Genomic DNA, 56,891 nt, shown 5'->3' with positions numbered 1-56,891 from the left:
GACATGCAGGAAAACTTCACGATGGAGATCCTGAAGACGCGGTGAGATTTTCCGGTCTGACGTCAAATCATTGCAAACCGAGGCCTTTCATTCAGGCGACAAATGTCCAGCAAAGATACTCTCGTTTCTCTTCTGTCGAAAACCGAACTCTTCAAGGGTCTGGCTGTCGAGGATCTCGAGGCCTGCATTCCGTCCTTTCGCGAAGCCAAATTCAAAAAGGGACAGGCGCTGTTTACGCGCGGCGAGCGCGCGACGGGCCTTTACCTCGTCGCGGAAGGACGTGTGCGACTGGCGATCGCCACCGAGGATGGTCGCGAATTGAGCTTTCGGCATGCGACAGCGGGCGAATTGCTCGGTGAAATTGCGGCGCTTGATGGCGGCACAAGGAGCGCCGATGCTACCGCCCTCACCGCGGTGACGACCTACCGGCTCGACAAGGAGGATTTTCGCAAGCTTTGGACCGCGCGGCCGGTGCTGTCCGAGCGGCTGATATCGTTTCTCTGCAGCCGGCTGCGGGACACCAGCGGACAACTTGAGTCGATCGCGCTTCATCCGATGCATGTTCGGCTGGCGCGCTTCTTCCTGGTCGCGATTGGCGACCGCAAGCCGGTGCCGGGAAAGCGGCTGCCGCTTGATCTCGGCATGTCACAGGGCGAACTCGCCCTGCTGCTCGGCGCCAGTCGTCCCAAGATCAACGAGGCGCTGGGCAAGCTGGAGGAAGTCGGCGCCATTGGCCGCACGCTAGACCGAATCTTCTGCGATCCGCTCAAGCTCGCCGAAGTTGACGGGTCTCATGCTTAGCCGGCTGGGCAAGACTCATTCAGGCCTGATTGCCGGACTTCTAGCCCTCGTGCTGTTCCTCGCCGCCCTATTGTTGATGCCGAGGGAATGGCGGAACGTATCTCGTGAAAGGGCATTCGATGTGGTGCTTGCAGCCGACCGGCAGATCCGCCGATCGAAGCCGCAAGAGACAGCAAGCGCTGTTCCGGTCGTCGTTGTCGATATCGACCGGCGCACGCTCGACGATTTGGGGCCGTGGCCGTGGCCGCGCGAGACGATGGCGCGCCTCATCGAAGCAGTGGCCAGTGGCAAGCCGGCCGTCGTTGGAATCGATGTCCTCTTTACGCAGGTGGATACCCGCTCTCCAGCCGCGTTGGCGCGACAGCTCGGCTCTCTCACCGGCAATCAGGATATCAGCGCGCTCGCTGGCGGTCTTCTCGACGGTGACAAGCATCTCGCCGCGGCGATGAAGAGCGTTCCGGTGGCGCTCGGATTTGTTCTCGATGCCGACAAGGCCGACGCCGTCCCAGGGGTGCCGGTTCTCGCACGCCACCCGGTCGTGCTGGATGGCCTCTGGCGCATGAGCGGTGGCCTTGGGCCGGTGTCGCCGCTGGTCGACGCGGCGAAAGGGCTTGGCGCGCTTTCGTTGCCCGGAGACGCAGATGGCAGGATCAGGCGCGTGCCGCTCCTCGTCGGCGCCGGCGAAGCGACGCGACCGGGCCTGGCGCTGGAAGCGATCCGGCTGTTTGAGCGCTCGCCGGCCTATTCCGTCGATGCCAACCCGCAGCGGATCATCGTCGGCGATCTCGAAGTGCCGCTGCCCGCCGACGGCCTGTTGCGATTGGCCGGCGCCGATATCCGCAAACGGGAGGCGCGCACGATCTCCGCGGCTGACGTCGTCAACAACAACGCTGTGCAACGCGCGCGGCTTGCCGGCGCTATTGTATTGATCGGCGGGTCGGCGCCGGAGCTTGGCGGATTGCGCGAAACGGCAACTGATCCGCTTGTCCCATCGGTCGAGATTCAGGCCGATGCCATCCAGCAGATTTACGCGCGCCGGGCGCCACAAGCGGTCCCTCTAGGCTTTGCTTTGACCCTGATCATGGGATTGATAGCCGTGGTCGCCGCGTCGGCTTTGTCGCCGGTGTTGGGTGCTTTTGTCGGCCTGACCGCTTTGGCGGCTCTCTGGTCGGGGGCGATCCTCGCGTCTCTGGTCGGGGATCGGCTGATCGATCCCATGATGCCGTCCATAGGAGGCCTGTTCGTCTTCATGACATCCTCCGTGAGCTCTTATGCGCTGGTGGCCCGTCGCGAAGCTCGCATCCGGAGCCGCTTCGAGCAACATCTGGCGCCGGCGGTTGTGAAGCGGATCGCCGAGAATCCGGGCCTCCTGAAGTTGAGCGGCGAGAAGCGCGAGATCACCGCGCTGTGGACCGACATCGAGGACTTTACCGCGATGACGCATCGCGCGGGACCCGAACAGCTTGTCGCCGTGCTCGACGAATATATTGAAGGGATGGCGGCTATTGTGATGAAGCATGGCGGGATGGTCGACAAGATCGTCGGCGACTCCGTGCATGCGTTCTTCAACGCGCCGCTCGATCTCAAGGATCATCCGCAACGCGCGCTCGACTGCGCCGAGGAGATCCGGATATGGGCGAAGGAATTCCAGTCACGGAACGAACCGTCCCACATCGGCTTTGGCCGCACGCGTATCGGTATCGAAACCGGTGAAGCCATTGTCGGCGATATCGGGATCAGGTCAAAGCTCGACTACACTGCCCACGGCGATTCCATCAACTCGGCGGCGCGCCTGGAGGCGCTCAACAAGCGCTATGGATCGACCATCTGTGTCGGCCCATTCGCGGCCGCGCGCTGCACGACAACCCTGTTCAGGCCGCTCGGCGTCGCGTCACTGCGCGGCCTTGATGTGCCCGTCGAGGTTTTTGAACCCTGGCCGCCGGAGGCCTCGGCGGATTGGCGCGAACGATACATTGCGGCGTATCGGTTGATCGAAGGCGATAAGGCTGGCGCGGCGCAGTTGTTTGAGGGCTTGGCCGCAGAGTGTCCCGGCGACCCCGTTCCGCGCCTGTTGGCCGCGGAGTTGCGGGCCGTGCTGTCGACGTAGACAGATGCGGCGCTCACAGCCTGGTCGGCGCACCGCTTCCGAGAATGGCGGCAATAGCGGAATTGCCCTCCGCTTCGAGCGCTGTGATGCGCTCCCGCGTCCAGAGATAGGCTGAGTCGAAAATCTCGGTGTGGCGTTCGAATTCGGTTACTCCGACTCCGGCCGGAATCGGTGGCCGCATGACGTGATCGAGCGGTGCGGCCGGGATTGTATCATAGCGCTGATGGGCGACGAGGCTCCGCCACAGCACGTTGACCGCGTTGGGCGCCGCCGGAAGCAGCTTCTTGCGGAACGGCACCAGCATCGCGGCAGCCAGTTCCAGCCGGCCGGGCAACGCCGCGTAGTCGACGTCAAACGTCTCGACCTCGGGTTCGCCGAAATGCACGACCAGATTGGGGCCGCTCTTGAGTTGATGCATCGGATCCAGTGGGACGTTATCGATCAGGCATCCGTCGACCAGCATCGCGCCGTCCTTGGTGTAGAAGGGCGGCAACAGCCCGGGTATGGCGCTCGATGCGCGCACCGCCTGCCAGAGCAACCCTGACTGGATCAGTTCGAGGCAGTGCGTCGAAAGGTTGGTTGCGACCGCCGCGAAAGGCCGCCAGCAATCCTCGATCCTGCATTGCGCTCCGTATTGTTCGGCGAGCGCGCGATCGAACGCCTTGTGATCCAGCAGCGCGTATCGCGGCCAGGTCGGGCGGCGGAAGCTGCGGCTTTTCACGAAGATCTCGTGGGCGCCGCGTTCGAGACGGTCAGCCTCGAAGTTCTTGGCGAAGCCGGCGGCCATGGCGGAGCCGACGCTGGTTCCGACAAAGATGTCGAACGTCACGCCGCGTTCGCGAAATGCCTTGTAGATGCCGGCATGGGCGAATCCGAAGCTTCCGCCCCCAGCGGCCACGAATCCAATCGCACGCCCGGACAGAAAACGGATCAGGCTGTCGATGTCGAGCTGATCCTCGAGCGCGACGTGATGGTGCATGAAGCAGGGCAGGCGCGCGAGCCACGCCGTGGTGCCGCTGACTTCGCCGCTGCGCCGGTCATGGATACGCACGATCCGCCGGGCCGACACCGGATGCACGTGGCAGGCGAAGGTTTCGATTTCGGTCAGGCCTTCCGCAGGCGCATCTCCGCGACATGCCAGCACCACCATGTCCGCCTGCCGGATCGCCTTCCGCGTCCAGGCCGGCACCTCACCGCTGCCGAGATAGATCACGAGCGGCGAAACCTGTTCGAGCTTGTTGAGCCAGTCGGTGACTTCGGGGGCATCCAGTGCCCGGCCGGGAAACATCGAGCTGACGCGGGCTGGATCGACGATCTGGGCGTTGGTCCCGGCGAGGGTCTCGCGCATGCGTCGATAAAAGTCGGCTGGAATCGGCTCAAAGCCACCATCGATCAGCGCCACCGTGCGGGCCATCGGCGAAGTGCGCGTCGTTGGAATCTGTTCCGTTCGCTTCGCAAACCGAAGCGCGAGCGCTGCAAGCAGCGCCTCGGCAATCGCCGGCGTGTTCTCCGCGAGGCTTTGGTAGGCGGCGCGCGTCAGCACGAGCACGCTGGTGTCGCGGATGGCGATCACATTGGCGGTACGGGCAAGGTTGGCGAAGAACCCGATTTCACCGACCAGTTCTCCGGCGCGCAGTTCGGCGATCGGGAGGGAGTCGCCGGTTCGGCGTACCGCGAGGGCGCCGTGCAACACAATGTAGAGTGAGTCGGCAGGGTCCCCTTGCGCCACCAGCATTTCGCCGCGGACGAGGTCTTGCCGGACCATGGCATCAAAGGTCTTGAATCGCTGCTCCGGCGAGAGCGCCTTGAACAACGCGAGGTCCTCCGACAGCCTTCCCCACGCAAATACCGGACCTGGCTTACTCATCGGCGCCTTCCACTGCGAGGCTGTGATGCTATCGCCAGCAGAGCTCGACGGCGAGCGATATCAGGTTGGGCGTTGCTTATTGCGGTATTTCGTAACTGTCGACGGCTGGCCGTGGCCGGACAGGCGGGTAGAGGATGTTCGTTGCTGCGCAGCAAAACGCGATGCGGCACTGCAACGACCGTCCAAAACAAAAGAGACCGCCCGTGGAGGCGGTCTCTTCCGTGCTGTCAACGCCTTCAGCGTTTAGAAGGGGAAGATGTTGCGGATGAGGTTACGGAGCCAGCCGAGGCCGTCGCCCCCACCGGTGCCGTTGCCGCCGCCGCCGCCGGTGCCGCCACCGGTGCCGCTGCCGTGCCCGCCGGCAGGTTTGCCGCCGCTAACGATGGAAAGCGCTTCGTCGTTGAGAAGGTCGTGGTTCATGGTCGTCTCCTGTTTTGTAGCGAAGGGATGATCCGCTTCGTCTATGGTCAGGAGATTAGGATCCGCTCGCGGCCTCGCGCAGTGACAGGCGTCACGCTGCGAAACGACGTCGCGCCGGGTGATTCATATCACTAAAGCAACTGGCGCTTGGCGAATGAAGCAAACATTCCCGGCGTGTTGCTGAGCTCGTCATAGCTTCCGGTCTGCACCACCTTGCCATCGACCAGCACGATAATGCGATCCGCCTGGCGGACCGTGGAGAGCCGGTGCGCAATGACGATCCGCGTCACATTGAGGTTGCCGAGCGAGTTGCTGACGATCGCCTGCGACTGATTGTCGAGCGCGCTTGTCGCCTCGTCAAACAGCAGAACACGCGGCCGGCGCGCGACCGCGCGGGCGATCATGATGCGCTGCCGTTGGCCGCCGGACAGCGTATTGACGCCTTCGGCGACCACGGTGTTCATGCCCATCGGCATCGCCTTGATGTCGTCCTCCAGGCCGGCGAGCCGCGCCGCCTCCCAGGCCTGGTCGAGCGGCAGCTGGACGCCGCCGCAAATATTGTCGTAGAGGCTGCCGGTTGCCAGCTTGCCGTTTTGCAGCACGACGCCGAGCTGACGGCGCACCGCGCTGATGTCCAGCGTGTCGATGGCCTTTCCGTCGAGGAATACCGTGCCGGACTCCGGCTTCTCGAACCCCAGCAGCAGCCGGAACAGCGAGGACTTGCCGCTGCCTGACGGACCGACGATGGCGACGTATTCGCCTTGCGCGATTCGGAGCGAGACATTCTCGAGCACCGGCGGACCACCTTGCGTATAGCGGAAGGTCACGCGCGACAGCTCGATCGTTCCGGACAGCTCGCCCGGGGATTTGCGTTCGTCCGACAGTTCGGCTGCCCCCGAAATCAGCGGTCGAAGGCGGGTGATGCGGGGGATGGCGATCAGCGATTCGCTGATGCCGGATGCCCAGGCGCCGATTGAGGCCATCGACTGACCGAACGCGGAAAAAAACGCCAGGAAGCCGCCGACATCCAGCAGCAGCTTGCTCTTCAGATAAGTCGCCGCCGCGAAGATGATGAGGGTGGCGATCAGCGGATACGCCGTCTCGAAAACGCCAAGGGCATTGGAGGCCTTCTGCGACGAAATGAAATTGCGCTTTTGCCCGGCGAATTGCTTTGACCATACGGCGAGCGCACGCGCGGTCGCGTCGGCGACGCGCAGCTTTCCGATACCGGCGATCAGCTGCAGCACGAAGCCGTCGATCTTGCCCTGCTGGGTAAAATACTTGTTCTCATAATAGAGGCGCAGCGCGCTGGTGGCGATGATCAGCAGCGCCCGGATCAGCGTCAGCAATAGCGCGATCAACCCCAGCTTGACATCATAGTAGAGCATCAGGCCGATGCTGAACCAGGCGAACACGCCCATCAGCATGCTGCGCAGCGCACGCCCGGTGAAGACCCGGCGCGCCGCGTCGATGCCCATCGAGCGGTCGACGAAATCGCCGACGGTGTATTCACGAAACAGCGATGTCGGCAGCCTGAGTACCCGGTCGATCACCGCGGCCTGCAATCGCCAATCCATCAGGCCTTCCACTCTCAGCATCGCGAGCCCCTCCATCGTCTGGATACTGGCGATGGCGATGGCCGTGACGGCGAGGGCGAGCGCACAGAACGTGAGCTGATCGAGTTCGCTGCGGGGTATCACCGAATTGATCAGGACGTTGGTGATCAGCGGCGTCACCAGCGACAACAACCCGATCGCGACGATCGAAATCGCGATGCGAAGGAAGCTGCCGGTGGAATGCCGGAACGAGAACGTCAGCAGATCCCGGAACCGAAGCGGGCGGGCCGGAAGTGCCGGATAAAACGATACCGCCTCCGGCGCCAATTCCATGGCGACCGACCGGTCGACCGGCCGCCGCGTTCCCGTTGTTGTGTCGAGCATCACATAGCGGCGGTTTCCGCGGCGAATGAGCGCGACCGGATTTCGTGCCTCGCCGTGCCATGCGACCAGGGGCCCGGCGTCCTCGGTCCACCACTCGCCCCGCAACAGCGTTCGCCGCACGCGCAAGCGCGCCGCGCGGGCAATCTCGACGGCACCATTAAACCCGGCTTGGGCAAGGACGGAGCGGGGCGGGACGGAGAACGGCATCTTGATCGCTTCCACCACTATCCGGCAGGCGTTGAACAGGGGATCCGCCGAGTCGGTCGCCATCTCGGTGTGGGTGGAGCGCTGCACGACGACGTCGGAAAGGCGCTCAAAGGATTCCGCGGTCTGCGTTGTGATCAATTCGGTGCGAAGCACGAGACGCCGCGCCTCGCGCTCGACGTCGCGGGCCAGATATTCCCTGATGCAGCTTGCCACGCTGAGATGGAATTGATCGACGGCGCGCCACAATTGGTCGGCGTCCGGCATCGCCTCACTGCCGAGCGCGCTGCAGCCCGATTGACCTGCCTCGATCCACATGCCTGACGTCAGCGGCAGCGGCGGGCCTCCAGCTGCAATCGATGGTTCAAGCCCCATCGGCTTTGCCGTCCCGGCTTGCAGGGAGACCCAGACAATGCTGCGCGCCGGACCACGGCGCCGTTCGCCCGCCGGGATTTCGGCCGCGCCATCGCTCGCGACTTCGAGCATGTCCCAGCTCGGGTTGGGTCCGGCGATCAGCCGCGCAAGCCGCCTGATCCAGGTGGTGACCGGGTCCGGGGATTGAACGTCCATGCGCGGCACAAGCAGGGCTTCGGTGCCGGGGCTTCCGACCGCGAGCACTTGAATTTGCGGATCCGACCGGTTGAAGCCTTCCTGCAGATCGAGAATGATCTCTCCACTCTCGGCCCGAAACAAATGGTGCCGGGCGCCGTCGGTATTGCCTTCGACAAGCCGGACCGCGAAGACATCGACATGCCCCGCGGTGATCTGGAGCGCGTAGCCGCGGTGATCAAGCAGCTTTGGATGCCGTCCGTCGAAGGCGATGTGGCCCGCCGCATGGGCAGCCCCTTCCTGATTGGCCATCGCCTGGGCCTGCTGGAGGAGAGATTCACTCATTCCTGCGCCACTAGTCTTGCGTACGTGCCCTGAAGGCCCATCAGTTGTTCGTGGGTGCCCCGCTCGACGATCTTGCCCTGCTGCAGCACGATGATCTCGTCGCAGTCACGGATGGTGCTGAGGCGGTGCGCGATGATGATACAGGTGCAGCCGCGTCGCCGCAGATTGTCATCGATGATCTTTTCGGTGATCGGATCGAGCGCGCCGGTGGCCTCATCGAGTACCAGGATGGAGGGGTTGGAAACCAGCGCCCGGGCGATCTCGATCCGCTGACGCTGGCCGCCGCTGAAATTGGTGCCGCCCTCGTTGATATAGCAGTCGTAGTTTCCCGTTCGCGTCGCGATGTCTTCGTGGATGACGGCATCCTTCAATGCCTGCGAAAGGTCGGCCTCGGTGATGGTCGAGTCCCACAGCGTGAGGTTTTCGCGTGCCGTCCCCTCGAACAGGAAGATGTCCTGGTCGACATAGGTGATCGAGTTCGCAAATACCTGCGGCGGAATCTCCGGCAAATTCCATCCGTCGACGCGAACCTCGCCGGCCCAAGGTTTGTAGAGACCGCAAATCAGCTTTCCGAGGGTCGATTTTCCACTGCCGGAAGCGCCGACAAGGGCTACCCGCGAACCCGGATGGATGTCGATCGAGATGTTGTCCAACAGCGGCGGCTCCAGGATCGAGTAGCCGAATTTGATATTGCTGAGCTCGACCCGGCCTGTCAGTTTTGGCGGAAAGTGCTCGGGCGCGATCGTTGGCTTGTCCGACTTTCCGAGCGGATAATTGTAGACGTCTTCGAGGCGCTCCAGCCCGCCCTTGATGGTCTGCACGTTGCCGAAATAATTGACGAGTTCGGTCACCGGTTCGGAGAAGCTTGCCATCAGCGACTGGAAGGCGACGAGGCCTCCGAGGGTCAGCGATCCCTCGATGACGCGCAGGCCGCCAACGCCGAGAATCGCGGCCACGGTCAGTCCCGTGAATAGCGTCGGCAGCATATCGAGATAGATCGACGAGGCGCCGAGTTCCTGCTCGGCGTTCAAGGCCTTGGCCTGGATGCCGGCCCATTGGCCGAACGCCTCGTCCTCCAGGCCGCTGGCCTTGAGGGTTTCGATGCTGCGCACCGCGCTGACGGTGGAGCCGACGAGCTTGCCTTGCTCCAGCGCGAGGCTGCGGCTGAGGTCTTCGCGACGTCCTCCGATGAACTTCAACGCCAGCACATTCGCCAGCGTCATGCTCACGCCAATGATGGCCAGCGGGAGGTCGTAGATGGCCATCGCCGCGGCGAAGAAGACGATCGACGTCAGATTGAGCGCATTCGATGCGACGCCGCTCGAGAGCAGGCGGCCGATCTGCTCGTTCGCGCCCACGCGGTTGGAGATATCGCCGGCGTGGCGCTGGGTGAAGAACTCGACCGGCAGCGCCATGACATGCCAGAGAAAGCGGCTCACCATGACGACCGAAAGCTTGGTCTGCAGGCGCAGCAGCAGCGATTGGCGCACCAGCGTCAGCAGCGCGCGGATGATCGCGGTCAGGGCCATGCCTATCAAGAGCGGAATGAACCAGCTGCTGGTGCGCTGGATCAGGATGTTGTCGATGAATATCTTCGAGAAGCCGGCAGCGACGATGGCGGGCACCACCAGCGCGAGGCTGACGAGCACCAGCAGGCCGACAGGGGTCTTCGAGAAGCGCAATTCGCGCAGCAGCAATCGCAAGCCTTGCGGCTTGCTGCCCGACCGCTGGAATTCAGCCGTCGGCTCCATGGTGAGCGCAACGCCGGTGAAGGCGAGATCGAGCTCGGCCATGTCGGTGCGCCGCCGTCCGGTCGCGGGATCATTGATGTAAACGTCGTTGCCGTCGATCCCTTCGAGCACCACGAAATGATTGAAATTCCAATGGATGATGCAGGGCATCGGCAGTTCGTGCAGCGTCGTCGGCTCCTTGCGAAAACCCTTGGCATCGAAGCCAAAGGTGCGCGCCGCCCGGACGATGTTGCTTGCCTTGCTGCCGTCGCGCGAGACACCGCACGAAACGCGAAGCTGCTCCAGTGGAATCCACGCGCCGTGGTGCGCGAGCACCATCGCCAGCGCCGCCGCGCCGCACTCGACGGCCTCCATCTGAAGGATGGTCGGCGTCTTCTTGACGTTCCTGCGCCAAAACAGCCTTCGGAACCGGTGCCAGAGGGAAGGCGGCCGGAACTGCGGCGGAAGCGGTTGCTGCGGCGGGGCGCTATCCATCAATTCCGGTCAACCGCCTGATGAGGGGCACCACCAGGTCGAGCGGGCGTTGCCGCCGTGTGGTGATTTCCGCGCGCGTCAGCGTTCCGCTGGAGAGGCGGATCGGCGGCCCCTGTCCAACCGCCCAGCGGTATCCGCTGACGGTTTCGGGGTCCTGCTCCAGGCTGACCGTTGCGGCGTAGGCGGCTCCTTCCTTTGAAAACCGGGTAACCAGATTGTCGTTGTGGAGGACGGCTGCCATGCCCTGCGGCGTCATCGGGAAGTCCGATATCGTCACGACGGTGCCGACCATGGTCCCGAATTCCTCGCGCTTCACCGTGGAGGGCTCGATGCGGACCGGCATCCCGAGCTTGACGTTCTTGCCGCGCTCGGCGGGAATATAGATCAGGGCTTCCAGCTTCTGGCCTTCGCTTTCGATCGCGACGACAGGTGCACCGACCGCAAGCACGGCGCCCGCCGAGACCTTGATTTCGAGCACGCGACCATCGACCGGGCTGATGATCTGGGTGTTCTGGGTCAGCAGCCCCGCCGCGGATTCCATCTGCCGGCGGGCGTCATTGAGGGCAAACTCGGATGTCTGGCTCTCGCGTTCGCGCTGGGTTTCCAAATCGGTCTGAGTCGTCCGGATCTTCAGGATTTCATTGAACGTGTCTTCTTTTCGCTGCTGGGCGTCGTTGAGATCCCGGCGACGCTCCTCAAGTGTGCGCCGCGTCGTCAATCCCTTCGCCATCAAATCCTCGAGGGTTTTGACGTCGTTCGTCAGATAGTCGATGCGCTGCGTGGTCGCCTTGATGACCTGGTTGAACGCGGCTTCGAGCTTCGCAAAGTTCTGTGCCTTCGACGCGAGTTCGCGCTTGGTTTTGTCGATCAGGTCAGCGTGCTGGCGTTCCTTCTCGCGGAAAACTTCGACGGCAGCCTGGTGGCGTTGCTGGATGTCGGTCTGAACGATCTCCGCGATCGGTTGCCCCTGGGTGACGCGGTCACCGACCATGACGCTGATGGTTGCCAGCCGGCCGGAGGCGGCAGAAGACGCCTCGACGACGCGGCCGCCACCGCTGATCAGAATGCCCTGGCCTTCAGCACGGGTAGGGACGCGGCCCACAATGCCCCATGTGACGGCTGCGATAAGGGCGATGCAAATGGCAAATACCAGCATCCAGTCAAACGGTCTGGTAATGCGGACGAGATGATCAAGCTGTTCGGGCGAAGCGGCGCGCTGCAGCGCGACGGCGCGAAATGTCCGCTGCGAGAGATCGGTCATTTTCCCGGGTCCGTAACCAAACCGGGGACGGCCTCCCCAGCCGCGAGCAGTCGCTGATTTTTCTCATCACGCACAGCTCTATTCCTCTCGGGGCAGATAATACACAAAAGCCGATGCAGAACAACCAAACGGGCCTGCCCACTCACGCCGGAACGCGCGTTCGTCGTGCAAAAATGACGCAGGCCAGGTTCGGTCCGCCCTAGCAGCGCACGCAATCGCGAACTATGCTTGGCCACCAGGTCCGAGGCTGATCCAATGGGCGTAACCGCCGTCTGGAAAATGATGGGCAGAGTGGTGGGGGGCGGCAAGAAACCCGCTTGCGCGCCCAATGGTCGGTCCATAACCCGCCTGCGTCGCGGATGGGTGCGGCCGCTTGCCCTCGGCGTCACGATGCTCGTGCTGGCGACGAACGTGTCCAGCAGCGGCGTCCTCAGCGAAAGCGATTTCAAAAAGGTCGAAGCCATAAAGCCGCTATTCCAGAACTTGATGGGTGATCTCGTTCAGGCCGCCAAGCGACCCGATATTTCCACTGGCGACGCCGATTGCATTACGTCGACAATCCGGGAACTGCTTCAGATCTCCGAGGAGCTTTCGAGTTACGAATATCTCATCACGATCGAAAAGGAGATCACCGACTTCGGCGAAAACAGCCCGGTGAAGGGCGTCGTCAAATTCGCGATCGAAAAGACGAATACGATCCTTGCCGAGGAGCGGAGACGATTGGTTCAATTGTCGGACCGCTGTTCGCGCTTCCCGCTGGCCTTCGGCAAAACGCAGCAGGCGCTGCAATTCATCGACACGACAACCAATCTTCTCAATTCCATTCAGGTACGCCTGTGAGTGAGTGGCGTTCATGCCTGTCCCCTTTATTCTGTGATTGCCAGAATAGGTTTGCGCGTTAGCTTCACCGTGACGGACGTCACAAAGCGCCGACACGGCTTAAGGCGCTGCGCTGCTATTGCGTGAGAAGTCCGCGCTTTGCCGCCAACGAGCAGAACCCGCAGCCGCCGGGAGCGGGCGTGGTTCGGCGGATTCCGCATCATCCCGAATCCAGCACGTGCATCGCCATGCCGTTGACGCGCGCAGCGTTGGCAACGCCGGTGTTGAATCCCTGACCGGTCACCGTCGCCGGGCGGCATGGGAGATTCGATTTGGCTTGCGCCGCCATCGGGGCGGGGACCGCGCTGTCCGGCGCCAGCCGTCGCAACGGCAAGACCGCCGAGCCGCAACAATATCGGCACCGATCCAGCGAGACCGGTTCATTCGCCGGCCATGCCGGCAGCAGCCCCGGGGAATGGCGCGTCAGCGACACCGTTATGTCGGCCCGCCCGGCGGGGTGCGGACTTGGCGGCCCGTGCGGGCCAACGCCCAAAATACTGCGCTCCGCGGGGCGAGCCCCTGGCTGAACCGTTGGCATTTCACCCCTAAGATTCTCTTTGCATATCTTTGTATACATAGTTATACGTAGCGGAAAGCCCCGATCTGGCTTTCTGGGAGGCCGCGATTTCCAACACTGCTGAGGACGACACGCTTGTGATCTTCCCGGGCCCCGCGTCATCGCGGGCCGCCGGCGGGCTGGCCGAGCATGCCTATCGGGCCATCCGCAATGCGATCCAGGAAGGCCAACTCGAAGCGGGCCAACGTGTTCTCGAGCTGGAGTTGTGCGCCTGGCTCAAGGTCAGCCGTACGCCCATTCGCGAGGCGATGCGCCGCCTGCAATCCGACGGCATGCTGGTCCATGCGCCGGGCGGCGGGCTGTCGGTCGCGCAACACGACCTGCGCGCGGTGGCCGAACTCTACGATGTGCGCGAGCGGCTTGAAGGTACGGCCGCGGCACTGGCTGCACGCTTTGCCGACGCGACCGAAATCCACATGCTGCAGGCGATGCTGGATTCACATCGTCAATTGCCTGATGACCCGAAAGTCCACGCCCGGGAAAACACTCTCTTCCACGAGCAGATCTACCGCGCCGCTCACAATCGGTTCCTGATCAAGAGTCTGCAGGACCTGCATGACTCTGTCGTACTGCTGGGCCGCACCACCTTCGCGGCACCCGGCCGTATCGCGGAAGCGCTGGGAGAGCACCAGGCGATCGCGAATGCCATCGCGCGGCGCGACGAGGCTGCCGCCGAAGAACTGGCCCGCCGTCACGTCCGCCGCGGCTACGAACTGCGCCTCGGCGCGATGGCCGAGGCCGCCCGCGCCGGATCGCAACATCGGATCGATAGCCGGAAAGACATGCCCAACAAAGAATAATGCCGAACAAGACGCGAAGGCACGCGCCGCAATCGCCGCCTTGCTGCGATCCACACCAGGTCAATCCCACAGGAGTTGAGTAATGAACAAGTATGACGTCATCGTCGTTGGTGCGGGCAACGCCGCTCTGGCTGCCGCGGTGTCCGCCAAGGAGAATGGTGCCGAGCGCGTCGTTGTGATCGAGAAGGCGCCGCGGGAAATGCGCGGCGGCAACACGCATTGGAGCGGCGGCGTGCTGCGCTTTGCCTTCGACGATCCCCGGGAAATCGGCGAACTGCTCCCCGACGTCGAGGATGAATACGAGAATTTCTATGACGGCGTATCGCCGTACTCGAAGGAGGATTTTCACGGCGACCTGATGCGCGTCACCAGCGGACGCACCGATCCGGTGTTGTCGAAGCTGCTCGTCCATAACTCGTTCGACACCGTGAAGTGGATGAAGAAGGTCGGCGGCATCAAGATGGAGCCGGCGATCACGCTTTCCGCAGTCAAGAAGGACAACGTCATGGTGTGGGCGCGCGGCCTGGTCGTGCGCGCCGAACACGAAGGCGTCGGCCTGTCGCGGAGCTGGTTCTCGACCGCCGAGCGGCTCGGCATCGAAATTCGCTATGGAACTGCGGCGACCGAGCTGCTGGTGGGCGACGATGGCAGGATCAACGGCGTCAAGGTGCGTGATGACGACGGCGTCTCGGTCCTGAATGCCAGGTCGGTGATCCTCGGTTGCGGTGGATTCGAAGCCAACGTACAGATGCGCACCCAGCATATCGGTCCGCTCGTCGGTGCGGCGAAAGTGCGGGGCACGCCACACAACCAGGGCGACGGTCTGCGGATGGCGATGAACATCGGCGCGATGCCGTGGGGACAGTGGAGCGGCTGCCACGCCACGCCGATCAGCGCCGATTGGGGCGAGTTTGCACCACGCGAACTCACAGATCGCAGCAACCGGCTGAGCTATGTCTATGGCGTCATGCTGAACCGCAAGGGACGGCGCTTCGTCGATGAAGGCGAAGACGGTGCGCTCTTTACCTATGCCAAGTTCGGGCGCGCGATCCTGGCCGAACCCGGCGCCAAGGCCTGGCAGATATTTGACTCCAGGGTCGTTCACCTGCTGGAGCCGCGCTACCAGACCAGCAAGCCGATCACAGCCAACACGCTGGAAGATCTCATTGAAAAACTCGACTTCGACGACAGGGATCAGGCGCTGAAGACGCTCGACGAATACAATTCCTGCGCCCGCGAGATGGACGACGGCTTCGATCCGACCAAGAAGGATGGTCTTTCCAGCAAGGGGCTGGCGCTGGAGAAAACCAACTGGGCGCTTCGAATCGCAAAGCCGCCGTTCTACGCCTACAGCGCCACCGGCGGCATCACCTTCACCTTCGGCGGACTGAAGGTGAATGAGACGGCGCAGGTGATCGGCACGGACTGGCGGCCGATCAAGGGCCTGTTCTGCTGCGGCGAAATGGTCGGCGGCCTGTTCTACGACAATTATCCGGCGGGCACCGGTCTGGTGTCGGGCGCGACGTTCGGGCGGATTGCAGGACGCAGCGCGGCAGCGGCGGACTGAAGCCTACACGGGAGAACCGACATGAGTGACGCGTCTGTTGCATCGTCAAGGGCAAGTTCGGCAGAGCACGCTTCGTCCGGAACCACGCTGCTCCAGCATCTGGCCCAGCGGGTGTTGGCCTTCGAGAAGCGTCAGCTCACAAAGGGAGCGGTCGCGTCGGCAAGAGCCTGCATCCTTGATGCGATCGGCGTGACCCTGGCCGGCTATCCGGAACCCTGCACGCAGATCCTCCTCAAGACCCCGGGTGTCGCGACGGCGCCCGGACCCGCGCTGATTTTCGGCTCGGCGCGGCGCACCAGCGCACTCGATGCGGCGCTGATCAACGGCACGGCGTCCCATGCGCTGGATTTCGACGATTTCAGTGGCATCATGGGCGGTCATCATTCGGTGCCGCTGGTATCGACGCTGTTTGCGCTGGCGGAGGAGCGCGGCGGGACCGGCGAAGACCTGATTGCCGCCTACGTGATCGGCGTCGAGGTTGAGATCAGGCTCGCGCGGGCAGTCAATTTTCATCACTACGACAAGGGCTGGCATCCGACGGCGACGCTCGGCATTTTTGGCACCGCGGCGGCCGCCTGCCATCTCATGAAGCTCGATCATGCCAAAACGACGATGGCGCTGTGCATTGCGGCCTCGCTCGCAGGTGGCCTCAAGGCCAATTTCGGCACCATGACCAAGCCGCTCCACATTGGTCAGTGCTGCCGCAACGGCCTGCTTGCGGCCCTGCTGGCCGAGGGAGGGTTTGACGCCGCCACCGACGTGTTCGAGCATCAACAAGGCTTCCTCAACGTCTTCAACGGGCCCGGCACGTTCGACCCCGATAAGCTCTTTCAGAACTGGGGCGCGCCGTGGGAGATCGAGGCGAAATCGATCGCGCTCAAGCAGTTCCCTTGTTGCGGCAGCACGCATCCAGCGATTGCCATGGCGCTCCAGTTGCGGCGCGAGGACAAGGTCAAAGCCGCGGACATCAGCCGCATCGAAGTGCTGCCGCATGGCCGGCGCCTGCGCCATACCAACAATCCGCATCCGCAGACGTCGCTGCAAGCCAAGTTCAGCGTCCAGTATGTCGTCGCGCGCGCGCTTCGCTATGGCGTGCTTCGGCTGAAGGATTTTGAGGGGGATGCGCATTTCGATCCGGAGATCACACGGCTTCTGGATCTCACGACCGCAAGCCCGCACCCTGATATGGCCGACGATGCTGAGGACCAATGGGGCGCGGAAGTCATCGTAACGCTCAAGGACGGCACCCGCCTCTCGCGGCGCGTCGACAATCTCGTCGGTCGTGGCGGTGACAATCCGATGAGCAGCAGCGAACTATGGGACAAGTTCAACGATTGCGCGGCGCGCAGCCTTCCCCGTGAGCAGATCGCGCCGCTGTTCGAGCGGCTTGAAACCCTCGAAAAAGTCACCGAGATCGCACAGGTCACGCGGCTACTGGAAGTCAGCGAATTGCACAAGGCACCGGCGAAGAAGGTCGTCTTCGCGCCGCGAGGTGCTCATGAGGCTCAGGAGACGACCTGGGTGCCTTGAGCGAGGCTTCCAACGACCTGACTATCAGGCCGGCTTGGCCCAGTTCTGATACATCTTCAGCAGCGCCACGATATCCTGGCCGCGAAAGCCCTCGGCCAGTGCGACGGCATAGAGTTCGCGCGTCGCAGAGGCCGACGGCGTCGGCATCCGCGTCATTCGCCCGAGTTCGACCGCAAGCGCGAGGTCCTTCTCGCCCAGCTCCATCTTGAATCCCGGCGAGAAATCTCCCTTGATCGCGTTCGGAAAGCGCTTGGTGAAGTGATGCGAGCGGCCGCCGCTGACCGACAGCACGTCATAAAGCTTGTCCGGCTCGACGCCGGCGGCCACGCCGAGCGCAAAGGCTTCCGCCGCGACCAGGACGTTGCCCATCGACATCATGTTGTTGACGATCTTGACGACCTTCGCGGTTCCCACGGGGCCGGTGTACTTCCATTCGTTGCCAAGCAGCTTGAGGATCGGCTCGGCCCGGGTCACGTCGGCCCGCTCGCCACCGGCAATCAGGATCAGCTTGCCGGCGCGCGCCTCGTTGGGGCTGCCGCTGACCGGACAATCGACCACTGCGATTCCCTTGGCGACCGCTGCCTCGGCGGCCTGCCGCATCGTCTGCGGATCGATGGTGCTCAGCTCGATGCAAAGGGTGCCCTTGGCCGCATGGGCGACGATGCCGTCGGCGCCGAGCCAGGCTTCCGTCACGGCTTTCGGATCGGGCAGGCTGGTCAGCACGATGTTGCGGCCCTCGAGCGCTTCCGCGATGCTCGGTGCCATCCGAAAGCCGTCCTTCGTGAGGCGCGCGCGCTGATCGGCGTTGACGTCATAGCCGACGACGTCGAGGTTGGACTCCCTCAGTCGTCCTGCCATCCCCGATCCCATCTGCCCCATTCCGATGACCGCGACCTTCTCAGACATGTCGTTCTCCCGATTCTTTTGTTGCGAGGTCGTGCCGAGCTATCGCTGAAGCAGACTCATCGCTCGACTCTATACAGAGGTGCCGGTGCCAAGGCGACGGCGCAGCCCCGCAGGCGGTGCAACGGCGTGCATCGGTGCCGCATGATGAAAACTGTAGACAGTTTGGGGAGAGGGCGGTAGCGTCCGTGCAATTCGGTCAGGCACCGCCGCGATGCTTGCGGCCACCGGCCTGCATCGGTCCAACAGATGATCAATGGGAGCGAGACTTGAGACAGCCTGTGCAGTTTGCCGCGATGTGTGAGCATCCATGAAGATCGCCCAAGGAAAATTTGTCGTGACCGGCGGCGCCAGCCTGATCGGATCGCATGTCGCGGAACAATTGCTGAGCCAGGGTGCGCGGGAAGTCGTGCTGCTCGACAACTACGCGCTCGGTAGTCCCGATACCGTCCGGTCGCTATTGGGAGACCCCAGAGTAAAGCTCGTGCGCGGCGATATCCTGCGCATCAACGAACTCTATGACGCCTTCGAGGACTGCGACGGCGTGTTCGCGATCGCCGGTTTCCTGACGTTGCCGCTCAGCCAGAATCCGAGCCTTGGGCTTGCCGTCAATGTCGAGGGACAGGTCAACATCTTCGAGGCGTGCCGCTACCGCAACGTCAGGAAGGTGGTGTTTTCGTCGTCGATCGCGGTCTACGGCGATCCGGCGCCGGGCCTGATCGACGAGTCCGCCCCGGCGCAGCTCGGCACATTCCAGCCCGCCACAGCGCTGTACGCGTGCACCAAGCTGATCGGCGAAAATCTCTGCCGTCTGTACAGCGCCAAGCACGGCATCCAGGGAATCGCGCTGCGATACGCAACGGTTTACGGCGAACGACAGCACTATCGCGGCGTCAATGCGCTCTACATCATGGAGAATTACGACCGCATCATGCGCGGTGAGCCGCCGGTGATTCCGGACGACGGCAGCGAGGTGCATGACTATGTTCACGTTGCCGACGTCGCCCGCGCCAACGTGATGGCGATGGCGTGCGATATCACGGCTGAGAGCTTTACAGTCGCATCGGGTGTTGCGACCGATCTCAATCAGGTGGTGGCGCTGTTGCTGAAGTTCACCGGCAGCGACCTCAAGCCGGTCTACAAATCGGCTACTTCGAGCGTGCGATCGAGCGTGACCAAGCAGCTCGATTTCAGCATCGCCAAAGCCGAGAAGATGCTGGGCTGGAAGCCCGAGGTTTCCATCGAGGAGGGCATCCGCCGGCTGCTGGAATGGCGCAAGGCGCAGGACACTCCAGCAAGCTAAGGGGAGCGCATGTCGGAATACGAGATTCTCGCGGTTCGTTACGCCCATAATGCCGAACGGCGCATTTCGGAAAATTTCCTCGGTGGCGATGCGCATGACGGGCCGATGCCGATGGATTTCTTCGTCTGGGTGCTGAAGGGCGACGGCCAGACCATCATCGTCGATACCGGCTTCGATGCTGACATGGCCAAGCGCCGCGCGCGCAAGATAACGCGCCCGGTTGCGGAAGGCCTGAAGGTTGCGGGCGTCGATCGTGCCGGTGTCAAGGACGTCGTACTGACTCATATGCATTACGACCACGCCGGCAATCACGAGATATTTCCGAACGCGCGCTATCACATCCAGGAGCGCGAAATGGAATACTGCACCGGCCGGTGCATGTGCCATTCCAGTTTGCGGCATCCGTTTGAGGCTGACGACGTCACCGCGATGGTGGGCAAACTGTTCCAGGGCCGCGTGAAGTTTCATAATGGCGCGAGCGAGATTGCCGATGGTGTCACGGTGCATCTGGTCGGCGGTCATTCGCGCGGTCTGCAGTTTGTGCGCGTCCGAACCCGGCGCGGATGGGTCGTACTCGCCTCGGACGCGTCGCACTATTATGCGAATTTCGAACAGTACCGGCCTTTCCCGGTCGTGGTCGACGTCAGCGAGACGCTCGAAGGTTATGACGCGATGCGCCGGCAGGCGTCGTCGCTGGCGCACATCGTGCCCGGCCATGACCCGCTCGTGCTACAACGCTATCCGGCGCAGCCGGGCGGTCCGGCAGACATCATCCGCCTGGATGCCGAGCCGCTGAAATAAGGACAGGGATCGGCCATGGCAAATGCTCGACTTCGTGCGGTGTTCATGCGGGGCGGCACTTCCAAGGCGGTGATGTTCCGAAGGGACGATCTGCCGGCCGACCCGAAGGCTTGGGACCCTATCTTTCTGGAGGTCATGGGCTCGCCCGACCCCAATGGCCGGCAACTCGACGGCATGGGCGGTGGAATCTCGTCGCTGTCGAAGATTTGCATCATCGGCCCGCCGAGCCGGCCGGATGCGGATGTCGACTACACCTTCGCGCAGATCGGTGTGCGCGACACTTTTGTCGACTATGGCGCCAATTGCGGCAACATGTCCTCGGCGGTCGGGCCGTTCGCGCTCGACGAAGGGCTGGTGACGGCGCCAGCCAATGGCGAAGCCACGGTCCGCATTCACAACACCAATACCTCGAAGATCATCGTTGCGCGCTTTCCGGTCGAGGATGGTTCGCTGGCCGCCACCGGCGATATCGAGATCGATGGCATCGCCGGGAAGGCGGCGCCGATCCGGCTGGAGTTCCTCGAGCCCGGCGGCGCGCGGACCGGCAAGCTGCTGCCGACCGGAAACGCGGTTGACGATCTCGACATCGGCGGCGGGGAAAGCGTGAAGGCCTCCTGCGTCGATGCCGCCAACCCCTGCGTCTTTGTTGCGGCAAGCGCGGTCGGAAAATCCGGCGATGAACTGCCTGACGTGCTCGACAATGATTCTGTCTTTCTGCAGCGCATGGAAGCGATCCGCTGCGCGGCATCGGTCAAAATGGGGATTGCGCCGGATCTCGATCAGGCGCGGCGGATGACCGGTATTCCCAAGGTCGCGATGGTAACGGGCCCGCGGGCCGGACGAACGCTGTCGGGGCGTGAACTCGCGCCGGCGGATGCCGACATCTGGGTGCGGATGATCTCGGTAGGGCTGCCGCATCGCGCCACGCCGATTACCGGAGCGATTTGCCTTGCGGTGGCGTCGCGCATTCCCAGCAGCATTCCGGCCGAACTGTGCAAGGCGAACGGACCCATTCGTATCGCGCATCCGTCGGGCGTCACGCTGGTCGACGCCGGCGTTTCGCCTGCCGGCTCCGGCGCGGTGAAGGCGGACTATGGCGCGGTCTACCGCAGCGCCCGCCGCCTGTTCGAAGGCAATGTGGTTTATCGAACGGCCATCGCTTAGTTGTATACAGTTGCGGGAACGCAGGTTTCCACGATTGATTGTCCTTCACGAAGGGACATACTAGAGCGTTTTCCAGCGAAGTGGACACCGGTTCGCGTCAAGAAAACGCGTCAAAACAAGAATTAGAGCCCCGTTCCGATTCCATCGGAACGGAAAAGGCTCTAGTAAGTACAAGGGCTTGGCTGAGAGCGAGCCGGCAGGCGTCTGTGCGGGCTCCCACGGGAGCGGTATCGAAAGGCTTTCATGAACGGCATCTTGAGCAACAAGGTCTCTGCCCAGTCGCTGGTGGATGCGCTCGCCGAGCGGATCGAGGCGGCGATCATGAGCGGAGACCTGCAGCCGGGCAGCAAGATCAGCGAGCAGGCGCTTGCCGCCTCGCTCGGCGTCAGCCGGGGTCCATTGCGCGAAGCCATCCGCCGGCTCGAAGGCCGAAAGCTGCTGCAGCGGACACCCAACATCGGCGTCCGCGTCGCAAGCCTGTCGCCGAGCGATCTGTATGAAGTGCTGCAGGTTCGCGAAGCGCTGGAAGGGATGGCATGCGGGCTCGCGGCCCAGCATATGACGGATGATGAGCTGGAGGCGCTTTCCGAGCTGCTGGACCAGCACCAGCAGCAGAAAAGCGTCCAGGAAGGCACCGGCTATTATCAGGAGTCGAAGGACTTCGATTTCCACTTTCGCATCGTCAAGGGCAGCCGCAATGCACGGCTGGTCCAGATGCTGTGCGAGGACCTCTATTATCTGCTTCGGGTCTACCGCTACAAATCGAGTACAAAACCGGGGCGCGCCAAACAGGCTCTGCGTGAGCACAAGGACATCGTCGCTGCGCTAATGCGGCGGGATTCCGTGGAAGCCGAACGCAAGATGCGGCTGCATATCAGCAACGCCCGCCAGTATGTCGAGGAGCAGATGAGGGAAGCGGCCGCCCGGCAAGAAGTCGCGCCGCCCGTCCGGAAGCCGAAGGCAGGTACGGCGTGGACAGGCAAAAGCAAGGCCGCGGTTCAGTCGCGCAGATAGCCTCCAGCCGCCGCTTTCATCGACCGGTTTGCTTCTGCGGCATTCCTTCGGGCGTGATCGACGTGATGATCGATGAATCGAGGGCCTCATATTCGTGATAACCGATGGTCGCGTATAGTTCGGCCCGCGTTTGCATGCGATCGATCAGGCGGTGGGTGCCGCCATCTTTGCGGATGCCGTCATACAGTTCGGCCTGCGCCTTTGCGGCCACGCGAAGCGCGCTGACCGGCCAGATCACCATCTTGTAGCCGAGCGCCTCGAACTCGGACGCCGTCATGAACGGCGTTCGTCCAAACTCGGTCATATTGGCCAGCAGCGGCACCTTGATGGTCTCGGAAAATTTGCGGAACGCTTCCGGGTCATGCAGCGCCTCAGGGAAGATCGCGTCAGCGCCGGCTTCGACATATAGCCGGGCCCGGTTGATGGCGCTGTCGAGCCCTTCATCCGCGGCCGCATCGGTGCGGGCCACGATGTAGAGATGCCGCCGCGCCTTGGCGGCGGCCGCGATTTTGGCCGCCATATCCTCCGGCGCGATCAGCTTCTTGTCGTTGAGATGGCCGCACTTCTTCGGCAGGATCTGATCCTCGATCTGGACGGCCGCAGCGCCCGCGTCTTCGAACGCCCGCACCATGTTCATCACGTTCAGCGCTTCGCCAAAGCCGGTATCGCCATCCACCAGCACGGGAAGTTGCGACGCGCGGGAAACCTGCCGGACGAAGAAGCAGACGTCGTCGATCGTGAGGATGCCGAGGTCCGGAAGCCCCATCGACGCGGACATCGCCGCTCCCGACAGATACAGCGCTTCAAACTGCGCGGCCTTGGCCTGCAACGCGGCGAGGCCGCAATGGGCTCCGGGAATCTGCAGGATGCCGGGACGCTGCAATAGTTTCCGGAAGCGCTCGCCGGCGGCCAGCGTCGGCAGGTCATTGGCGACGAGATATGTCATTTGGCTCCCGCCTGGTCTGTTTCGTTCCTGATCATATCCGTCATGCCTGCTTGCGTCGTCGCCCGAACGGGGGCGGTCAGGAATGTTTCCTGCATGGGCCTCAAACTGTCAACAGTTGACTTTAGTCAATTCCCTAAGATAGGTTCCGCCATCCCGTCGCCCGACAGGGGCGCGGACGAAAGCAACAGAAAAATCGAGAGGGGTTGGCAGCAAGCTGCTCCCCGACACCAGGGAGGTAGCCATGCGTGGATTTTTGAAGGTCGCGCTTCTTTCGACGGCTTGCGCTGTTTCCTCATACTCGGCTTCGGCGCAAACGTTGAAGCTCGGCGTTCTGGCGACGCTTTCCGGCGCCGGAACCGCGTGGGGGATGGCGATGCAGGGCGCGGCCGAACTCGCCGCTGAAGACGTCAACAGCAAGGGCGGACTGGAGGTCGGCGGCAAGAAGTACAAGGTCGAGATCGTCGCCTATGACGACCACTACAAGGCGGCGGACGCGCTGACCGCGTTCAACCGCATGGTGTTCGACGACAGCATCAAGTTCGTGGTCGGTCCGCTCGGATCGGCGCCGGCGCTGGCGCTTCTTCCCGTCAGCACGGAAAACAAGGTCATCACCATGACCATGGCCTTCACCCCGAAGGCGCTGTCGGCCGAATACAAGTACAGCTTCCGTCCGGTGATCCCGTCGGACGTGTTCTCCGATCCGCAAATCAAGTGGGTGGTGCAGAAGTTGGGCGCCAGGAAGATCGGCGGCTTGTTCCCGAACGACGAGTCCGGTCAGCAGGTCGGAGCCGCCAACGAAGCTGCCTATGAGGCGGTCGGTGCCAAATTCGTTGCCAAGGAGTTCTTCGAGCGCGAGCGCGTCGATTTCGTGCCGCTGCTGACGCGCGTGCTGGCGAAGGGCATCGATGCCTTTGAACTCAACGGCAACGCGCCGCAGACCGCGGGATTGCTGGTCAAGCAGCTTCGTGAACTTGGCTTCAAGGGGCCGATCATCCGGACCGGCGGCGACGCCACCGCGGATATCCTGAAGGTTGCCGGCAAGGATGCCACCGAGAACGTCTACGTCCATCAGCCGATCAATACGGATTCCCCGGCGATCCAGGAATACACCAAGCGCTTCGAGACAAAGTACAAGACGCCGCTGAACGCCTTCAGCCCGTTCTTCTACGCCAACGTGCAGATGGCGTTCGCTGCGATGCAGAAGTCGGGAACGGTGACGGATAGCGACAAGGTACGCGAAGCGTTGCTTGGCCTGAAGGATTTCGAAACCGTGCTCGGCAAGGTGAACTGGATCGGCGAAGCGCAGTGGAAATCGAACCAGCAGCTCGACGCGCCATTCTACGTGGCGCTGCTCAAGGGCGGCGCGGCGCAGGTCGTGGCCAAGTGCACGCCCAAGGTCTGTGAATGAACGTCGCAGGCATCTCCGGGAAAATGGACGCCGCCTGACGCGGGAGAATGGGTTTGGACTATTCGATACTTCTTGCGCAGGCTGTGCTGAACGGTCTCGTCATCGGCGCTATGTACATGCTGATGGCGGTCGGTTTCACGCTGGTGTTCGGGATCATGCGCGTGGTGAATTTCGCGCATGGCGAATTCTATATGCTCGGCGCCTTTACGGGATTCTTCACCTACGTCTATTGGGAGATCCCGTTCGTCGTCTGCCTTTTGATCGCGGCGCTGACGATCGGCATTCTCGGCATGCTGGTCGAACGCACGTTGATCCAGCCGTTTCGTTCGGATGAGATGTCGGGGATGATCGCGACGCTTGCGATCTCGGTGATCATTCAGAACGGCGCCGTCCTGCTGTGGGGACCCCAGCCGCGCGCGATGCCCGATATCGTGACGGGCACGCTGGCGATCGGTCCCTTCAGTTTTCCCTGGTCGCGGCTTGTCGTCATCGCAGCAGCCGCGCTGATCTTTACCGCGTTCTGGCTTTTCATGCAGCGAACGCGGCTGGGGCGGGCGATGCGGGCGGTCGCCCAGGATACCGAGACCGCGCTGATCCAGGGCATCCGCGTCAACTACATCTATCCGCTGGCCTTCGGCATGAGCGTCGCGCTCGCGGCGCTGGCCGGGGCGCTGATGGGGCCGGTGTTCTCGGTCTCGCCCTTTGTCGGCCTCACGCCGATGCTCAAGGCCTTCGTGGTCGTCATTCTCGGCGGTCTTGGCTCGGTCCCGGGCGCGGTGGTCGGCGGCCTTCTGCTCGGCATGATCGAGAGCTTCACCGCCACGATCTTCGGGTCGCTGGTTTCGGACATTCTGCAGCTTCTGCTGGTCATTCTGATCTTGCTGGTTCGGCCCGCCGGCCTTTTGGGACAAAGGGAGGCCTGACTTGGAGGGATCATCCACCGCCGCCATCGGCCGCGATGGGCCACGCCTCGCGCCACGTCGCCGTTTGCTGCCAGGTATCGCGCTGGTCGTGGTGCTCGCGGCGGCTCTCGTCCTGCCGCAGCTCACGACAAACCAGTTCTACATCCATCTGGCGAACCTGATGCTGCTCAATTCGATCTTCGCGGTCAGCCTGGGCTTGATTGCGTCGGTCGGGCAGATATCGCTCGGACACGCGGCGTTCGTGGCCGCGGGCGCCTACGTCTCGGCTCTGGCCGCGCTGAGCTTCAAGCTTCCGCCGATCCTCGGCATTGTTCTGGCCGGGCTTGTGACGGGGCTGGCGGCGGTGCTGCTCGGCAAGGTATTGCTTCGGCTGCGCGGCGTCTATTTCGTGCTGGTCACGTTTCTGGCGGGACAGGTTTTCACGCTGATCGTGCTGAACTGGGAGAGTGTCACCCACGGCGCCAACGGGCTGCTCGGGATTCCCGCCATATCGATTTTCGGCCTTCCGCTCTCGACGCGCCTGCGCTTCTACTATTTCGCACTCGCCGCCTTCATTATCGTCGTGACGTTTGTCTGGGCCCTGATGCGCTCGCAATACGGACGGGCGTTTCGTTCCATCGCGGAGAATGTGCGCCTCGCCGAATCGAGCGGCATCGATGTGAGCCGTTACCAGATCGTCGCCTTTGCGCTGGGCAGCGGCATCGCAGGGGCCGCCGGTGCGGCGATGGTCCACTACATCCGCTTTCTGTCGCCGGACAGTTTCACGTTCAACGACTCGATCGCGTACATCACCATGCTCGTCGTCGGCGGGCGTCACACGATGATCGGCGGCGTCCTTGGCGCTTTGTTCCTGACGCCTCTGCCGGAGCTGTTGCGCGGCTTCGTCGGTGCGCAGCACATTATCTACGGCGTGATACTGCTTTGCGTATTGCTGTTCATCCCGAACGGTCTCGTCTCGATCGGACGATCCTTCTTCAGCAAGGGCTCGGAGACGGAGACGCCGAAATGAGCGCTGCATTGCTGGAAGTGGATGCGATCAGCCGGCGGTTCGGCGGCCTGAATGCGCTGAAGGACGTTTCGTTCTCGATCAAGTCAGGTGAGATCGTCGGGTTGATCGGCCCCAACGGCGCCGGAAAGACGACCTGCTTTAATGTCGTCAGCGGGGTCATGTCGCCGTCGGCGGGCGCCATTCGCTTCGAGCAGCGCAGCATTGTCGGCAAGAAGCCGAGCGCGATCGTCAGCGAGGGATTGGTGCGGACGTTCCAGGCCACGACGATTTTCCCGGATGCCACGGTCATCGAGAATGTCATGCGTGGCGCGTTTGCGACCACGCCGGTCTCGATGCTGGGTTCGATTTTCAACACCCGCGCCGCACGTGCGGCGCTGTCGGCGACCCGAAGCCGGTGCGAGCTTTTGCTCGAACGCCTGTCTTTGCTTCAGTTCCGCCAGCGCCGCGCTGGAGAACTGTCATATGGTGGTCAGCGTCGGCTCGGTGTTGCCATCGCGCTTGCCGCGCGTCCCAAGCTGCTGATGCTCGATGAACCGGTGGCTGGATTGAACCCGGAAGAAGCCGCCGAGTTCGGCCGGTTGATCAAGGACCTGCACAAGACGGAGAACATCTCGGTGCTGCTGGTCGAGCACCACATGCGGCTGGTGATGGGGTTGTGCGACCGGCTTGTCGTGCTGGACCACGGCGAAAAGATTGCCGAGGGTATACCTTCGGAAATCCGCGCCAATCGCAGCGTGATACAGGCCTATCTCGGCGCCGAGGAAGCAGCATGAGCAAGGCGCTTCAGGTACGTGACATTCACGTCGAATACGGCCATCGGGTTGCCATCTCTGGCATCAGCCTCGATGTCGCGCCGGCGCAGATCGTCTCATTGGTCGGCAGCAACGGCGCCGGCAAGACCAGCACGTTGCGGGCGATCATGGGATTGCGATCGCCGAGCCAGGGCGAGATCAGTTTTGGTGGTGTGCGGATCGACAAGATGTCACCGCCGGATATCGTCTCGCAAGGCATTGCGTTGTCGCCGGAGGGACGCCGCGTGTTCCCGCGGATGACCGTCCACGACAATCTGCTCGTGGGCGGGTATTTGCAGCCGCAAGGCAGCAGCCTGCATGCTTCCGTGGAACGGATGTTCGGCTTCTTTCCAAAACTCAGGCAGCGCCGCGACCAGATGGCAGGCCTGCTGTCCGGCGGCGAGCAGCAGATGCTGGCGATTGCGCGGGCGTTGATGGCGGCGCCGAAGGTGCTGTTGCTGGACGAGCCGTCGCTCGGGCTCGCGCCTATCATGGTGCAGGAGATCGGCCGCCTGATCGAGACGATCAACCGGGAGCAGGGCCTGTCGATCGTGCTGGTCGAACAGAATGCCAATTTGGCGCTCCGGCTCTGCCACTACGCCTATGTGCTGGAGAACGGGCGGATCGCGCTCAGCGGTCCCGGCGCTGAGCTTGCGAAGAGCGATTACGTTCAGCGCGCCTATCTCGGGGTTTAGGAGACCGTTTCGGTGGCCATAGGCCGTGGACTCATTAGCGCAGCCAAACCTGGATTGCGGCGGGTTTGAACGCTGACTTCCGGGGTTAGCCGCAAACCGGACATGCCGCCGACTTGCCAAAATCGACGCGATAGACCCAATAGTAAGTGACTTTGTCTGGCTGAATGTGAACCAGAACGCCAAATTCCGATACAAACCCCAGGATTTCAAAGTTCGCCCAGGGGAAATGGCATGAGGCCCACGGATTGGAGATTCTGGAGCGCGCTTTTTGCCGCCACGATATTCCTGGGTTATTCAGCCGCATTTCTGGATTATTCAGCCGCCGCTGACCAGTGTGATTCTGCGCAGGACCCCGAGGCTGCGATCGCTGACTGTACCCGGGGCATCAAGTCGGGGAAATCGAAAGGGCGCGATCTGGCGGCTTACTACAACAATCGAGCTTTCGCTTATCGCGCCAGGGGCGACAACGACCGCGCCATCGCCGACTTGAATGAGGCGATCCGGCTCGATCCTAAATTGGCCATGGCCTTCAACAATCGAGGTGCCGCATACAACGAACAGGGCGACAACGACCGCGCCATCGCCGACTTGAATGAGGCGATCCGGCTCGACCCAAAATTCACCATGGCCTTCAACAATCGAGGTAACGCCTACAACGCCAAGGGCGACAACGACCGCGCCATCGCCGACTTCAATGAGACGATCCGGCTCGACCCCAAACTCGCCAGGGCCTTCCAAAATCGGGGTAGCACCTACCACGACAAGGGCGATAACGACCGCGCCATCGTCGACTACAATGAGGCGATCCGGCTCGAACCCAAACACGCCAAGGCCTACCTCGGTCGAGGTATCGCCTTCGTCGCCAAGGGTGACAACGACCGCGCCATCTCTGACTTCAATGAGGCGATCCGACTCGATCACAAATCCGACATGGCCTTCGACAAGCGAGGCAACGTTTATCTCGAACAGGGCGACCTCGACCGTGCCATCGCCGACTTCAGTGAGGCGATCCGGATCGATCCCGAAGATGCCACCGTCTTCAACAGTCGAGGTTCCGCTTATCGCGCCAGGGGCGACCATGACCGCGCCGTTGCCGACTACGACGCGGCGATCCGGCTCGATCCAAAGTCAGTCAAGGCTTTCGTCGGCCGAGGTGTTACTTATCACGCCAAGGGCGACTTCGACCGCGCGATCACCGACTACAATGAGGCGACCAGGCTCAATCCGAAATCACCCCTGGCCTACTTTGCTCGCGAGCGTTCATATCTCTTTGCTGGTTCGTTCGAAAAGGCGCTGGCCGATCTTGACCAGGCAAGTGCGCATGCGCCGGACAATGCCTATCTGGCCCTGTGGGTCGAGATCGCCAGTCAGCGAAACAATCTCCCGAGCCGCCTGGCGCAAACCAGTTCCCGGATCGACATGAACGTCTGGCCGGCGCCTGTCATCAGATTGTTCATGGGCCAGCTGACGACTGCTGATGTACTTGCCGCCGCCGACGATCCTCACGCCGCCAGGAAGAATGGCCAAGTCTGCGAGGCGAATTTTTACAGCGGTGAGCTCTCGTTGACGAAGGGGTTGAAAGACGAAGCAACTCGCCTGTTCCGTCTGGCGGCAAGCGATTGCCCGCACAGTTTCAACGAGTGGGAGGCCGCCAACGCTGAGCTGAAGACACTTGGCGTGGTCCCATGAGCAAGTTTGACCCGGCTTCCAGATTGCGCTTGCGAGTTAGAACCGGACAGTCAGTTTGAATCCCAACAAAGGGGAAATTACATGAAATTTATGGCCCTAGCTTTTTCATGCCTCTTAGTTCTTTCAATGCCTGCCAATGCAAATGAAGCTGACTCCTTCAATGCGATGGTCGCATTGGCCAATAAAGGAGATGCAGAGGCGCAATACCATGTTGGCATGATGCACAATAATGGCATCGGCACCCAAAAAGATCGGAGGCAGGCATTTGAGTGGTTTCAAAAATCCGCTGGGTCTAATGACCCGCTGGGAGCCTATAAGCTTGGTTGTTATTATGACGGGCAAGGCGCGGGCGTTGTAACGTCTGACACAAATGAAGCATTAAAATACAAGCTAGTTTCTGCCAAAGCCGGTTATGCGCTTGCCCAGCACGATGTTGCTATTCTGTATAACAGACAAGGAAATTCAGAAGAGGCGCTGAAGTGGTGGAAGATGGCAGGCGACCAGGGACATCCCCAGTCTCTCTATAGTTTATCCATTTCGTACTCTGCGGGAAAAGGAGCGCCAAGAGATTTGTCGTTATCGTATGCGTATTTTAAACTCTCAAAACTGGCGCCCCAAAAAAATGTGAATGAGATGGCTGCTATGTTGTCCAAACCAGAACTTGAGAAGGCAGAAAAACTGGTTTCCGAATGGAGCCCACAACCAACAGCTCTGACACTCAAGGCAAAGAGCGGTGTCAGGAGGGCAGAAGAACTCTTAAAAGCCACCAGGAAGTAAGTGTCCTCTGCCGATTGCTTCGATGTCCGTTGTCGGGGGAAGATCGGACGTTGCCGACCCGACGTTAACTTCCCTTGATGCTCTCCTTGCCTGGAGATACCGGCGAGGATCATCGCACGCTTGCAGCCACCACGTCGCTTTAGCAGTAAAGCGGACATCACCGAAATCTATGGGTTCACGCCCTAGTTCACCGTCGCGCCGGACGACTGGATGATCTTCGTCCATTTCGCGGTTTCCTCGCTGAGGAATTGTGCGAAAGCAGTACCGGAAATGTTGCCGGGCTCGGCGCCGAGTTCGGTGAACCGCTTCTGCACGTCAGGCATTTTCAGGATCGCGTCAACCTCGCTCCCCAGTTTTGCAAGCACCGGCGCTGGCGTTTTCGCCGGCGCCACCAGGGCGAACCATGCGGAGGCTTCGAAGCCGGGCACGCCGGATTCTGCGACCGTGGGCACATCGGGGAGGGCGCTCGCGCGTTTGGCGCCGGCCACGGCAATCGCCTTGATGGTCTTGGCCTGAACCTGCGGCAGCACGGCCGGGATGTTGTCGAACATCATTGGAATATGCCCCGCGATCAGATCGTTCATGGCGGGTGCTGCGCCCCTGTAAGGAAGGTGAACGATATTGATGCCGGTCATGCTCTTCAGCAATTCGCCCGCGAGATGATTGGTCGAGCCGTTGCCCGACGATCCGAAGTTGATGGTGCCCGGTTTTGCCTTGGCGAGCGCGATGAGTTCCCTGACGTTGCTGGCTTCGACCGACGGATGCACCGCAAGCACGATCGGTACCGAGGCGACCAGCGCCACCGGAGCGAACGCCTTTGCCGGATCGTAAGGCAGGTTCTTGTAGAGCGCTGCGTTGATCGTAAGCGGCGGCGGCGCCGTCAGCAGCAGCGTGTGACCGTCCGGCTCCGAAGTCGCGACCGCATCCGCGCCGATATTTCCGCCGGCGCCGGCGCGATTTTCGATCAGGAATGTCTGGCCGGTCCTCTCGCCAAGTTTTTGCGCCAGGATGCGGGCGATGATGTCGTTGGAGCCGCCGGCTGGAAACGGTACGACGATCTTGACGGGGCGGGATGGATAATCCTGCGCCGTGGCGGTGCCGCCGAACAGGAAGGCGCTGAAGGCGACAAGAATAGCGCGACGACTGAATGGCCCCATGCTGCGTTTCCTCATCCCTGGCATCAGTCGTGCTTTCGCAAGATCTTATTGGTCGCTGATGGAGAATTACAGGATCAGCATGAATGTCAACCATGCGTTGTCCTGCACCGTATTGCCAACAGCCTTCGAACTCGCCGAAGGCACGGTTCGGACTTCCCAGATTGCATTCGCGATGGCGCGGGACGACGATGACATCGTCGATTCACAATTGTCTGGCTGACGAACATGGCTCCATATTGGCTCGTTCGGTTGAATGATCTGCTGGCGTGGCTCAATCCAGCGCTGGGCGGTGTTGCCGCCATACTGGCGTTGCTTGTCATCGCAACTGCCGCCGAACGTTTGCCCCGGAATGGGTCCAGTGCAATCGCTCAGGCGGCTCGCCCCGTCAGTGTAGTTGCGCCGGCCGAATGTGTTCGCGCGGCCTTGCCGCCCGAATGGCGGGATCTACGACTCCACGACTAGGGGTGCGTGCTTTTGCGCCGGAGCCTTTTCCCTGCGGGGGATCGTTCCGATTGCGATGCCTCCCAGGATCAGAAGCATCGCGACCACCAGGTCGGCCGTGACCACTTCACCAAGAATGATCGCTGAACTTGCGACCCCGACGACGGGTGTCGCGAGCAGCCCGAGCGATGTGACGACGGCGGGCAAGCTGCGATTGGCAGTCGACATTGCCCAATTGGCCAGTGCGGTTCCGATGATTCCGCTGAACAGAAACAGCCCAACCAGCTGAGCACTCCATGTCGGATGCGGCACGCCGTCCTTGAGAAGCGCCAACACGGAGACCACCACCGTGGCCAGCAGCATCTGCCAGAAGACGAGCTGAAACGGCGTTGATATCCAGCGATGGGCGCGCACATACACAATGCTGACTGCCCAACACAGGGCGGCCAGCAATATGGCGCCGCTTCCGGCCAGCGTGTTGACGTCGGCCCAATTGAAGGCAAGCGGATTGAACATGACGGTAAGGCCAGCCAGACCAAGCGCCATTCCCAGCGAGCGTGATGGTGTCATTCGCTCACCCAGAAACAGCCAGGCGGCCGGCATGACCCAGAGCGGCGTCGTGTAGCCGAGGACGATCGAACGGCCGACGGCGGCGAACTGCAGGCCGTAGGCGACCAGCGCCGAAAACGCCACCAGATGGAATATCGACGTGACGAACACCACCGGCAGGTCGCCGCGGCGCGGCACGATCATCTCGCCGCGTGCGAAAAGAAGCGCGGCCAGCGCCACCGTGGCGATGCCGGAACGGAATGCCGTCGTCCATAGCGGCGTGACGCTTTGGACGAGGGTCTTGGTAATCGTCCAGTTCAGGCCCCAGGCGATCACGATCACCGCGAACAGCAGGAATGCGCCGCGGCGCGACAGATGGGTCTGCATGATGATCCCTATAGGCTGGGCTGCACAAACCATAACCTTGACTGGCATGATTGATAGGTCCATTTTCATAAAAATCATGGAGCCAGTTTTGTCCAATCTCCTCTCCGGAACGATCGATCTGAGGTTCGTGCCGCAGGATGGCGGGCGCCTGGCGCGCCAGATCTACGATCGCCTGCGCACCGCAATCCTGTCGGGCGCCTTGCCGCGGGGATACCGGCTGCCGTCCAGCCGGGGGCTGGCGGAAGATTTCGGGGTCTCGCGAAACACGGTCTCAACTGTCATCGATCAGCTGGCGGTGGAAGGTTACATCGTCGTCGCACGCGGACGCCGGCCGGTGGTCGCGGCGGTCGAGAAGATGCAGCTGGTCTCCGGTGATCAATCTCCGGATCATGAACGTTCCGGCTTCATGCGGGTCTCCCGTTGGGCGAGGCAGGTCAGCCGGTCGGACTGGCACTTCACGAACGAAGGAGGGAGTCCGCGGCCATTTGCTCCGGGGCTCGCCGATGCCCGCGAGTTTCCACACGAGGTGTGGGCGCGCTGTCTGCGTCGTGCGGCCCGCAGCAGGCATGCGGCGGGAATCAGGGCCAACCATCCGGCTCTTCGATCGGCGTTGCTCAGCCATCTCGTGGAGCATCGCGGCGTCAAGGCCGACGCGCGAAGGCTGATCATTACATCGTCGGCCCAGGCGGCCATCGAATTGATATCGCGGGTCATACTCAATGAGGGCGATCTGGCGTGGATCGAAAGCCCGGGATATGGCGGCGCGCGCGTGGCGCTTGAGGCGACCGGTGCACGGGTCAAGGGAATGACGCTGGATCGGAGCGGGTTGCGGCTGGCGGGGCGGACCGATCGTCCGCGGCTGATTTTCTGCACACCCTCGCATCAATACCCGACGGGCAGGCTGATGCCGATCAAGCGGCGGCAGGAACTGTTGGCATTCGCCGCGGAAGCGGGCGCGGCGATCATCGAGGACGACTACGACAGCGAGTTTCATTTCGACGGCCGGCCGGTGGTCGCGTTGCAGGGCATCGATACGGCCAGCAACGTCTTCTATGTCGGGACCTTCTCGAAACCGATGTTGCCGGATATCCGCGTGGGCTACGCGATCGTGCCCGACGGCCTCGTTGAAACATTCGAGAGGATGCAGCGGCATACCGGCCAAATGGTGATGGGTGCGATGCAGCTCGCGCTGGCGGAGTTTATCGGCGACGGCGATTTCGCAGCCCATATTCGCCGGATGACCCGCATCTATCGCGGCCGCCGTGACCACCTGACGCATGCGCTGGCTTCAGCGGCCGGAAGCAAGCTCGCGATCACGCCGCCGGCCGGCGGCATGCAGCTTCTCGCCCGGCTGGAACCGGGATCGGATGACTGCCGTCTCGTGGCCGATCTGGCGAGGATTGGAGTCACGGCACGGCCGCTTTCCCGTCACTTTACCGGCAAGACCGCCGAGCACGGGCTGTTTCTTGGATTCGCCGCCTGGAATGAAACCGAAATCGATGCCGGTGCCGAACTTATCGGCAAGACGATCGCAAGGAATCTCCGCGGGCGATGATTCAGGCCGCAGGCCGGAAATGCGCGGGGGAATGTTTGGTATCGCGCCGGATCAGGCGGCGAAGGGTAGAGGGCTCCGCGTAACCCACTTGCCGGGAAATTTGATCGACCGACAGGCGCGTGGTCTCAAGCAGGTATCTGGCGGTCTCAAGCCGGATGCGTTGAACGAACTGAATAGGCGAGACGCCGCAGGTCGCCGCGATGCGCCGGGCAAATGTGCGCGGCGCGAGCGCGACGGCCTCGGCGAGTTCCTCCATCGCAAAATCGCGCGCGATATTTTCCCGCACCCATTTTTCCGCCTTTGCGATTTTCGGGTCCTGGCTCGCCAGATAATTGATCGCCATGAACGGCACCTGGGAGCGCCGTTCATCCAGCAGCAGATAATTGGCGCAGGCGTTGGCCAGCTTCGGTCCGGCAAACTTGCCCACAATCGCCAGCATCAAGTCCATCTGCGCCATCGCCGCGCCGCCGGTCGCAATTGGCCAATCGGGCACGACAATCCGGTCGCTCGCCAGTTCGACCATCGGATAGCGCTCGCGGAACAGCGGGCCGAGCCACCATGTCGTGGTCGCCCGCCGGCCGTCCAGCAATCCGGTTTCCGCGAGCAGGAAAGTACTTGCGCACGCCGCGGCGAGCGCGGCGCCGGCTTCGAACGATTGAATCAGCATGTCGTAAGCATGCCGGCAGGCCGGGCTCTTCAGTTTCGCGTCGAGTTCGTCTGCTGACGCAACTCCAAGGCCAAGACCCGGGACAATGACGAGGTCGGCGCCACGCAGCCTTTCTCGTTTTCGGCGCGGGCCCAAGCGCACCGTCGTGACGTCGAACGGTAAGGTACGTTTGGCCGTCTTGCTGATCTGGTTGGCAGTCGCCATCACGTCATGGGTGATGGCGGCGCCGGAAGCCAGGCAGCCCTCGATTTCAATGACCGTCACCCTGGTCATGTCCAAAAATCCCCGATCAATGTCATTTTTGACACTATGCGATCCGGCGCGGAATCGCAATGATCGGCACGAAGGCTGATGCGGCGTCGCTAATTCCGGAGGCGCCGATCGTTGCGCGCGCGGGGAGTGACGCCAGATGCCAAAACGATCCATGAAGCACGATGACCCGCTCGAGGATTTCACGCGCCGCGAGATTGCGCTCGACGGCGTCAGCAAGGCGGTGCATGTCGCAGGCAGTGGACCTGCGGTCATCGTGATGACCGAGATGCCCGGCATCAGCCCCTATGTCGCGCGTTTCGCCCGCTGGGTGCGCGACGCCGGGTTCACGGTCTACATGCCTTCGCTGTTCGGCCGCGATGGCGCTGTTCCCAATGTGGAAGAGGGCACCGCCGTCTTTCAACGCGCCTGCGTGAGCGCCGAGTTTCGTGCCTTGGCTGCCAATGAATCAAGCCCGGTGACCAAGTGGCTGCGGTCGCTGGCGAGATTTGCGCACGGGGAGTGCGGTGGTCCCGGCGTCGGCGCCATCGGGATGTGTTTTACAGGAAACTTCGCGCTGACGATGATGCTGGAGCCATCGATGCTGGCGCCGGTCCTGTCCCAGCCGTCACTGCCGCTGAACGATCCGGCAGGCATCGAAATCGCGCCGGACGAAATCAAGGCCGTCCGCGAACGGCTCGACCGGGAAGATCTGACCGTGCTGGCCTATCGCTTCGAGGGCGACAAGTTTTGCATGGCGCAGCGCTTTGCGGCCTATCAGGAGGCGCTTGGCGACCGCTTCATCGGCCGGGTGCTTCCCGACAACGCGGCGAACACCGATATTCCCGAGTTCTTCGAGCGCTACGTCACGACGCCGCATAGTGTCGTGACCGCCCACCTGATCGACGAAACCGGTCAGCCGACCATCGCAGCCCGCGACGAGATTTTGGGGTTCTTCAAGCAGCGGCTGGCGCCCTGACGCGCCAGGCGCCGCACAACTGCCGCGAGGTCAAGGGAGGATCCAGCAACAGGACTCCGGAACGTCTCGACCACCCCGTCAATTTGCATCAAGCTGACGCGTCTGCGTAATGTCACGCACATAAAGTCGGCAGGATGCAATTGCAGCTTGCCATCCGGCATTGTGAGAATTCCCCATGAGCGCTGAAATCAAACCCTATCGCATCTCGGTCGGCGACGATGTGCTCGACGATCTGAAGTCGCGGTTGCGGAACACGCGCTGGCCGGATGCCGAACTGGTCGACGACTGGAGCCAGGGCGCGCCGTTGAAATGGATCAAGGATATTTGCCGGTACTGGGCCGACGAATATGACTGGCGCGCCCGCGAGGCACGCCTCAATCGCTTTACGCAGTTTACGACCGAAATCGACGGCCTCGATATTCACTTCCTGCACGTCCGCTCGCCGCATCCGCAGGCCATGCCGCTGATCATCACCCATGGCTGGCCGGGTTCAGTCGTCGAATTCCACAAGGTGATCGAGCCGCTCACCAACCCGACCGCATACGGCGGCAACGCCGCCGACGCCTTTCACGTCGTTTGTCCGTCGCTGCCCGGCTTCGGCTTTTCGGCCAAACCCACCACGACAGGTTGGGGCGTCGATCGCATTGCTGCCGCCTGGGCGGTGCTGATGGACCGTCTTGGCTATGCGCGTTACGGCGCGCAAGGCGGTGACTGGGGCTCGGCGGTGACGACCGCGCTGGGCGCGCAGGATGGCGAACATTGCGCCGGCATTCACATCACGCTGGCGATGTCGGCGCGTCCCAACGTGGACGGGCAGCCGACGCCAGAGGAAGCGCGGGCGCTGCAGGGCATCAAATACTATGCCGACTGGGATTCCGGCTATTCCAAGCAGCAAGCGACCCGGCCGCAAACCCTGGGCTATGGGCTGACGGATTCGCCGAGCGGCCAGGCGGCGTGGATTCTCGAGAAATTCTGGGCCTGGACCGATTGCGACGGGCACCCCGAGAATATTCTCGGCCGCGACGAACTGCTCGACAATGTCATGCTGTATTGGGTGACCGCGACCGCCGCCTCATCGGCGCGTCTCTATTGGGAGAGTTTTGGGCCGAAGCGCCGGACGCCCCACAAGGTCACGATCCCGAGCGGGGTTGCCGTATTTCCCAAGGAGATCGTCACACCGGTGCGGCGGTGGATGGAAGGAAGCTACACCGACATCCGGCAGTGGCGCGAATTGCCGAAGGGCGGTCACTTCGCGGCCTTCGAGCAGCCTGAGCTGTTTGTGCGCGAGGTGCGGGACTTCTTTGGGGTTTTGCGCCAGCCTCTGGCGCATTGATCCGATCGTTCAGAGATACCAGGCGAGCACGGCCTTGAGCTGGGCGCTCTCGATCACCGGCAGCACGACGATCTGATTCATGCCGGCCGCGCGTGCTGCCTGCGCCGCAACTGACTCATCGACCTTCAGATGCTCGTTGATCGCGGGCATGCCCGTCGCCCAGGCACCGCCGATGCTGCCTTCGCCTTTGCCGATGCTCTTTGACGCGTAAATCGATTCAAGCTCGGTATTCCTGCTGCAATCACCGGAATGAAAGACCAGTGCCGATCGCGATGGATTCGGCACCCAGATTTCAAAACGCTTGGCGATCGGGGTCGCCTGCGCCGACAGGAACGTCATCACCCAGGTTTTTTCAGGTGACGTCGTGTAGGGAATGCCGACACCGCAATTGATGCCGATTTCGGAAGCTTCTTCCCAGCGCAGGAAGCGCTTGGAATTGTGCAGGTCCTTGATGATCAGCGGCATGCCGGCTTTCCAGGTCCGCCCGGGCAGGCCAAAGCCCCGCGGAAACTTGGTGTGCCGCGAGTTGAACTCGAACATGTCGGCCGTGCCGTAATAGCCGTCGACAAGCCCCATTTCGTGGCTGACGCCGGCATCATTGTGCCAGAGTTCGATGGCGCCGACGTGCTTCTCGTCGTCACCGCAGAACAGCACCATGACAGCCATCAGGAATTCGCCGGCGAACACCGGCAGCGCCACGCCACAGGTCAACCCGGCTTCGATCGCCTCGTCGGTGCGCTTGAAGTAGGAGTTGGCAAATTTGGTGAGAATGACCGGATGGCCGGAGGCCCAGGCCTTGCCGGGCAACCCTTCATCGTAGGCAAACAGCGCATTTTCGCTGACCGCCTTGAACTCCGAATACTCCTCGCTGCAAAGACTGCCGCCGAATTCCAGACGCGTGCGGGTCCGGTCCGGTACCCACAGTTCAACCACTCGAATGAACGTCTTCATCGGGACGCACCTATCGCCTCATCGACGACCAGCATCCGCGATTTAGCGACGGTATGTACGATCAAATTACAGGCAAGCGCCGCCCAAACTTCGTGCGAAGTGCGTCAACGGGCAGGACGGAACCTCAATTCCGATAGGACGGATCGATGCGATCGAGTTTACGTAGATAAGCGGGCCAGGCGAGGTCGCCATTTCGGGCCGGCCGGTCAACCCGCGGCCGCATCTTGTCGTAGGTCGCTTCGAGAATGCTTTGGGGCGGGTAAGTCAATTTGGTGTTGCAGGACAGTGCCATGATCTGCACTTGGCAGGCGCGTTCCAGGCGCCACAGCACGTTGAACGCCGATGGCACGGTTCTACCGACGACGAGCAGCCCGTGGTTGCGCAGGATCATGGCTTCGTGGTCGCCAAGGTCCCTGACCAGCCGCGCACGCTCGTCGACGTCGTCGGCGATGCCTTCAAAATCGTGGTAAGCGACATGCAGGAACCGCATCGAGGTCTGGGCCAGCGGAAGCAGCCCGCATTCCATCGCCGAGACCGCCATGCCGGCCGGCGTGTGCGTATGCGCGACGCAATCCATGTCGTGCTTGGCCATGTGAATGGCGCTGTGAATGACGAAGCCGGCGAGATTGACGTTGTAGTCGGTCGCATTGAGCAGCGTGTTGCCGTCGACGTCGACCTTGATCAGGCACGATGCGTCTATCTCTTCGTAGAGCATCCCGTAAGGATTGATCAGGAACTGATCTGTCGTTCCCGGCACCCGGCAGGAGATATGATTGGCGATCATTTCGGTCATGCCATACAGCGCCGTGAGGCGGTAGCAGGCCGCCAGATCCACTCGTGCCTGCCATTCCTCCGCACTGACCTGCTCGCGAACTGATCTCACGACCTTGATGGCAGGCGAACTGACTGGGGGATTCATGGCGTTTCTCCACTAGGCGGGATTCATTGGGCCAAGCGGGGCCCGATCATTTGGTATGGAGGATAGCTGCAGAATTCGCTGCGCCGCAAGGCAAGCCATGCCGGTTTATTGCAGGGCTGACGGGCGAAATCCGAATGCACCGGTTGGCGCAATTCCGCTTCGATGCCAGTATCGCGTGTCCGGCGTTCAGGTTTGGGACGATCGAGGGAGTACCATGACTGAAGGCCGCTATCGGCTGATTGGATCGACCGCGTCGCCATACGCCATCAAGCTGCGCGCACTGATGCGCTATCGCAGGATTCCTTTCGACTGGGTCATCATGACCAAGGCGCTCCGGAAGGCGACCGAACATCTGCGGCCGAACCTGATCCCGGTGCTGCAATATCCCGACGGCACGTTTCGTGGCGAGACCACGACATTGGCTTACGACCTGGAGCGGCGTCACCAGGCGCGGTCCGTCATCCCCGACGACAAGGCGGTCGCATTCGTGTGCGACCTGCTGGAAGATCTCGCCGACGAATGGGCAGTCAAGCCGTTGTTTCTGTATCGATGGTGGGATCCGGAGGATCAGGCCTATGTCTCGCGCTGGGCCGGCGAAGAGTGGTCGGTGTCGGAGGCTGCGACCGGCAGCCCGGAGGAGATCGAGCAGTTCCGCCAGCGGCAGATTTCACGGATGGTCATTCTCGGCGCGACCGTGGAGAACAAGCCGTTGCTCGAAGAGAGTTACTTGCGAATGCTCGCGGCGTTCGAACCGCATGTCGGCATGACGAATTATCTGTTCGGCAGCCGGCCGTCGCTCGCCGATTTCGCCTGGTTTGGCCAGCTCAGCGAGATGGCGACCGATCCGACGCCGATGCGGATCATGCGCGAGAAGGCGCCGTTCACGGATCACTGGGTGCGTCGGCTGGATGACGCTTCGGGCGTCGAGGGCGAATGGTATCCGCGCGCGCAGGCACTCGGCGGAATGGCTGAGGAGCTCTTGAGAATTACGGGCGAACTCTATTTGCCGTTCCTGGTCGCAAACGCGGAAGCCTTTGCGAAAGGCCTCGACCGGCTGGAGATCAACGTCTGGGGTCTGCCCTATGCGCTGGCACCGTTCAAATATCAGGTGAAGTGCCTGCAACAGCTTCGCGAAAAATTCGCAGCCTTGGATGCGGTAGATCGCGCCGCATTACGACCGGTGCTGGAGCGTACCGGATGCTGGTCTCACCTGATGGCTTCCTGAAAGGTCAGCCCTTGGGAAAATCCTTGCGCATCGCGATTTCGGCGGCGTCGCCGGGTGACAGCACATTGCCGTCGAATGCCGGCTGACGTTCGGTCACGATGTCGTAGAGCGAAATCTGCTTGATCGGCTTCGCCAGCAATTCCCTGATGCAACCCGCCAAGGTGCCGTTGTAAACGAGATACGGCGTCTTGCTCGCGACCCGCTCGTTCTTCAGCGAAGGCCACTTCTTCAGGTCGGCAGGCGCGTCATAGGCAATCGGGAGGCTTTCTCTGAACATGCCCCGGTTCCGGCGTTTCAACCACCAGACAGGTTAGCCAAACCTGGTAAACAGATTGAAAACGGGAACAGTGCGCGATTACTTCCGGTGCCGGCTGCCCAGCGCGGCCGCAATCGAGTCAGGGTTCTTGATGCGCTCGATCAACAGGTCAATGCGGTCGCCGCCCCAGAACAATTCGCCGTTGAAGACCATGGTCGGCACGCCGAACACGCCGAGATCCTCTGCCTCGTCGATGATGCGGTCATGTTCGGCCCGAGCCGGACCGTGGACATAGGCTTTGAATTCCTCGGCCGAACCGCCAAGCGATGCAATCAAGCCGGCAATATCCGACAGTTCGTCGATTTCGAGATCATGGCTCCAGAAGCGCCGGAACACCGTGTCGTGGTAGGAACGAAACAGGCCATGACGCTGCGCGAACAGCATGCCCGCGCTGGCATAGAAGGCATCATAGATGCGCCGCGGGCCCTTCATGGTGAGGCCCTGCGCGTTGGCATAGCGCCGTGCGTCCATATAGGCGTAACGCACCTTGCGCCAGAAATGCGGTGTACGCTCTTCCACCGTGCCCATGAACTCGGCGACGCGTAGCGTATAGGGCAGCCATTCGAGCTCGACGCCGTATTCGTCCTCGAGTTCGAACAGCCGCTTGTTCGCGACAAACGCGTAGGGGCTCTTGTAGTCGGTATAGATTCGTATGCGAGGTTTTGTCATCGCCGCTTCCTGTCACGATCGGGTAATTGTTTCCGATCCAAATGACGGAAGCAATCTAAGGAGATCTCGTCGATCGCCGGAAAGCTGTCATGGAGTCAAACGAATGAGAGCCAAACGAATGGGCCCCGGTGCATTCAAGCAGCGCGGGGCCCTACATCTTCGTTATAGGCGAAGGGTTTTCTGGTAGACACCAGTGCATCTTCAAAATCGAAAAGCGCTTGGCCTTTGCGCTCCGATCTTGCGCATATGTTTGAATTTTTAGGCGGCGCAACGGGGCTAGCAGCTGCTGTTCACCCAATTTGCGTCGAGACCTTGCGGTTGAGCAAGGTCACTGGCTTAGCCGGTGGCGTCATGCTCCTCTCCAAGAGTGGGCCTTACGGACTTACGTCCGCATCCGCTGCTTGCAGGTCGATCACATGATCGGTCGCCATTCCCGCGAGGCAGGGAGCCGAAGGCTCCGCTACGCCGACAGGTGCAGCGTTTGAAATGCTGCGGCAGATATCGTCAGGTGTCAAGTTTATGCTGAGAAAAATCGCACTTGGGTTCCCGTGCGTACGCCCGCCGGATGGAAGAGGGTTCCGCTCTTGAGCGCCATTTTGAAGCGATGAACTCATGCTTTGGTCTGCCGATACTGGTTGAAATCCGGATCATGAGTCATCGCCCAGTAATCGACGAACCGCCACGGCATCGCTGAGAACACCCGGCCCTGGCCGTTGCGATAGTAGGTGGTCATGCCCGGATGAGACCAGATCAACTGCTCATGCTCGGCATCGACTTTCTCGATGTACTGATCGTGAGCTTCCCGGCGAACATCGATCGCGGCGATGTCGCGCTCGATCATCTCGACCAGGCAGGCACTGATGTAGCGGCTCTGGCACTCCGACTGAAAGATCACGCTGCCGCCATGCGCGGGCCCGGAGTTCGGGCCGAGCATGACGAAGAAGTTCGGGAAGTCAGGCACGGTGAGCCCGAGATAGGCTGTCGGGTTATCGTTGGCCCAGGCCTGCCTGAGGTCCTTGCCGTCACGGCCGGTGATGTTGAGGCGCGCCGCCATCTCGGTGACCTTGAAGCCGGTCGAGATCACGATGATGTCGGCCGGCCGCGATTTACCGTCTGACGCGACAATGCCGTCAGCTGCGAAATGGTCGATGCTGTCGGTGACCAGTTCGACATTCGGTTTTGTCAGCGTCTTGAACCAGTTGTTGTCCAGCAGGATGCGCTTGCCGTAAGGCGGATAAGTCGGCACGCATTTTTCAATCAGGTCGGGACGGTCCTTGAGTTCGGACAGGATAAAATCCGTCAACTCCTCGCGGTGGCGGTCGTTGCCCTTGTTTACGGCGCGCTCGGGATGCGGCCAGTTCGGATCCTTGCGCAGGAACGGCAGCAGGCCGTCGCCGTAGCGCCAGAACATGTTGAAGCGGTACCACTGCACATAGAAGGGCAGATGGGCGAGCAGCCATTGCGCACCGTCGCTGATCGGGTCGGAATAGCCCGCGACCGGTCGTGCCCATTGCGCGGTCCGTTGATAGACGGTCAGCGATGCCACCTGGTCGGCGATCGACGGCGCCAGCTGCATCGCGGTGGCGCCGGTGCCGATGACGGCGACATGCTTGCCGTCGAGCTTGATGTTGTCCGACCACAATGCGGAATGCAGGGTCTGCCCTTTGAAATTTTCTTCGCCCTTGAAATGCGCGGGCGAGGGGTCGTTGAGCTGACCGATCGCGCTGACAAGGGTCGTCGATTCAACGATCTCTTCGCCATTTGCCGTCTTGAGCGTCGAAATCCAGCGCCGCTTGCTCTCATCCCAGCGCGCAGACGTCAGTTCGGTGTTGAGGCGGAGGTGCTGTCGAATGTCGTATTCGAGCGCGACCTTCTTGAGATAGTCGAGCAATTCCTGACGCTGGGCGAAGTAGCGCGTCCATGGATTACGGGCGCCGAACGAGAAGGAGTAGGAGTGGTTCGGCGTATCGACGCCGCAACCGGGGTAGCGATTGACATACCAGGTACCGCCGAGTTCGGCGTTCTTCTCGACGATGGTGTAGGGAATACCGAGGCGGCCCAACGCGACGCCAAGCGCGATTGCGCAGACACCGGCGCCGACAATCAGCACATGCTGCTGCGCCAGTTTGTCGTCGGCCGGAGGTTTGGTCCAGCTGATGTCGCGGGGGATAAAGCCCATTTCCTCGCGCATCAGCGGCGCATACTCCGGCGTGACGTTTTCGCCGAGCGTCGCGCGCATCATCTTCAGCATCAATTCGTCGCCGGGATCTGATATCACAGGCTTGGGCTCGCCATTGGCGAACAGCTTCACGACAGCAGCGCGGATTTCGTCCTGCACTTCGCGGGGCAGGCCGGCCTCGGGGTCGGGGATCAGGCGAACGTCGCGCCTCGGCTTGTACGGTGGCTCCAGCCAGCGTTCATCGCCGGTCATGTGGACCAGCACCATCAGCAGCACGCGGATATCGCCTTCGGCGATGGCCGATGCGAGATCGAGCTTCTTGCGGGGCATCTCGATATTCATGCTCGTATCCTTGTTACGTGCCAGGCGCTTCGCGCAGACCGCCATAGGCGGCCCAGGTGGTGCCGGCGATGTATCCGGCGTCGACCGGCAGGTTGATGCCGGTGACACCGCTGCTCATCGGTGACAGCAACCACGCAATCGCCCGCGCGACCTCGATCGGCTCGACCAGCCGGTTCATCGCGGTCGGGTTTTCGAGCAGGCGCTTGTTGAGCGCGCCGGAGGCAATGCCGGCTTCGAGCGCCGCGGTGCGGGTGAACCCGGGAGATACGGCATTGACGCGCACGCCGGCGCGGCCCCATTCGGCGGCAAGCGTCTGCGTGATCTGAATGACGCCGGCTTTGGCGGCGGTGTAGGCGTGGATCGGACCTGATGTCATGCCCGCGACCGAGGCGACATTGACGATGGCGCCATGCCGGCGCTCGGCCATTTTGACGCCAACGCTGCGGGCGACCAGAAATGTCCCGCGCAGGTCGATATTGACCTCGCGGTCCCACTGATCCATCCGCACGCGCTCGATTGGATGCATCTTGCCGAACACACCGGCCGCATTGACGAGGCCCGTGATCGGGCCGTGCGCCGCCTCGATATCCGCGATGCCGCTGACGACGGCGCTCTCGCTGGCGACATCGAAAGGGGCAGGCCACAGGATCGTCCCGGTGCCGGCCAGTGGTTCCGGCGCAATGTCCGTGATCACAACACGCTGGCCTTGCTCGGCCAGAAGCGTGGCGGTTGCCGCGCCAATGCCGCGGCTGCCGCCGGTGACGAGAACGATACCCTCAGCGCTCATGGTCGTTGCCTTTGCCGGCTGAATTGAAAAGCCCGCGCGTCATCAGCTTCTGGTAGGCGGAGATGACATGGTCGGGCACGGCCGTGACCGCACCGTCCGAATAGGAATACCGCCGGCTCAGATAGCCGCGGGCACCCATCAATATTTGCACGATGGCCTCGAATTCCTCGTCGCTATAGCTATCGACCGCGCCGGCAAGCCGCGCACGCTGCAGGATACGGACATAGGCCGTCGAGATGTTGTCGAAATGCTTCTGATAGCCGATCGGCGCAAAGAACTCGGCCTCGTTGAGGATGCGCAGGAATTCCGGCACCTCGCGGATGAAGTCGAAGAAGGCGCTGAAGCGTTCGACTTCCTGCTGCGCGGTCTGTGCCGTGCCGGTGCGCGCACGGATGAAGCGCACCATGTCGATGCCGATTTTTGGCAGCAATTGATCCAGCAGTTCCTGGCGGTTTTCGAAATGATTGTAGAACGTGCCCTGCGCGACGCCGGCTTCCTCGGTGATGCGGGCGACGGAGGCTTCGGCATAGCCGTATTTGCCGACGATCTTGGTCGCGGCATCGAAAATCTTGCGCTTGGTCCAGGCGTTGCGCTCGACGCGGTTGAGTTTTGTGACCTTGCCGGCATTGGCTCGCGTTGACTGCGTCATGAAGCCTCCAGTTCGGCGCGCAGCACGCGCTTGAGCACCTTGCCGGACGGATTGCGCGGCAGGCTGTCGCGAACGATCAGTTGCTTCGGCACCTTGAAGCCGGCGAGCCGCGCGCGGCAATGATCGGTCAGGGCAGGCAGCTCCAGCGCGGCGCCTTCTCCCAGCACCACGATCGCGACGGGCTTTTCGCCCCAGCGAGCGTCCGGCATGCCGATGACGGCGCATTCGCGCACCTGCGGCAATTCATAGATCACGCGTTCGACTTCGGACGACGCGATATTCTCGCCACCGGAGATGATCATGTCCTTCTTGCGGTCGGTGAGGTAGAGGAAGCCGTCTTCATCGAGATAGCCGACGTCGCCGCTGCGGAACCAATCGCCGAAGAAAGCGGCTGCGGTTTTCTCGGGATCTTTCCAGTAGCCTTGGGTGACCTTTGGTCCGCGCAGACAGATTTCGCCGTTTTCGCCGGGTGCCAGGCGATGGCCGGCATCGTCGCGGATCTCAATCTCGACATGGGCGATGGCGCGGCCGGTCGAGCCGATCTTTTCGATCTCACGGCCGGCTTCCATGAAAGTGTCGCCGCCGCAGGTTTCCGTCAGGCCATAGGCGTCGATGTAGCGGGCGTTCGCAAAATATTCGGAGAAGCTGCGGATGCGCGCTTCCGGTGTCTTTTCGCCACCACCGATCGCCCATCGCAGGCTCGAGACGTCGTAGCGATCGCGGGCCGGGCAGGTGAGGATCGCCGTGGTCATCACGGGCGCGAACCACGCCGCGTTCAGCTTTTCGGCTTCGATCGCCGCCAGCGCCTGCTCGGGTTCGAAGTGGCGGTGGATGGAAAGCATGCCGCCATGCCAGAGCACGGCTATGCCAGGCAGATCGAGCGCGCCGACATGGTAGAGCGGGCCGACCACCAGCAACCGCGTATCCGCGTTCAGTCCGAGCACCAGCGTCTGGTCGGCTGACTTCCAATAGATGTTCTCATAGGTGAGCATCACGCCTTTGGGGCGGTCGGTGGTGCCCGACGTGTACATCAGCCGCATCAGATCGCGCGGTTGTCTTGGATGCATCGGGGCGGGGGCGACGTCAGGCGCGAGCCGCGAGATGCCGGATTGCTCGGCCTCATCGAGCAGCACCACGGGAACGTTACCTGCTGCGATGCCTGCCAGTTCTTCGTCCGCAATCAGAATGCGCGCGCCGGAATTGCCAACGATGTAACCGACCTCGTCGGCCGACAGCCGATAATTGATCGGCAGAAACACCGCGCCGATGTGGCTGGTTGCAAACACCAGTTCGAGAAACGCGGTGCTGTTCTTCATCAGCACCGCGACGACATCGCCGGCGCCGATGCCGCGCGAGCCCAGCCAGCCGCCCACGTGGCCGATGCGGCGGTGGAAGTCGGCGTAGGAGATCTCCTCGCCGCGGTATTTCAGCGCACAGCGGCCCGGCGTCCGCCTGGCGTGAAACGCGATGAAGCTCGAAAGGTTGATCATTTCTCGGCTCAAAAGGCCGGATTCCGGCCCGATCTCCCGTTAGATGAATTCTGACTCGTAATTCATATTTGGCTTGACGTCACCCCCTTTGCTCTGAAATCTTGTGAGTACGGGGGCAACACGATCCCCGGCTGGGATTTGGGCAGGAAACTGGGAACGCAAACCCGAGAGGGAGGGAATAATGACGAGAACCCGCAAACCGGGCATCAGCCGCCGTTCAACCCTGGCGCTGATGGGCGCCGGTGCCGTGACTTTCGCGGCACCATGGGTGGCGCGTGCGCAGGCCAAGACCATCAAGGTCGGCATGCCGACCATTCTCTCCGGCCGCGTGGCGCAACTCGGAACCTCATCGCGCAACGGCGTGATGCTGGAAGTCGAGAAGGTCAACGCCGCCGGCGGCCTCGCCGGACGGCAGATCGAGATGGTGATCCGCGATTCCAAGGGGCAGCCGCAGGAAGCCGCCCGCGTGGCGCGCGAACTGGTCAACACCGATGGCTGCGAACTCCTGATCGATGCCGAGGCCTCATCCGGAGCGTTCGCCGTGCACGAAGTCGCGCGCGATCTGGGCGTGCTCTGCATTCACACCAATTCGGAAACCTCGGCGCTGACCGCCGATCCCAAGCAGCACATTCCCAACGCGTTCCGCACCGCGCGCCAGGGCGTGCATGACTCGATCGTCGGCGGCAGCTACGCGGCTGCGATCTCCAAGGCGAAGGGCCTGAAGAAATGGGCCACCTGCGCACCAGATTACGCCTATGGCCGCGACACCACGGGCGAGTTCACGCTGTATCTGAAGCGCTTTGCGCCTGATGTCGAGATCATCAGCGAGTCCTGGCCAAAGCTGTTCCAGCCTGATTACACCGAGGTCGTCACCAAGATCCTGCAGGCCAAACCACAAGCGCTGTATTCCTGCCTGTGGGGCGGCGACCTGACGTCGTATATCGATCAGGCCAATATCTATGCGCTGTTCACCCAGATGGAGGTGTTCGCGGTCAACATGGCCGACTACACCGCGCTGACCGTGGTGAAGAACCTGCCCAAGGGCATTCATTCCGGTAACCGCTACATCAAGACCTATCCTGCGACCGCGGAGAACGCGGCCTGGGGCGATGCCTACAAGGCGAAATACAATGAGTACCCGACCAACTGGTCGTGGGAGAACGCAACCGCGATCATGTTGCTCGCCGAGGCCTCGAAGAAGGCGAATTCCGCCGACGGCAAGAAGCTTGCGGAGGCATTGCGTGGCCTCAAGATCAAATCGCCGTTCGGCGCCGACGGCACCGTGACGATGCGGGCCGAGGACCAGACCCTGATCGGCTATGCAATCGGGTGGGGCACGACGATCCCGCAAGAGCCCTACGTGCCGGAGGTCAAGCCGGGCGACTGGAAGACCATTCTCGAACTCGAAGCCGAGTGGAAGAAGAGCAAGGGTTACACCTGATCGATCCGCGAAACGGAGGCGGCGCAGGCCGCCTCCGTTCACCGCCCCATGGTTCTTTCGCGCGCCGATCTTCCGGCACGCCGTAACGGATATTTTCCTTGGATCTCGATACACTCACCGGCTGTCTCGCCAGCTCCGCCTGTCTGGTGACGCAAACCACCAGCGGCTTCATCATCGGCATGTTGCTGTTTCTCGTCGCCGTCGGGCTGACGCTGATTTTCGGCGTGCTCAAGGTGGTGAATTTCAGCCACGGCGCCTTCTATATGTTCGGCGCCTATTTCGCGATGACGGCCTATCAGCTCACTGGCAGTTTTGCGCTGGCGATGCTGTGCGGTGCGGCCGGCACCGCGCTGCTGGGCTTGATCTTCGAGCGCGTCTTCATGAGCCGGGTCTACGGCCGCGACGTGTTGATGCAGGTCCTGGTCTGCTACGCCTTCGTGCTGATATTTGACGATGTCGTACGGATGATCTGGGGACCGGAATTCAAGTCGATGGGCATGCCGGCGGCGTTCCAGGTGCCGCCGCTGTTCATCGCCGGCGGCGTGGTGCCGCCCTATTATTTGCTGCTGATCAGCGTCGCGCTGCTGGCCGCGATCATTCTCGGCCTCGGTCTTTCGCGCACCCGGATCGGCAAGGTGATCCGGGCCGCGGCGCATAATCCGGGCATGGTGTCCGCGCTCGGCATCAACACCGGCCTGATCTATGGCGGTGTGTTCGCGCTCGGCGGCATGCTGGCGGGATTGGCCGGCGCGCTCGCGGCACCCGTGCGGTCACTGACACCGGGGATGGGATTTTCGGTGCTGATCGAATCCTTCATCGTGACTGTCATCGGCGGAATGGGCTCGATCCTGGGCGCACTGATCGGCGCGCTCCTGATCGGCATGATCCGCTCGTTCGGTTCGCTCGGCTTTCCCCTGTTTACGGAAGGCCTGATGTACCTGTTCATGGTGATCGTGCTGGTCTCCCGCCCGACCGGCCTGTTCGGCAAGGAGGTCGCGTGACCGAATTGCAGGCCGAACAGGCGAGCAAGGTGCTCGACAACTCCGTTACCCAGGCAAAGCCGCGCCCCAATCGGGATGCCCTGATTGCGCTTGCGGTCTTTGTCGTGCTCGCCCTGCTGCCGATGCTCACCAGCAGTAAATTCCTGCTCGACTTCGTGATCCGTTGCGCGGCCTATGGGCTGTTCGCGACGTCGCTCAACCTTTTGGTCGGCTACACCGGCCTGACGTCGTTTGGCCACGGCATGTTCTTTGGGCTCGGCGCCTACGGCTTCGGGCTGATGATGCAGAAGACCGGTGTTGCCGTTCCCGTGGCTTTCGTTGCGACGCTGGCGATCACGTTTGTCGTCGCCCTCGTCATTGGCGCCATTTGTGTACGGCTGAAGGAGATCTATTTCGCCTTTGTGACACTGGCGTTCCAGATGCTGATCCATTCGACCATCCTGTCCTGGGTGTCGCTGACCGGCGGCGATCAGGGATTGCGCGGCGGCATTCCCCGGCCGCCATTTTTGGGCATTGACCTGTCGAACCATCTGCATTTGTACATTGTCAGCTGCGCGCTGCTGGTGATCGGGCTGTTTTTGATGCACCAGATCGCGCAGTCGCCGTTCGGCTACACGCTGCGTATGATCCGCGACAACGCCACGCGGGCGAGCTTCATCGGCATCGACGTCTGGCGCGCCAAACTGACGATCTTCGTGCTCGCCGCGCTGTTCGCCTCGACCGGCGGCATCATCATGGCGCTGTTCGTCTCCGGCGCTTATCCGGAATTCGCCTATTGGACGATTTCGGGCGAGGGCATCTTCATCAACATGCTCGGCGGCGTAACCACCTTCCTGGGGCCGATGGTCGGCACCGCGCTGTTCCTGATCCTCAACGATACCGTCACCCGTGTGACCGAGTATCACGGCATCGTTCTCGGCATCGTGATCCTGTTCTTCGCCATCGGCCTGCGGAAAGGCCTGATGGATTTCGTGATCGAATGGTACGCGCAGCGCCGCGAGCGTTCCGGGGAGCGCGCATCATGAGCCCGGCGGCGAAAGCGCGGATCAGCGTGGTAACGGGCGGTGCCAGCGGGATTGGCGCGGCTTGCGCGCGGGAGCTCTCCGCGAGCGGCGATCTCGTGATGGTCGTCGATCGCGATTTGGCGAAGGCAGGGGATGTCGCCGCGGAATTTGGCGGCAAGGCCTATTTCGCCGACGTCGGGGACGAGACCAGCGTCGAGGCCTGCGCGGAAGCGATTGAGCGCGAATGCGGGCCGGTCGATGTGCTCGTCAACAGTGCCGGGATCATCCAGGTGCCGGTGCGGCCGCACGATTTGCCGATGTCGGCCTGGGACGACGTCGTTCGTGTCGACCAGCGCGGCACCTATGTCGCCTGCCTTGCCTTTGCCCGGCGCATGATCGCGCGCAAACGCGGCAGCATCGTCAACATCGCCTCGATCGCCGGCATGCGCTCGATGCCCTTACATGCCTACGCCCCGGCCAAGGCGGCCGTGATTGCGATCACCGAATGCCTTGCCGCGGAGTGGGGCCCCTCCGGCGTGCGGGTGAATGCCGTTTCTCCGGGCTATACGCTGACGCCGGCGCTGAAAAACGCGATTGATCGTGGCGAGCGGGATGTCTCCGCGCTAACAGCCAATGCCGCGCTGCGCCGTCTGGTCGACCCTTCCGAAATCGGTCGTGTGGTCGCCTTTCTTGCCTCCGATGCCGCGTCCGCGATCACGGGCGTCAATTTGCCGGTCGATTGCGGCTGGTTGGCCGGGACATCGTGGAGCACCTATGGCGGACTTCGGGAGGCGAACGGCTAGCCATGCTGGAAATTCGCGCACTCTCGAAATCGTTCGGCGGCGTCAAGGCGACCGATAACGTGACGCTGGACTTTGCTGACGGTTCGTTGACCGCTGTCATCGGCCCCAATGGTGCCGGCAAGAGCACATTCTTCAACCTGATCACCGGGGCGCTGAAGCCGGATTCCGGCCAGATCCTGCTCAACGGCGTCGACCTGGCTGGGCGCTCGCCGCCCGAGATCGTGCGCCATGGCATCGGCCGGGCGTTCCAGGTCGCCAGCATTTTTCCGTCCCTCACGGTGCAGGAAACGATGCTCGCCGCCGTCGGCGCCGATCAGCGCCGCGCCGGTGTAATGCATCGAAGATTTCCGCTGGCTGAAACCCGCGACCGCGCCGAGCACGCGATGGAATTGCTGGGCCTTGCCAGCAAGCGTAATCGGACGGCGGCGACGCTGTCGCATGGCGACCAGAAGCTGCTCGATATCGCGCTGGCGCTGGTGCTTGATCCCAAGGTCCTGCTGCTCGACGAGCCCACCGCCGGCATGGGCACCGAAGAGCGCTGGCGCATGATCGACAAGGTCAGGGAGCTCTGGGAGAAACAGAAGATCACGGTCGTCTTCATCGAGCACGACATGGATATCGTGTTCAAGATCGCGCCCGAGATCGTGGTGCTGTGCTACGGCCGGATTCTTGCCACCGGCAAGCCCGATGCAGTCCGCCGCAACGAGGCCGTCATCGAGGCCTATCTCGGCACCGAACATCACGCGGAGGCCGCGATATGAGTGCGCAGCCGGTGGTGCAGGTCGAGGACCTCGACGTTTTCTACGGCAGCAGCCAGATCCTGTTTGGCGTCGGCCTGTCGGTGCGGCAGGGCGAGACCATGGCGCTGCTCGGCCGCAACGGCGCCGGCAAGTCGACCACGATGAAGGCGATCATGGGCCTGGCGCCGGCGCGCCGCGGCAAGGTCACCCTGCGGGGCAGGACCGTATCCGGGCTGAAGCCGCATCACATCGCCCGCGCCGGCCTCGGCTTCGTGCCGGAGGATCGCCAGATTTTCCCCGAGCATACGGTGGAAGACAATCTGGAGATCGGCGCCAAGAAGGGCCCCGATGGCCAGGACGAATGGTCGATCCGGCGCATCTACGATGTATTTCCGCTGCTGGAGCCCTTGCGGCACCGGATCGCGGGACGTCTCTCGGGCGGCGAGCAGCAGATGCTGGCGATTGCACGCACCCTGATGGGTAATCCGGCGCTGCTGCTGCTGGACGAGCCGAGCGAGGGGCTGGCGCCGATCATCGTGCAAAGGATCGGCGAATTGCTGCGACAACTGCGCGGCACCGGCGCCACGGTGTTGATCGCCGAGCAGAACATGCATTTTTGCCTTGGCCTTGCAAGCCACGCGACGGTTATCGACAAGGGCCAGATCGTCTACACATCCGGTATCGAAGAGCTGAAAGCCAACGAAAACATTCGTCAGCGCTATCTCGCGCTGTAGCTTTCGGTCCGACCATAGCGTTTTCAAGCGAAGTGGATCCCGGTTCGCGTGAAGAAAACGCGTCAAAAAAAGAATCAAGAGCTTCGGTTCTGATTTCATCAGAACCGATTGCGCTCCTGTGGGAGGATAAATGGCTATCAAGCGTACGCTATCGCCGACGCATGAGGCGCCGTATCGCGGCTTGCGGGTGCTCGATTTCGGGCAGGGCATCGCCTCGCCCTATTGCGCGATGCTGCTCGGCGTTTACGGTGCCGAAATCATCAAGGTCGAGCCACCGGAGGGAGATTGGTCGCGTTTCCTGGGTACGACCTATGGAAACCATACGACGCTGTCGGCGGTCTATAACCGCGGCAAGCGCAGCCTCTGCCTCGATTTGAAGCACAAGGACGCGATCGCAATCGCCCGGAAACTGGCCAAAGACTGCGACGTCCTGATCGAAGGCTTTCGTCCCGGTGTCGCAGCCAGGCTTGGAATTGGCTACGAGGAACTCTCGCGCGACAATCCCGGCCTGATCTATCTCTCGGTGAGCGCATTCGGGCAGAGCGGACCTTACTCAAAGCGGCCGGGCTCGGATTCCGTTGCGCAAGCGTTTTCCGGCCTGGTGTCGATCAATGTCGGCAATGACAAGACCCCACACCGGGTCGGCACAACAGTCTCCGACGTCGTAACCGGCGTCTACGCCTTCCAAGCGATATCAACCACGCTGTTCGCGCGCGCGACCACCGGCACCGGCCGCTGGATCGACGTCAATCTCTGCCAGTCGACGGCGGCGCTGCTCGGCCACAAAGTCGCCGAGCATATTCTGGAGGGCGGCGCGCCGCGGGCGCTTAACGTGCCGGCGGGTTCCTATCAGACCAGCGATGGCTGGATGATGGTCACGCTGGTCAACGAGCTGCAATACAAGCGCCTGTGTGCCGCCATCGAGCGTGACGATCTCGCCAGCGATCCGCGCTTTGCGGACTTCGCCAGCCGGGCTGACGCGGCCGACACGCTGATCTCGCAGCTGCGCGAGGTGTTTCTGGCGCGACCGACCGAGGCCTGGCTGTCGCGGTTGCATGCGGCTGATATCATCGCCGAACGCATCCTCAATCCCGGGGAGTGGCTGCGCAATCCTCACGTCGAAGCGACCAACGCGTCGGTGTGCCAGGATACCCCCGGCGTCGGCCCGGTCTACACGCCGCGCACGCCGGGTATTGCCAGCCTTTCCGAAGACGCACTTTGCGCCGCGCCGGATATCGGACAGGATAGCGTTGCGGTCCTGACCGAGGCCGGACTCGATCGCAGCACCATCGATGATTTGATCGCGGCCGGCGCGGTGCGTCAGGCCAGACAATAAGGAAGCGGCATCATGAGCGCTGAACTCGTTCGCTACGCCGTCTCGGACAAGATCGCGGAGATCATGCTGGACCGGCCGCCGGTCAACGCGCTCAGCATGCCGCTGATCGATGCGTTGCTGGCAGCGCTGCAGAAAGCGAAGGATGATCCGTCGGTATCATCAGTCATCATCGGCAGCCCGCACAAGGTGTTTTGTGCCGGGCTCGACCTCGACATCGTCAGGGGCAAGCCCGGGATCGAAACCAAGAAATTCCTCGAGCGGCTGTATTTTGCACTCAACGATACCCAGTATCGCATGGGCAAACCGACCATTGCCGCCGTCGACGGCGCGGTGCGGGCCGGCGGCATGACGATTGCGATCTCCTGCGACATGATCATCGCCGGCGAGGCCTCGACATTCGGCTATCCGGAGATCGATGTCGGACTGATCCCGGCGATCCACTTCGTGCAGCTGCCGCGGCTGGTCGGAAAGCACCAGGCGTTCGGGCCGCTGTTTCTGGGCGAACCCTTTGATGCCGCGACTGCATTCCGCATGGGTCTTTTGAGTGAAGTGGTGCCGAAGGGGACCGCGCTCGACCGCGCCCGCGATATTGCGCGGAAGCTCGCCGCCAAGTCGCCGATCGTGATGAAGATCGGCCGCGATTCGTTCATGCGGGCGGTCGATGCCGATTTCCGCCGTTCGGTGGAGAACACGGCCGAGAGCTTTGCGCTGGTGGCGACGACGGAAGATTGTCAGGAAGGGTTGAACGCGTTCGTCGAGAAGCGGACACCAAACTACAAGGGGCGCTGATGGCGGGACTATATTTCGAGGAGTTCGAGGTCGGCCGGGAATTTCATCATGAGTTCAGCCGGACCGTCACCGAGATGGACAATACGATGTTCAGCCTGCTGACGATGAATCCGCAGCCGCTGCATATCGATGCGCATTTCTCCGAGAATACCGAGTTCGGCCAACGGCTGTTCAACAGCCTCTATACGCTCGGCATCATGATCGGCATGAGCGTCTACGATACGACGCTGGGCACGACGGTCGGCAATCTGGGCATGACCGACGTCAAATTCCCAAAACCGGTGTTTCACGGCGATACGCTGAAATCCCATACGAAGATCATCTCCAAACGCGCCAGCAAATCCCGGCCGACGCAGGGGATCGTCGAGTTCGAGCACACCATGACCAATCAGCGCGGCGAAGTAGTCGCGAGTTGCCGTCGCACCGGCCTGATGCATTGCAAACCAAAGGCGTGATTTGATGCGATCGTTTCTGTTCGTTCCGGGCGACAGCCTGCGCAAGTTCGAAAACGCTGGGAAGACCGCGGCCGATGCGTTGATCCTCGATCTCGAGGATTCGATCGCGCCGGACGAGAAGGTCGGGGCGCGCCGCACCGTGCGCGCAATGCTCGATACGCGGAACCCGAGCCAGAAGATCTATATCCGCGTCAACGCGCTCGACACCGGTATGACGCTCGGCGATCTCGCGGCCGTGATCCCGGGCCGGCCCGACGGTGTCGTGCTGCCGAAATGCGCCGGCGCCGCCGACGTTAATAAACTGTCCCTGTATCTCGATGCGTTCGAAGCTGCAGCTGACATCGAACACGGAACCACCCGGATCGTGACGGTGGCGACGGAGACGGCGCGGGCGGTGCTCAAGCTACTCGACTTCGAGAACATGAGCCCGCGGCTGTGGGGCATGATGTGGGGCGCGGAGGATCTCGCGGCGTCGCTTGGTGCCTCGCGCAACCGGACCGCGGGCCGATATCATGGGCCGTTCTTGCTGGCTCGCGACCTCTGCCTGATCAGTGCCGCCGCTGCCGGCGTCGTCGCGATCGATACCATCGCCACTGATATCAACGATCTCGAAGGCTTACGGGAAGAATCGATTGCCGCGCGTCAGGACGGGTTCCTGGCCAAGGCGGTGATCCATCCCAAGCACGTCGATGTCGTCAACGCCGCCTTCCTGCCGACGGACGAAGAGATCGCCTGGTCGGAGAAGATCGTCAAAGCCTTCAACGACAATCCGGCCTCCGGCGTCGTCAAGATCGACGGCAAGATGATCGACAAGCCGCATCTGCGCGCTGCCGAAAAGATCTTGGCACTGCGGGCCAAGTAGGGTGGGCAAAGGCGCTCTTGCGCCGTGCCCACCATCTACGTCGATGACCTGAATGATGGGCACGCTGCGTGCGACAAATTGGCCCGTCGGGCAAAGTTTCGCTTTTACAGAAGGGCAAATCAGGTGCACAGATATCGCCATCCCGTCCTACTCAGAAGGGCGTCGGCCGTCGTCACGGACGTTGGGCGGGTTGCGGTGGACGCTGGTTTACGCCTCGACGACGGCGTGGATAAGCGTACGGCAAAACCGTGTGGTCCTGGCACCCGTTGGAGGTGTCAAGCTGTCGGGTAGGCGTGAGCCGAACGGCGGTGACGGAGTCAACCAAGAACTCGTCTCCGGGGAGAGCACGATATAAGCCGTAAAGCCATTGCGCAGGGAAGGCCGGGT

Annotated in this window: 50 protein-coding genes; 32 read left to right on the top strand and 18 right to left on the bottom strand. The window is 62.2% G+C overall.

All coding sequences use genetic code 11. The features are described 5' to 3' along the window. Positions 1-102 precede the first annotated feature (102 nt). Both JQ600_RS29455 and JQ600_RS29450 read left to right on the top strand, forming a co-directional pair. A complete protein-coding gene (locus JQ600_RS29455; RefSeq protein ID WP_212263861.1) occupies positions 103-801 on the top strand; it encodes a Crp/Fnr family transcriptional regulator in 699 nt (232 codons plus the stop codon). A 49-nt stretch (positions 802-850) separates the two neighbouring features. Further along, a complete protein-coding gene (locus tag JQ600_RS29450; RefSeq protein ID WP_212490204.1) occupies positions 851-2,908 on the top strand; it encodes a CHASE2 domain-containing protein in 2,058 nt (685 codons plus the stop codon). A 13-nt stretch (positions 2,909-2,921) separates the two neighbouring features. Here the strand turns inward: JQ600_RS29450 and JQ600_RS29445 are convergent, their stop codons facing one another. The 5 genes from JQ600_RS29445 to JQ600_RS29425 form a co-directional block, all read right to left on the bottom strand. Next, positions 2,922-4,775, bottom strand: a complete 1,854-nt coding sequence (locus JQ600_RS29445) for a patatin-like phospholipase family protein (RefSeq protein WP_212389600.1) — start codon at positions 4,773-4,775, stop codon at positions 2,922-2,924. Between the two features lie 243 nt (positions 4,776-5,018). After that, positions 5,019-5,195 (bottom strand): hypothetical protein, encoded by a 177-nt coding sequence (locus tag JQ600_RS29440; RefSeq protein ID WP_211998660.1) that lies wholly within the window; start codon positions 5,193-5,195, stop codon positions 5,019-5,021. Between the two features lie 131 nt (positions 5,196-5,326). After that, positions 5,327-8,233 carry an NHLP bacteriocin export ABC transporter permease/ATPase subunit gene (locus JQ600_RS29435; RefSeq protein ID WP_249133437.1) on the bottom strand — a complete coding sequence of 969 codons (2,907 nt, stop codon included), beginning with the start codon at positions 8,231-8,233 and terminating at the stop codon, positions 5,327-5,329. Beyond that, positions 8,230-10,458, bottom strand: coding sequence for an NHLP family bacteriocin export ABC transporter peptidase/permease/ATPase subunit (locus tag JQ600_RS29430; protein ID WP_212263864.1), 2,229 nt, complete (start codon positions 10,456-10,458; stop codon positions 8,230-8,232). The genes JQ600_RS29435 and JQ600_RS29430 overlap by 4 nt, the downstream gene beginning before the upstream one ends. Further along, positions 10,451-11,719: an NHLP bacteriocin system secretion protein gene (locus tag JQ600_RS29425; protein WP_212263865.1), complete on the bottom strand. Its 1,269-nt coding sequence runs from the start codon at positions 11,717-11,719 to the stop codon at positions 10,451-10,453. Before JQ600_RS29425 ends, JQ600_RS29430 begins: the two co-directional genes overlap by 8 nt. A gap of 255 nt (positions 11,720-11,974) precedes the next feature. Between JQ600_RS29425 and JQ600_RS29420 the strand changes: the two genes are divergently transcribed. From JQ600_RS29420 to JQ600_RS29405, 4 genes are all read left to right on the top strand, one after another. Further along, positions 11,975-12,559 (top strand): hypothetical protein, encoded by a 585-nt coding sequence (locus JQ600_RS29420; protein ID WP_249136148.1) that lies wholly within the window; start codon positions 11,975-11,977, stop codon positions 12,557-12,559. Positions 12,560-13,252: 693 nt separating this feature from the next. Further along, positions 13,253-13,975 carry a GntR family transcriptional regulator gene (locus JQ600_RS29415; RefSeq protein WP_212389601.1) on the top strand — a complete coding sequence of 241 codons (723 nt, stop codon included), beginning with the start codon at positions 13,253-13,255 and terminating at the stop codon, positions 13,973-13,975. Between the two features lie 82 nt (positions 13,976-14,057). Beyond that, a complete protein-coding gene (tcuA, locus tag JQ600_RS29410) occupies positions 14,058-15,542 on the top strand; it encodes an FAD-dependent tricarballylate dehydrogenase TcuA (protein WP_212389602.1) in 1,485 nt (494 codons plus the stop codon). 21 nt (positions 15,543-15,563) lie between these two features. Further along, entirely contained in the window at positions 15,564-17,072 is a 1,509-nt protein-coding gene (locus JQ600_RS29405) for an MmgE/PrpD family protein (RefSeq protein WP_212389603.1), read from the top strand. A 24-nt stretch (positions 17,073-17,096) separates the two neighbouring features. Here the strand turns inward: JQ600_RS29405 and JQ600_RS29400 are convergent, their stop codons facing one another. After that, positions 17,097-17,978, bottom strand: coding sequence for an NAD(P)-dependent oxidoreductase (locus tag JQ600_RS29400; protein ID WP_212389604.1), 882 nt, complete (start codon positions 17,976-17,978; stop codon positions 17,097-17,099). A gap of 307 nt (positions 17,979-18,285) precedes the next feature. On the opposite strand from JQ600_RS29400, the gene JQ600_RS29395 reads away from it, so the two are divergent. The 4 genes from JQ600_RS29395 to JQ600_RS29380 all read left to right on the top strand — a co-directional run bounded on the left by JQ600_RS29395 (position 18,286) and on the right by JQ600_RS29380 (position 22,257). Further along, on the top strand, positions 18,286-19,278 hold the full coding sequence (locus JQ600_RS29395; protein ID WP_212263870.1) for an NAD-dependent epimerase/dehydratase family protein: 993 nt from the start codon (positions 18,286-18,288) through the stop codon (positions 19,276-19,278). A gap of 9 nt (positions 19,279-19,287) precedes the next feature. Then, positions 19,288-20,079, top strand: coding sequence for an N-acyl homoserine lactonase family protein (locus JQ600_RS29390; RefSeq protein ID WP_212389605.1), 792 nt, complete (start codon positions 19,288-19,290; stop codon positions 20,077-20,079). Between the two features lie 15 nt (positions 20,080-20,094). Continuing rightward, positions 20,095-21,243 (top strand): 2-methylaconitate cis-trans isomerase PrpF family protein, encoded by a 1,149-nt coding sequence (locus JQ600_RS29385; RefSeq protein ID WP_212263872.1) that lies wholly within the window; start codon positions 20,095-20,097, stop codon positions 21,241-21,243. Between the two features lie 243 nt (positions 21,244-21,486). After that, entirely contained in the window at positions 21,487-22,257 is a 771-nt protein-coding gene (locus JQ600_RS29380) for a GntR family transcriptional regulator (RefSeq protein ID WP_212263873.1), read from the top strand. 16 nt (positions 22,258-22,273) lie between these two features. Here JQ600_RS29380 and prpB read toward each other — a convergent pair whose 3' ends face one another. Then, on the bottom strand, positions 22,274-23,203 hold the full coding sequence (prpB, locus tag JQ600_RS29375; protein WP_212263874.1) for a methylisocitrate lyase: 930 nt from the start codon (positions 23,201-23,203) through the stop codon (positions 22,274-22,276). Positions 23,204-23,444: 241 nt separating this feature from the next. On the opposite strand from prpB, the gene JQ600_RS29370 reads away from it, so the two are divergent. The 7 genes from JQ600_RS29370 to JQ600_RS29340 all read left to right on the top strand — a co-directional run bounded on the left by JQ600_RS29370 (position 23,445) and on the right by JQ600_RS29340 (position 30,495). After that, complete coding sequence (locus tag JQ600_RS29370; RefSeq protein ID WP_212263875.1) at positions 23,445-24,611, top strand: ABC transporter substrate-binding protein; 1,167 nt, start codon at positions 23,445-23,447, stop codon at positions 24,609-24,611. Positions 24,612-24,664: 53 nt separating this feature from the next. After that, positions 24,665-25,534 carry a branched-chain amino acid ABC transporter permease gene (locus JQ600_RS29365; RefSeq protein ID WP_212263876.1) on the top strand — a complete coding sequence of 290 codons (870 nt, stop codon included), beginning with the start codon at positions 24,665-24,667 and terminating at the stop codon, positions 25,532-25,534. Between the two features lies 1 nt (position 25,535). Beyond that, entirely contained in the window at positions 25,536-26,543 is a 1,008-nt protein-coding gene (locus tag JQ600_RS29360; protein ID WP_212263877.1) for a branched-chain amino acid ABC transporter permease, read from the top strand. Beyond that, positions 26,540-27,316 (top strand): ABC transporter ATP-binding protein, encoded by a 777-nt coding sequence (locus tag JQ600_RS29355; protein ID WP_212263878.1) that lies wholly within the window; start codon positions 26,540-26,542, stop codon positions 27,314-27,316. Before JQ600_RS29360 ends, JQ600_RS29355 begins: the two co-directional genes overlap by 4 nt. Beyond that, the gene (locus JQ600_RS29350; RefSeq protein ID WP_212263879.1) at positions 27,313-28,029 is read left to right on the top strand and encodes an ABC transporter ATP-binding protein; all 717 of its coding nucleotides are present in this window, start codon (positions 27,313-27,315) and stop codon (positions 28,027-28,029) included. Before JQ600_RS29355 ends, JQ600_RS29350 begins: the two co-directional genes overlap by 4 nt. Before the next feature lie 231 nt (positions 28,030-28,260). After that, positions 28,261-29,718: a tetratricopeptide repeat protein gene (locus JQ600_RS29345; protein WP_212490203.1), complete on the top strand. Its 1,458-nt coding sequence runs from the start codon at positions 28,261-28,263 to the stop codon at positions 29,716-29,718. 81 nt (positions 29,719-29,799) lie between these two features. Further along, the gene (locus JQ600_RS29340; RefSeq protein WP_212389607.1) at positions 29,800-30,495 is read left to right on the top strand and encodes a tetratricopeptide repeat protein; all 696 of its coding nucleotides are present in this window, start codon (positions 29,800-29,802) and stop codon (positions 30,493-30,495) included. Between the two features lie 182 nt (positions 30,496-30,677). Here JQ600_RS29340 and JQ600_RS29335 read toward each other — a convergent pair whose 3' ends face one another. After that, the gene (locus tag JQ600_RS29335) at positions 30,678-31,652 is read right to left on the bottom strand and encodes a tripartite tricarboxylate transporter substrate binding protein (RefSeq protein WP_212389608.1); all 975 of its coding nucleotides are present in this window, start codon (positions 31,650-31,652) and stop codon (positions 30,678-30,680) included. Between JQ600_RS29335 and JQ600_RS29330 the strand changes: the two genes are divergently transcribed. Next, complete coding sequence (locus JQ600_RS29330; protein ID WP_212389609.1) at positions 31,651-31,872, top strand: hypothetical protein; 222 nt, start codon at positions 31,651-31,653, stop codon at positions 31,870-31,872. The two genes, JQ600_RS29335 and JQ600_RS29330, sit on opposite strands and share 2 nt — an antisense overlap. A gap of 224 nt (positions 31,873-32,096) precedes the next feature. Here the strand turns inward: JQ600_RS29330 and JQ600_RS29325 are convergent, their stop codons facing one another. Further along, positions 32,097-33,125 carry a DMT family transporter gene (locus JQ600_RS29325; protein WP_249136147.1) on the bottom strand — a complete coding sequence of 343 codons (1,029 nt, stop codon included), beginning with the start codon at positions 33,123-33,125 and terminating at the stop codon, positions 32,097-32,099. Between JQ600_RS29325 and JQ600_RS29320 the strand changes: the two genes are divergently transcribed. After that, positions 33,118-34,584 (top strand): PLP-dependent aminotransferase family protein, encoded by a 1,467-nt coding sequence (locus JQ600_RS29320; RefSeq protein ID WP_249136146.1) that lies wholly within the window; start codon positions 33,118-33,120, stop codon positions 34,582-34,584. The genes JQ600_RS29325 and JQ600_RS29320 overlap by 8 nt on opposite strands. A 1-nt stretch (position 34,585) precedes the next feature. Here the strand turns inward: JQ600_RS29320 and JQ600_RS29315 are convergent, their stop codons facing one another. Then, entirely contained in the window at positions 34,586-35,524 is a 939-nt protein-coding gene (locus JQ600_RS29315) for a GlxA family transcriptional regulator (RefSeq protein WP_212389611.1), read from the bottom strand. Between the two features lie 136 nt (positions 35,525-35,660). On the opposite strand from JQ600_RS29315, the gene JQ600_RS29310 reads away from it, so the two are divergent. Together JQ600_RS29310 and JQ600_RS29305 are read left to right on the top strand one after the other, a co-directional pair. Beyond that, entirely contained in the window at positions 35,661-36,479 is an 819-nt protein-coding gene (locus JQ600_RS29310) for a dienelactone hydrolase family protein (RefSeq protein ID WP_212490202.1), read from the top strand. A gap of 175 nt (positions 36,480-36,654) precedes the next feature. After that, complete coding sequence (locus JQ600_RS29305) at positions 36,655-37,812, top strand: epoxide hydrolase family protein (protein ID WP_212389613.1); 1,158 nt, start codon at positions 36,655-36,657, stop codon at positions 37,810-37,812. A 9-nt stretch (positions 37,813-37,821) separates the two neighbouring features. Here the strand turns inward: JQ600_RS29305 and JQ600_RS29300 are convergent, their stop codons facing one another. Then, positions 37,822-38,763 carry a GAF domain-containing protein gene (locus tag JQ600_RS29300; protein ID WP_212389614.1) on the bottom strand — a complete coding sequence of 314 codons (942 nt, stop codon included), beginning with the start codon at positions 38,761-38,763 and terminating at the stop codon, positions 37,822-37,824. A 124-nt stretch (positions 38,764-38,887) separates the two neighbouring features. Further along, positions 38,888-39,682 carry a class II aldolase/adducin family protein gene (locus JQ600_RS29295; RefSeq protein ID WP_212389615.1) on the bottom strand — a complete coding sequence of 265 codons (795 nt, stop codon included), beginning with the start codon at positions 39,680-39,682 and terminating at the stop codon, positions 38,888-38,890. A gap of 214 nt (positions 39,683-39,896) precedes the next feature. Between JQ600_RS29295 and JQ600_RS29290 the strand changes: the two genes are divergently transcribed. Further along, on the top strand, positions 39,897-40,907 hold the full coding sequence (locus JQ600_RS29290) for a glutathione S-transferase N-terminal domain-containing protein (protein ID WP_212466891.1): 1,011 nt from the start codon (positions 39,897-39,899) through the stop codon (positions 40,905-40,907). Positions 40,908-40,911: 4 nt separating this feature from the next. Here the strand turns inward: JQ600_RS29290 and JQ600_RS29285 are convergent, their stop codons facing one another. The 6 genes from JQ600_RS29285 to JQ600_RS29260 all read right to left on the bottom strand — a co-directional run bounded on the left by JQ600_RS29285 (position 40,912) and on the right by JQ600_RS29260 (position 47,339). Further along, positions 40,912-41,184 (bottom strand): hypothetical protein, encoded by a 273-nt coding sequence (locus JQ600_RS29285; protein WP_212389617.1) that lies wholly within the window; start codon positions 41,182-41,184, stop codon positions 40,912-40,914. Between the two features lie 78 nt (positions 41,185-41,262). After that, positions 41,263-41,892, bottom strand: coding sequence for a 2-hydroxychromene-2-carboxylate isomerase (locus tag JQ600_RS29280; protein WP_212389618.1), 630 nt, complete (start codon positions 41,890-41,892; stop codon positions 41,263-41,265). A 610-nt stretch (positions 41,893-42,502) separates the two neighbouring features. Then, a complete protein-coding gene (locus tag JQ600_RS29275) occupies positions 42,503-44,413 on the bottom strand; it encodes an NAD(P)/FAD-dependent oxidoreductase (RefSeq protein ID WP_212389619.1) in 1,911 nt (636 codons plus the stop codon). Between the two features lie 13 nt (positions 44,414-44,426). Further along, complete coding sequence (locus JQ600_RS29270; RefSeq protein ID WP_212389620.1) at positions 44,427-45,200, bottom strand: SDR family NAD(P)-dependent oxidoreductase; 774 nt, start codon at positions 45,198-45,200, stop codon at positions 44,427-44,429. Continuing rightward, positions 45,190-45,849, bottom strand: coding sequence for a TetR/AcrR family transcriptional regulator (locus JQ600_RS29265; RefSeq protein ID WP_212490201.1), 660 nt, complete (start codon positions 45,847-45,849; stop codon positions 45,190-45,192). Before JQ600_RS29265 ends, JQ600_RS29270 begins: the two co-directional genes overlap by 11 nt. Further along, complete coding sequence (locus JQ600_RS29260) at positions 45,846-47,339, bottom strand: AMP-binding protein (RefSeq protein WP_212389622.1); 1,494 nt, start codon at positions 47,337-47,339, stop codon at positions 45,846-45,848. The genes JQ600_RS29265 and JQ600_RS29260 overlap by 4 nt, the downstream gene beginning before the upstream one ends. A gap of 181 nt (positions 47,340-47,520) precedes the next feature. On the opposite strand from JQ600_RS29260, the gene JQ600_RS29255 reads away from it, so the two are divergent. The 10 genes from JQ600_RS29255 (at position 47,521) to JQ600_RS29210 (ending at position 56,504) form a co-directional block, all read left to right on the top strand. Then, complete coding sequence (locus JQ600_RS29255) at positions 47,521-48,780, top strand: ABC transporter substrate-binding protein (RefSeq protein WP_212389623.1); 1,260 nt, start codon at positions 47,521-47,523, stop codon at positions 48,778-48,780. 98 nt (positions 48,781-48,878) lie between these two features. Next, entirely contained in the window at positions 48,879-49,781 is a 903-nt protein-coding gene (locus JQ600_RS29250; protein ID WP_212389624.1) for a branched-chain amino acid ABC transporter permease, read from the top strand. Then, complete coding sequence (locus JQ600_RS29245; RefSeq protein ID WP_409363312.1) at positions 49,778-50,806, top strand: branched-chain amino acid ABC transporter permease; 1,029 nt, start codon at positions 49,778-49,780, stop codon at positions 50,804-50,806. The genes JQ600_RS29250 and JQ600_RS29245 overlap by 4 nt, the downstream gene beginning before the upstream one ends. Next, entirely contained in the window at positions 50,803-51,588 is a 786-nt protein-coding gene (locus tag JQ600_RS29240; protein ID WP_212490200.1) for an SDR family NAD(P)-dependent oxidoreductase, read from the top strand. Before JQ600_RS29245 ends, JQ600_RS29240 begins: the two co-directional genes overlap by 4 nt. Before the next feature lie 2 nt (positions 51,589-51,590). Then, positions 51,591-52,349 carry an ABC transporter ATP-binding protein gene (locus tag JQ600_RS29235; RefSeq protein ID WP_192738686.1) on the top strand — a complete coding sequence of 253 codons (759 nt, stop codon included), beginning with the start codon at positions 51,591-51,593 and terminating at the stop codon, positions 52,347-52,349. After that, entirely contained in the window at positions 52,346-53,062 is a 717-nt protein-coding gene (locus JQ600_RS29230; protein ID WP_211998685.1) for an ABC transporter ATP-binding protein, read from the top strand. The genes JQ600_RS29235 and JQ600_RS29230 overlap by 4 nt, the downstream gene beginning before the upstream one ends. A 130-nt stretch (positions 53,063-53,192) precedes the next feature. Continuing rightward, the gene (locus JQ600_RS29225) at positions 53,193-54,398 is read left to right on the top strand and encodes a CaiB/BaiF CoA-transferase family protein (RefSeq protein ID WP_212389626.1); all 1,206 of its coding nucleotides are present in this window, start codon (positions 53,193-53,195) and stop codon (positions 54,396-54,398) included. 12 nt (positions 54,399-54,410) lie between these two features. Next, positions 54,411-55,187 (top strand): enoyl-CoA hydratase/isomerase family protein, encoded by a 777-nt coding sequence (locus JQ600_RS29220; RefSeq protein ID WP_212389627.1) that lies wholly within the window; start codon positions 54,411-54,413, stop codon positions 55,185-55,187. Beyond that, the gene (locus tag JQ600_RS29215; RefSeq protein ID WP_211998688.1) at positions 55,187-55,642 is read left to right on the top strand and encodes a MaoC family dehydratase; all 456 of its coding nucleotides are present in this window, start codon (positions 55,187-55,189) and stop codon (positions 55,640-55,642) included. Before JQ600_RS29220 ends, JQ600_RS29215 begins: the two co-directional genes overlap by 1 nt. Before the next feature lie 4 nt (positions 55,643-55,646). Continuing rightward, on the top strand, positions 55,647-56,504 hold the full coding sequence (locus JQ600_RS29210; RefSeq protein ID WP_212490199.1) for a CoA ester lyase: 858 nt from the start codon (positions 55,647-55,649) through the stop codon (positions 56,502-56,504). Positions 56,505-56,891 lie beyond the last annotated feature (387 nt).

This window comes from Bradyrhizobium sp. AUGA SZCCT0176, from assembly GCF_018130145.1.
Classification (GTDB): Bacteria; Pseudomonadota; Alphaproteobacteria; order Rhizobiales; family Xanthobacteraceae; genus Bradyrhizobium.
The sequence above is the reverse complement of the archived record's forward strand: the minus strand, read 5'-3'. Positions and strand labels throughout refer to the sequence as shown.

Excerpts from the sequence above, each read along its gene's own strand:
- JQ600_RS29210 (WP_212490199.1), top strand. The coding sequence starts at position 55,647 with ATGCGATCGTTTCTGTTCGTTCCGGGCGACAGCCTGCGCAAGTTCGAA.
- JQ600_RS29275 (WP_212389619.1), bottom strand. The coding sequence starts at position 44,413 with ATGAATATCGAGATGCCCCGCAAGAAGCTCGATCTCGCATCGGCCATC.
- JQ600_RS29455 (WP_212263861.1), top strand. The coding sequence starts at position 103 with ATGTCCAGCAAAGATACTCTCGTTTCTCTTCTGTCGAAAACCGAACTC.
- JQ600_RS29440 (WP_211998660.1), bottom strand. The coding sequence starts at position 5,195 with ATGAACCACGACCTTCTCAACGACGAAGCGCTTTCCATCGTTAGCGGC.
- JQ600_RS29425 (WP_212263865.1), bottom strand. The coding sequence starts at position 11,719 with ATGACCGATCTCTCGCAGCGGACATTTCGCGCCGTCGCGCTGCAGCGC.
- JQ600_RS29225 (WP_212389626.1), top strand. The coding sequence starts at position 53,193 with ATGGCTATCAAGCGTACGCTATCGCCGACGCATGAGGCGCCGTATCGC.
- JQ600_RS29215 (WP_211998688.1), top strand. The coding sequence starts at position 55,187 with ATGGCGGGACTATATTTCGAGGAGTTCGAGGTCGGCCGGGAATTTCAT.
- JQ600_RS29380 (WP_212263873.1), top strand. The coding sequence starts at position 21,487 with ATGAACGGCATCTTGAGCAACAAGGTCTCTGCCCAGTCGCTGGTGGAT.
- JQ600_RS29385 (WP_212263872.1), top strand. The coding sequence starts at position 20,095 with ATGGCAAATGCTCGACTTCGTGCGGTGTTCATGCGGGGCGGCACTTCC.
- JQ600_RS29270 (WP_212389620.1), bottom strand. The coding sequence starts at position 45,200 with ATGAGCGCTGAGGGTATCGTTCTCGTCACCGGCGGCAGCCGCGGCATT.
- JQ600_RS29370 (WP_212263875.1), top strand. The coding sequence starts at position 23,445 with ATGCGTGGATTTTTGAAGGTCGCGCTTCTTTCGACGGCTTGCGCTGTT.
- JQ600_RS29315 (WP_212389611.1), bottom strand. The coding sequence starts at position 35,524 with ATGACCAGGGTGACGGTCATTGAAATCGAGGGCTGCCTGGCTTCCGGC.
- JQ600_RS29335 (WP_212389608.1), bottom strand. The coding sequence starts at position 31,652 with ATGGGGCCATTCAGTCGTCGCGCTATTCTTGTCGCCTTCAGCGCCTTC.
- tcuA (WP_212389602.1), top strand. The coding sequence starts at position 14,058 with ATGAACAAGTATGACGTCATCGTCGTTGGTGCGGGCAACGCCGCTCTG.
- JQ600_RS29340 (WP_212389607.1), top strand. The coding sequence starts at position 29,800 with ATGAAATTTATGGCCCTAGCTTTTTCATGCCTCTTAGTTCTTTCAATG.
- JQ600_RS29355 (WP_212263878.1), top strand. The coding sequence starts at position 26,540 with ATGAGCGCTGCATTGCTGGAAGTGGATGCGATCAGCCGGCGGTTCGGC.
- JQ600_RS29260 (WP_212389622.1), bottom strand. The coding sequence starts at position 47,339 with ATGATCAACCTTTCGAGCTTCATCGCGTTTCACGCCAGGCGGACGCCG.
- JQ600_RS29240 (WP_212490200.1), top strand. The coding sequence starts at position 50,803 with ATGAGCCCGGCGGCGAAAGCGCGGATCAGCGTGGTAACGGGCGGTGCC.
- JQ600_RS29330 (WP_212389609.1), top strand. The coding sequence starts at position 31,651 with ATGCTGCGTTTCCTCATCCCTGGCATCAGTCGTGCTTTCGCAAGATCT.
- JQ600_RS29265 (WP_212490201.1), bottom strand. The coding sequence starts at position 45,849 with ATGACGCAGTCAACGCGAGCCAATGCCGGCAAGGTCACAAAACTCAAC.
- prpB (WP_212263874.1), bottom strand. The coding sequence starts at position 23,203 with ATGACATATCTCGTCGCCAATGACCTGCCGACGCTGGCCGCCGGCGAG.
- JQ600_RS29295 (WP_212389615.1), bottom strand. The coding sequence starts at position 39,682 with ATGAATCCCCCAGTCAGTTCGCCTGCCATCAAGGTCGTGAGATCAGTT.
- JQ600_RS29345 (WP_212490203.1), top strand. The coding sequence starts at position 28,261 with ATGAGGCCCACGGATTGGAGATTCTGGAGCGCGCTTTTTGCCGCCACG.
- JQ600_RS29220 (WP_212389627.1), top strand. The coding sequence starts at position 54,411 with ATGAGCGCTGAACTCGTTCGCTACGCCGTCTCGGACAAGATCGCGGAG.
- JQ600_RS29445 (WP_212389600.1), bottom strand. The coding sequence starts at position 4,775 with ATGAGTAAGCCAGGTCCGGTATTTGCGTGGGGAAGGCTGTCGGAGGAC.
- JQ600_RS29390 (WP_212389605.1), top strand. The coding sequence starts at position 19,288 with ATGTCGGAATACGAGATTCTCGCGGTTCGTTACGCCCATAATGCCGAA.
- JQ600_RS29310 (WP_212490202.1), top strand. The coding sequence starts at position 35,661 with ATGCCAAAACGATCCATGAAGCACGATGACCCGCTCGAGGATTTCACG.
- JQ600_RS29280 (WP_212389618.1), bottom strand. The coding sequence starts at position 41,892 with ATGACAAAACCTCGCATACGAATCTATACCGACTACAAGAGCCCCTAC.
- JQ600_RS29305 (WP_212389613.1), top strand. The coding sequence starts at position 36,655 with ATGAGCGCTGAAATCAAACCCTATCGCATCTCGGTCGGCGACGATGTG.
- JQ600_RS29290 (WP_212466891.1), top strand. The coding sequence starts at position 39,897 with ATGACTGAAGGCCGCTATCGGCTGATTGGATCGACCGCGTCGCCATAC.
- JQ600_RS29255 (WP_212389623.1), top strand. The coding sequence starts at position 47,521 with ATGACGAGAACCCGCAAACCGGGCATCAGCCGCCGTTCAACCCTGGCG.
- JQ600_RS29405 (WP_212389603.1), top strand. The coding sequence starts at position 15,564 with ATGAGTGACGCGTCTGTTGCATCGTCAAGGGCAAGTTCGGCAGAGCAC.
- JQ600_RS29230 (WP_211998685.1), top strand. The coding sequence starts at position 52,346 with ATGAGTGCGCAGCCGGTGGTGCAGGTCGAGGACCTCGACGTTTTCTAC.
- JQ600_RS29235 (WP_192738686.1), top strand. The coding sequence starts at position 51,591 with ATGCTGGAAATTCGCGCACTCTCGAAATCGTTCGGCGGCGTCAAGGCG.
- JQ600_RS29400 (WP_212389604.1), bottom strand. The coding sequence starts at position 17,978 with ATGTCTGAGAAGGTCGCGGTCATCGGAATGGGGCAGATGGGATCGGGG.
- JQ600_RS29435 (WP_249133437.1), bottom strand. The coding sequence starts at position 8,233 with ATGAGTGAATCTCTCCTCCAGCAGGCCCAGGCGATGGCCAATCAGGAA.
- JQ600_RS29300 (WP_212389614.1), bottom strand. The coding sequence starts at position 38,763 with ATGAAGACGTTCATTCGAGTGGTTGAACTGTGGGTACCGGACCGGACC.
- JQ600_RS29350 (WP_212263879.1), top strand. The coding sequence starts at position 27,313 with ATGAGCAAGGCGCTTCAGGTACGTGACATTCACGTCGAATACGGCCAT.
- JQ600_RS29285 (WP_212389617.1), bottom strand. The coding sequence starts at position 41,184 with ATGTTCAGAGAAAGCCTCCCGATTGCCTATGACGCGCCTGCCGACCTG.
- JQ600_RS29430 (WP_212263864.1), bottom strand. The coding sequence starts at position 10,458 with ATGGATAGCGCCCCGCCGCAGCAACCGCTTCCGCCGCAGTTCCGGCCG.
- JQ600_RS29395 (WP_212263870.1), top strand. The coding sequence starts at position 18,286 with ATGAAGATCGCCCAAGGAAAATTTGTCGTGACCGGCGGCGCCAGCCTG.
- JQ600_RS29420 (WP_249136148.1), top strand. The coding sequence starts at position 11,975 with ATGGGCGTAACCGCCGTCTGGAAAATGATGGGCAGAGTGGTGGGGGGC.